This is a genomic window from Enterococcus sp. S86.2 (assembly GCF_059834485.2).
Genome location: NZ_CM206813.1, coordinates 403,700 through 461,370 on the forward strand (window position 1 = coordinate 403,700; position 57,671 = coordinate 461,370).

Sequence of the window (57,671 nt, forward strand, 5' to 3'; positions counted from 1 at the left end):
TTGAAGATGTCTTTACTTTCCAGCAGGAACAATTGAGTCAATTAGAACGCCTACAAGAAAAGCCGCTTCATGATGCCTTAATTTCATTGGGAATTACCGGTAGCAAAAAGTTGTTAGGTAAACAGCAAGAATACCAGGATAATGAACAAAAAATATTCAAAGTTAGAGGACAGCGCCAAGTTTTAAACAAGGCGCTAAAAGAAAAGGAGAAAATCGCCCAACACGTTTATCAGCAAGAAACAAAAGAAGCCGCCATTACTGATCTTTTGGCTGAAAAAAAACAAGATGAATTGCGACAGCAGGAATTAGCTGAAAAAATACAGCAAACACAGCAAGAATATTTAACACTAAAAGAAAAAGAAAACAGCTTCCCGCAATATGAAGAGTGGCAACTTTTGCAAAAAAAATATCCTAACGATGACTTAGGAGCAGAGCCAGAAAAACTGCAAGAATTTTACAATCAATATAATCAATTGAATACACGTTTAGCCGAAGGAAAGCAAGCCTTAATTGCATTAAATGAAACACAAGGATTAACCGATCGCTATCGGTTTTATCTCGAGCATGAAAGTGAAATCAAAGGTTTGTTACAAGAACAAGTTGCAGCGGTACGTTTAACCGATGATTTTCAAAATCAGCTCCAGGTCCAACAAGACTTAATTGAAGCTGTAACGGTATTAGAGGATACGTACCAATTCCAGGTAGGAGAAGATCCACAGCAAAAGGTTAAGTTGATAAAAAACTTAGCCCAAGACTATCAGCAACTAACAGAAAACATTACCCAAACAAAACAAGAAGAACTTTGGCAAAGTGCCCACCTGCAAGCTGCAATTGATAACAAAAGTACGCCAAAACAGCCTGTAAAACCACCACTTACCACCATAATATGCGGTATTGTCGCTGTAATTTTTTTGATTAGTGGCCTTTTAAGTAAAAATGCACGTTTCATTTTATGGGCAATGGCGGCAATCGCGCTAATTTTTGCTACGTATAAGTATTATCAAAAAACAAAGAGCAATCAGACAGCCAAAGTAAAAAATAAAGCGCAGCCAGTAAATCAGACGAAGACAGCAGTGACGCAATTGATAGCTAAACAAGAAGAACTTTGGTATCAACTGCAACAAAGGCTACCCCAGCTTATATCCCCAGAAGATTTACCAACTGCTTTGGTTCAGTTGGAAAATGCTGCCAAAGATTATCTGATAAAAAACGAAGCGCTAATGACCGCCGACCAACGTTTAGATCAATTAGATCAAGCCTATGGGAGTTTTTTGCAACGTTTTCGATTTTTAGATAAATGGTTGCCTCAAGCTAATCAAGATGTTTTACAGCGTTTACGGCTGTTGCAAAATTTTACCGATGAAATGCAAGAAGTTAAGCTGCAACAAGAACAGCCGACAGCTGCCCTACTAATTCGGCAAAACCAGCTATTACAACAGCAACTCGATCAATTATTGGCAGAAAATCAGCGCTTGTTGCAAAGTGTGGGAATTAGTCAACCGACAGAAATTCCACTATGGATTGCCCAAATGCATCAAAAAGCAGGGGATTTAGCCCGAAAACAAGAATTAGCGACGCGACTAGCAAAACTATTCCCAAAAAAAATTACCGCTAGTCAATTGGCAATGGCGCTAGCTGCTGTCAAAAGCAAACTAGCAGAGTTGCAGCTAGAAGACCGCAAACTTAGCCGTAACTTGCAAAAGGCACAATTAAAGATGGAACAAATGCAAAGTGATGGTACCTTAGATGAGTTGCGCCAAAGATTAGCTCAAGCAGATAGTGAGGTATATGAACTTGCCTTACAGTGGAGTAAAAATAAATTAATGGCAGCTTTATTAGGGGATTTGGCCACGGAGCTTTCAGATAAACAATTGCCACAACTATTACAAAAAAGCAGTGAATATTTAAAACTTTTGACAAAAGATAATTATTTTTCCTTGGATTTTATCGCAGGGGAATTAGCGGTCAAAACTAAAAATCAAAGTTGGAAAGTTTACGAACTTTCGACTGGGACGAAAGATCAAGTGATTATGGCATTACGCTTTGGTTATTTAGCTTTGCAGACAAATGTGCTATGTCCGTTAATCATCGATGATGGCTGGTTGCATTATGATAGTGTTCGCAAAGAACAGCTGGCAGTATTATTACAAGAGTTTTCACAGCACTATCAAGTGATTTGTTTGTCTTCTGACGTAGAAATGGTAAGCTATTATGAGAAGCTGCAGCAAAAGATTGTCTTGTTGCGTTAGTAGAAAAAAATTGTGATAAGGAAAAAAGAAGTAAAAGGAGATTGCCATGAAAAAATTAAAAGATTTAGCCGTGGATGAAGAATTTCAAGCCTTTTTGTTAATTAAGAATGCCGATGTGCGTTTAGCCAAAAACGGTAAAAAATTTATTGCATTTACTTTCCAAGATACATCTGGAACGATTGATGGTAAATTTTGGGATGCTTCTGAAGAAGAAATTAATAAATTTGAAGCAGGAAAAGTGGTTGCCTTGCAAGGAAAACGCGAATTGTACAATGGCAATCCTCAAGTGAAGATCATCCATTTGCGTCTTGCTCGCGCTGATGAGCCCAGTGAACCAACGCAATATATGGAGCGAGCACCGCTTAAAAAAGAAGAGATGGAAGAAGAGATCAATCAGACCTTATTTGAGATTATCAATCCCCATTGGAATCGAATCGTCCGCTTTTTGTTGAATAAATATCAAAAAGAATTTTTTGACTATCCAGCAGCAAAACGCAATCACCATGCTTTTGCCGGTGGTCTAGCTTATCATACGGTTTCGATGTTGCGCTTAGCCAAAGCCATCGTCAAAGAATATCCAGAGTTGAATCCATCTTTATTATACGCAGGCGTCATTTTACATGACTTAGGAAAAGTGATTGAGTTGTCGGGCCCGATGTCAACAGAATACACGCTCGTGGGAAATTTGGTTGGACATTTGGTGTTGGTGGATGAAGAAATTACGAAAGCCTGTATTACTTTAAAATTTGATGAAAATGAAGAAGACATTGTGGTTTTACGGCACATGGTCTTAGCACATCACGGTTTGTTAGAGTATGGGTCGCCAGTTCGTCCCCGCATTATGGAAGCAGAAATTTTGCATCAAATTGATAATTTAGATGCCTCCATGCAAATGATGTTGACGTCTTTGCGCCAAACACAACCGGGAAATTACTCTGATCGCATTTTTGGGATGGACAATCGCAGTTTTTATCTGCCCAAAGACGTGTAATCTTTGAATTAAAGTGATGAAAATAACAATAGCTTAGTTTACACCGTTAATTTTAATCGGGGTAAACTAGGCTTTTTTGTCGTGGAGTGTCCGAACACTAAAGAGTGAGACACGTTTTTTTGCTGGTCCATTTTTCTTAAACTTTTTATAAGGCAGTTAGAAAATTTCAATGAATTTCAGTAAATAAAAATTTCCTGTGTTATCTTTTTTTGTAGACGATTTTCAAAAGGAGACGCTAAATTTGGAAAATAGAAGTGGTTTAAGCTTAGCTGCAGTGCAGGAGCGAAAAGAACAAGGATTGCAAAATAATTTTACTGAAAGTGCAACCAAATCAACGGGGGCAATCTTTTACGATAATTTAGTCACCCTATTTAATTTTTTGAATTTATTGATTGGAATTTGCCTGTTCTTAGTGGGCGCATATAGCAATATGTTTTATTTGGTCATTATTTTGGTCAATATCACAATTGGTATCTATCAAGAGATTCATGCCCGTAATTTGGTTCAAAAACTTTCAATCGTGAATAAAAAGCAGGTTAGCGTCCTGCGTGACGGGATAGAAGTAAAGGTAGATTCTACAGAATTGGTAATGGATGATTTGGTGAAAATAGGTGCCGGCGAACAAGTTCCGTCGGATATGCAAGTTGTCACAGGCTTTGCTGAAGTCAATGAAGCAATGTTGACCGGAGAATCAGACCTAATTGCAAAGCAGGCGGGGGCCTCATTGTTGTCTGGGAGTTTTTTAGTTAGTGGGGAAGTATTCGCTCAAGTTGTCCATGTAGGCAAAGATAATTATGCCGTGAAATTAACCAATGAAGCGAAAAATCATAAACCACTTAATTCAGAATTAATTCGGGCCATTCGTCAAGTTGCAAAATTCACTAGTTTTGTCATTATCCCTTTTGGCATTTTACTTTTCTTAGAAGCCTTTTTCCTGCGTTCTAGTGGTACAAAAGAAGCTGTGGTTGTCTCGGCTGCTGCCGTGTTGGGGATGTTACCCAAAGGTCTGGTTTTATTAATTAGTATTGCGCTAACCACAGGGGTTACCAAACTAGCGAAAAAGAGAATTTTGGTTCAAGATATGTACGCAATTGAAACCCTTGCTCATGTGGATACGCTTTGTTTGGATAAGACTGGTACGATTACCAAAGGGGATATGCGGGTTTTAAAATTACACAGTGTACAAGAAGCGTACACAGAACAACTTTTTGCAATTATTGGAAGTTATTTAAAAAATAGTACAGATAGTAATGTGACGATGCAAGCACTACGGGATTATTTTCCGGAAACGACTACCTATGCTGCTAGCCAAGTGACCCCTTTTTCTTCTGAACGAAAATGGAGCAAAATGGATTTGGCAACGATTGGGACAGTCTACTTGGGGGCGCCAGAACGCGTATTGGCAAAAGAAAATATTCCACCTATAGTTTTGCACGCACAAGAACAAGGATTGCGTGTTTTAGTGATTGCCGTAGCAGCTGACCAAGAAGAACCGCAGGCAATCGCAGTAATTGAAATTGAAGATATTATTCGCAACAAAGCAGAAGAAACCCTTGCTTATATAGATCAAGAAGGTGTTGCGTTAAAAGTTATCTCTGGTGATAATCCGATTACTGTTTCCAATATTGCCAAACGAGCAGGATTACCACATTATGAACAATATATTGATCTAACGACCTGTAAAACAGATGAGGAAGTAAAAGAAGCAGCATTGAAATATACGGTTTTTGGTCGCGTTGCCCCACAACAAAAGAAACTCTTGGTTCAAGCTTTAAAAAAAGCCGGAGGAACAGTTGCGATGACAGGCGATGGTGTCAATGACGTTTTGGCTTTGCGTGAAGCGGATGTCAGTATTGCGATGGCTGACGGGGATGCAGCGACCCGCCAAATTTCCAATTTGGTATTACTCGATTCAGACTTTACCACGTTACCAGAAGTCTTGTTTGAAGGACGACGGGTTGTAAACAATGTGACCAAAGTCTCCGGTATCTTTTTTATCAAAACGATTTATTCTTTCTTACTAGCCATTATTTGTTTATTCAGTGTCAGTGCTTTTCCTTTTATCCCAATTCAAATCACCTTGATTGACTTGGCGATTGAAGGCTATCCTTCTTTCTTTTTATCTTTTGAAAGCAACAAAACAAAAGTTAGCGGGAAATTTTTACCTACAGCACTGAAATCTGCTTTACCGAATGCCTTATTAGTTGTAGTGAATGTTTTGGCCGTAGCAATACTTGCGCAACAAGCCAATTGGCCCCAGATGCAGACCACCACATTAATGTATTATTTATTAATTGGTATCAGCTGTCTAGCCGTGATTAGAGCTTGCTTACCGCTTAATCCATTACGGTTATTTTTAACGATTACTACCATTGGCGGAATTTATGTGGCAGCAATGTTATTTCATAAAATTCTAGAAATTGGCTTTTTAACTTCGGCGACGATACCAGTATTTGCTATATTGATGCTGGGAAATAGCATTTTATATGGACTGATAACTTGGTTGATGAAGAAAAAAGTGAAGTAGGAAAAGCCAACAAAAATAAGCTGATTTCTGTTGGAAAATTTTGACAGCTTATAATAAAGATATTTTTTTACCGTTATAAAAAACCGCTAGGACAAAAGTTAATACTTTGTCCTAGCGGTTTTTGAATGGTGAAGTTTAGTTGCAATCAGCATAGTTTATAGCTGTTGCAGGTGTTATTAGCTACTACATTATTTAGATTCAGCAGTTGAACTTTCAGCTGTTTTTGATTCTTCAGTAGAAGAGTCAGCTTTTGAATCTTTCGTTGAGCTTGATTTTGTATCTTTTGTTTCAGCCGCTTCAATAAAGTCGCTTAAGATGTTTTGTAGGGCATCATCTTTTACTTTTACGTTAGCATCTTTTAATTCTTGACCGATTACTTTAGCAGAGAAAGTAGAGTCAGATGCTTTGGTATTGATCGCAATTTCTTTTAATTCTTTTTTGTAAGGGTCCATTGAATTGCCTTTGGCCTTATTTTTATCCATCCGGACAACGTAATAGCTTGTCATCATAGTAGATTGGTCAGTCACAGGGATAACAGCAGAAACTTCGCCGTCTTTCAGTTTGAAAGCAGCTGTTTTCACATCAGCTGGCACACTTGCTGTTTGAGAATCAAAGGAGATTTTACCACCTTTTTCTTTGGTAGCAGAATCAGTTGAACTCTTCTTGGCAATTTTTTCAAAGTCAGCATCTTTTTTACTTACTTCTTCTTTTAATTTTTTCGCTTCGTCTTCGCTAGCAGCAGCGATGATATGGGCATCAACTTCTGGATGGAAAGAATCCCAAGCGGTTTTTAAATCTTTATCAGTAACTTTAACATGAGATTTGATCCCTTTTTCTAAAGCTGCTTGTTGGGTTAAATATTCTTTGAAAGTTTTCTTAGTGAAACCAGATTGTTCCAATTGTTGTTCAAATGAATCACCGTAAACTTTTGCTTGTTCATTGTATTGCTTGTCGATTGCTTTTTGGTCCACTTTGTCGCCATATTTGTCACCGAAAACTTTTAAAATAATCATGTTACGGATTGTTTGTTGATTATTAGAATCATATTTTGCTTGATCGTAAAAATCTGAAACCGTGATTTTTGAACCTTTCATTGTGGCGATGTCTTGGTCTTTAGAGCCACAAGCAGCAAGGGATAAAACAGCCATTGCGCTGACAGCGGCTAATAACATTTTTTTCTTCATTTAGTCGAGCACTCCTGTATTTTCAATTTAATTTTCACAAATATTACTATAGCACATTCTGTTTTTAAAAAAAATCACTGGCTGGAAGTTTCAAACAAAATTCACACAATGGTCGCTTTTCTTTAGTTTTCCTTAGAGTGTTCCGGTGTATCTGCATTTTGTAGCGGAGGATCTGCTAAGACAGCGACATGTTCACTTAACGTTTTGACTTGGTCTTTTATTTGGGCAATCCGTGGCTCTGCTTGAAATTTGAAGTCTGTAATATCTTGTTCTAACCCGGCAGTAAAAGCGGGGATAATCGCTTGTGCTGTTTGTTGCGTTGTCTGCAGCGCTTTTTTGAAATTTGTTAAGCTATTATTTAACTCAAGTGTTGTTTGGGTAGCAACATCTAGCTCTTGGGCTAATTTTGCCCGAGTTTCATTGCCGCTTCTTGGTACCGTGAGTAACGTACCCACACCGCCGGCAACAGAACCAACGACTAAGCCTTTAAGGAAACTTTTTAACATTTATTTCACCTGCTTTGCAATTGCTGCGGCAATGGCTTTTAATTCAGCTTCATTATGCAGACCTTGATGATCACCAAAATGAACAGAGAAGTCATCTGTTTTTTCATAGCGGGGAATCAAATGGATATGAGAATGAAAAACAGATTGATAAGCCAACTCTTTATTGTTGTTTAAAATGTTTAAACCTTCCATCTCCGGAAAAGCCGCTTCTAGCGCGCGGGCAATTTTGGGAATGCGGGCAAACACGGCACTGGCCAATTTTTCGTCGTATTCAAAAATATCGGTGACGTGTTTTTTCGGGATAACTAAGGTATGTCCTTGTGTCACTTGGGATAAATCTAAAAAGGCATAGACGACATCATCTTCGTAAACTTTATAGCTTGGAATTTCACCTGCTGCGATTTTACAAAAAATACAATTTTCCATGAATTTCATCCTCTCTAATTTTTAACAGCGCTAATTTTTTGCTGTGAGTTTTTGATGGATTTCGTTATTCTTACTTTACCACAACCAGCCAGTTTTTTTCAGAGAAAGGGTGTTTTTTGGTATAATGAGACTGTGTTCAATTTAAATTTTAAAAGCTGAGATAAAGGAGCTTATCAAAATGAGTTTAATAGTAAAAGATTTAACAGGAGGCTATGGTCAGTTTCCTGTTTTAAAAAATTTAAATTTTTCGATTGGTGAAGGAGAATTAGTTGGGCTGATTGGGTTAAATGGAGCCGGTAAAAGTACGACAATTAAAGAAATTATCGGACTATTACAACCACAAAAAGGCAGTATCACCTTAAATGACTTAACGTTAAAAAAAGACCCAGAAAATTATCGCAAACAAATCGGCTACATTCCCGAAACACCTTCTTTGTATGAGGAATTGACCTTAAAAGAACACATTGAAGTGACGGCGATGGCCTATGATATACCGCAAAAAGAAGCCTTCAAACGAGCGGAACCTTTGTTAAAAACATTTCGCTTGGAAAATAAGTTGGATTGGTTTCCGGCTAAATTTTCAAAGGGGATGAAACAAAAGGTGATGGTATTGTGTGCCTTTTTAATCGAACCGAGCCTTTATATTATCGATGAACCATTTTTAGGGTTAGATCCATTGGCAATCAACGCGTTATTGGAATTGATGGAACAAATGAAAAGAAATGGTGCGGCTAACCTAATGTCTACTCACATTTTGGCTACAGCTGAAAAATATTGCGATCGTTTTATTGTCTTGCACGAAGGTGAAATCATCGCCCAAGGGAGCTTAGCTGAATTACAGGCGACATTTGGCTTAGAAGGTGCCGACTTAGATGAAATTTATTTGCATTTAACTAAAGCGCAGGTGATAAAAAATGAGTGAGTTGTTTAAAAAGCGTCTAGCATTACATCAACGCCATATGCAAAAATATCTACGCTATGTCTTTAATGATCATTTTGTCTTAATTTGTGTCTTTTTACTTGGGGGAGTTGGGCTTTATTATTCCGAGTTTGTCAAATCCCTGCCACGTAATTTTTGGCCGGCAGCAGGAGTAGCATTACTGATTTTAGTCGCAATTTTGCCGTTGGGACGTTTTGCAACTTTAATGCAAGAAGCCGATATTGTCTTTTTGTTGCCCAAAGAACGAGCATTGAAAGAGTATTTTAAAGGAGCTTTTAACTATTCTCTATTGTTGCCTTTTTTTATAGAACTATTAGTTTTAGGTTTTTTAATGCCGCTTTTAGTGGCAACTACCGCTATTAAATTTCCCGCCTTTTTCATTCTGTTAGGAACGATGTGGCTGTTAAAACTTGCGCAATTAAAAATTGCCACACTGAAAATTTATCAAGTAGCACCATCAAAATTAAGGCAAGTCGAACTGCTTTGGCTGGTTTTGTCAGTACTTTGTCTTGCAGCTGGTATTTTTTTAAATCCTTTTATCGGTTTAATTTTAGCGTTTGTCACTGGGGTGGGCATTTTCAAATTATTAGCAAAAAGCGAAGAGAATTTAGATTGGGAAAAAATGATTGGCATGGAGAAAAGCCGGCTTCACCGTATTTACCAATTTATCAATCTTTTTACTGATGTACCAGAAATCACAGCGACAGTTAAACGCCGCGCGTATTTAGATGGTGTTTTGCAAAAAATCAAACCGCAGCAAAAAAATACGTATTTGTATTTATATGCGAGACGATTTGCCAGAGGTTCAGAATACAGCGGTCTTTTTATCCGTTTGGTAGTGATTGGAAGTTTATTGTTGTATTTTGTTCAAGACGTCTATTTTAGTTTGGGTTTAGGCATTTTGTTTATTTATATGATTGGCTTTCAATTAATCCCGTTATACAATCAATTTCGCTATATGATTTTAACCCAACTTTATCCAGTTTCTAGCCAACAAAAGGCTAAAGCATTACAAGTTTTACTCTTGCTGTTATTAAGTTTGGCGGCTTTTGTTTTTGCAATTAGTGCCAGTTTGGCGCTATCTTTATGGTACGAGCGTTTCTTAGTAATCGCTGCATATTTTCTCATGGTATTTTTCTTTACCCGTTGGTATGTCCCCCGTCGTTTAAAGAAGATGGCATAATAGCGGGTATTAAAATAAAAAAGCTCTTAAAAAGCACTTCAGGGGAACGTATATGCGCTTGACGATAGCGCGTGAGACCGCTAGAATGGGGGTACTTTTGTTTTGAAGGAGGACGGAGCGATGGATATTCAGTTAGGCCAAGAATGGAATTTAAGTCCCATTAAAGGCGATACCGGAAAAGCGTATGTTGGCTCGCGGGAAAACGATAAAGTTTTTGTGAAGCGCAACACAACGCCAATGCTTGCTGCTCTTTCAAAAGAAGGGATTACCCCGCGGTTAATTTGGACCAAAAGAACCGGCAATGGCGATACTTTTTCAGCTCAGGAATGGTTGGAAGGAACAATTTTAACTGCTGAAGAAATCGGCAAAAGAAATGATGTTGTGGATGTCTTATATCAATTGCATCATTCCCATTCCTTAAAACGGATGCTACAAAAAATCGGCGGTGAAGTTTTAACCCCGAAAATGATGTTAGAACAATACGAGAGTGCATTGGCAAACCCGATTGCAGAAAATCGTTTTTTACAATTGGTTTTGCATTATTTAAAGCACAATATACCCGAATTCACAAAAGAAGATGTGGCGGTGGTTCACGGTGATGTCAATCATCGTAATTGGCTAGTCTGTCGTAATTATTTATATTTGGTAGACTGGGATTCTATTTGTTTTAGTGATCCAGCAGTGGATATCGGCACGTTTTTGGGTCATTATTTACCTAAATCTTCTTGGAGTCGCTGGTTAATGAGTTATGGTATGATGCCAAATGGCGCCAATTTGGAAAAAGTATACTGGTATGCTTTGATGTCGTTGATACAAGAAGTCAAAAAATATTACGTTCGTGGTGATTTTGAAACAATGAATGAAGTCATTATTCAAATTAAACGAATTTTTAGTGAGTAGAGCGATGTCGTAGGCGGAAGCTTTTGACTTTGCTCTTTTTTTGCGAGTTGTTTTAAATTTAGTTAGGAAAAAGAAAGGAAATGAGCATGCGGGTAAGAAAAAGAAATGGTGCCGAAGAAATGCTTACGGCACATCCAGAAATCGTGATTGCAGAGCCGACAGCCCATAAAGGCAACTGGCATGAAGTATTTGGCAATAATAAACCACTTCAAATTGAAATTGGAATGGGAAAAGGGCGTTTTATTAGTGGGATGGCCCAGCAAAATCCTAATATTAATTATATCGGAATCGATATGCAAGTAAGCGTAGTTTCCCATGCTTTGGATAAGGCACTGGCAACAGAAGTCAAAAATTTACGTCTTTTACATGTTGACGGCTCAGCCTTAACTGAATATTTTGCAGATAGTGAAATTGATCAAATTTATTTGAATTTCTCTGATCCTTGGCCCAAAAAACGGCATATTAAACGCCGGTTGACTTCACCAGACTTTTTAGCAGTGGATGAAGCCATTTTGAAACCAAAAGGGGAGATTCACTTTAAAACCGATAATCAAGGATTATTTGAATATTCATTGGCTAGTTTTTCGCAATATGGTATGACGTTAAAACAAGTTTGGTTGGACTTACACAATAGTGAGTTTGCTGACAACGTTATGACGGAATACGAAGAAAAATTCAGCGCCAAAGGTCAACCCATTTATCGTGTGGAAGCCCAATTTGCAGATAAAACTAAAAAACAACGTTAAACAGCTAAAAGCTGGGACAAAAGTTAATGACTTTTGTCCCAGCTTTTTTTTTAAAGAAAGAATAGCTTTTGTTATATCTTAGATCTGAAGGCTTCCTACAGCTTTTCTTGCTGAAAAGCTGCAATTTTTAAAGGGCGTTGCGTTTTGTTTGGCTAATAAAAAAAGTTCCTGCTGGTAAACAAAAATTTATTTTTTTGGCGTAATTCTTTGTGAGGAGGAAAGTAGATGGACGTCACCGAATTATCTGAAACGTTAATTACCTATGGGATGACGCACAAAATGGAAGACTTATATATTACGCCAGAAAACCAACTATGGCAGATACAATTTCGCCAAGGCAGTAGACGTATTCATTTTGATAGCATCCCAAAAGATAGTGCTGAAAAATTAATTGCCCGGTTTAAATATTTAGGTCAAATGGATGTCGGAGAGAAAAGAAAAGTGCAACTAGGAGCTATCACCTATGAAACAGCAATGGGAGAGCAACGTTTGCGTCTTTCCGTTGTGGGAAATTATCAAGGAGATGAAAGTTTAGTTCTGCGCTTTTTACAGCCCATCGCCAAAGTCGCACATTTTTATTTACCGGAACAATTGGCAATTGTAGGTGCAATGATTCAAAAAAGACGCTTGTATTTATTCAGTGGCCCGACAGGTTCGGGCAAGACAACATTAATGTATCGTCTCGCTAAATCAGATGGTGGTCAAGTCATTACGATTGAAGATCCCGTAGAAATTGAAGAAAGCACTTTTTTGCAATTACAAACGAATGAGGCGATTGGACAAACGTATGATAAGTTGATCCAACTGGCTTTACGACATCGTCCGGATTGTCTCATCATTGGTGAAATTCGTGACGCTTTAACAGCCAAGGCGGCGATTCGAGCCGCACTGACCGGACACAAAGTTTTTGCCACAGTTCATGCGGCTAATTTAATGGAGACCAAAAGTCGTCTGCGGGATTTACTGCCGATTGAAAATGAATTGGATTATTGTTTAGGTGGTATTGTTTATCAGCGCTTGTTGCCTGATAAAAGGGGGAAAATCGCGAGTTTATTGGCTTATCAGTTTGAACATGAACTACCATTTTCTAATTGGCAACAAAATCTGGCGCGATTAGTTGAAGAAGGGCGAATCGATGAAAAAATTTACCAGCAAGAAAACTGAAAAACAGCGCTTTGTAAAAACTTTAGCCGATTTATTGCTAAGCGGCTTTACTTTACTGCAAGCTATTGAAGTTATCCAGCGAAGTCACGGTTTTAACGCAGAAAAATTAGGCGCATTTCGTGACAAATTAGCAACAGGAACACAATTAAGTGAAGTTTTCCAAACACTTGACTTTACCGCCAGCGAAATCGCCCAAGTGCAATTAGCAGCAGAACAGGGCTTGTTAGCTGAAACACTAGGACAAATTGCAAAACAACTCCAACTTGCTGCAAAGCAAAGGCGCGCCCTGCGACAAGTTTTAAGTTATCCCTTTTTATTGCTCATTTTTGTCAGTGGTGTAATGGTGAGTTTGCATCAATTTTTATTACCGCAATTGCTAGCTTCTGGCATGTTATCCAAACGTCATTGGGGCATTTTATTTCTTCGTTATAGTCCGTATGTGTTGTTCATTTTTGTTTTGCTACTTGTATTAGCCTATGGCCTTATTCAACAGTTCTTCAAAAAAAGTTCCGCTTTAGCACAGGCGAATTTTTTAAGTCAAATACCTGTTGTTAAACAATTTTATCGCCTCTTTATCGCCGATTATTTTGCCTTGGAGTGGGGAAAATTATTTCAACAAGGATTAGAAATTAACCAGATTATTTACGTTATGCAAAAGACAGATAGTAGTTCTTTGTTAAGTCAATTGGCGACTGAACTGGATTGTGCCTTGCAAAAAGGAGAGTCCTTAAGTGATAAATTGCAGGGATACGCATTTTTACCACCGGAATTTAGTCTGATTGTTTTTCAAGGGCAGGCAACAGGAAAACTCGGCATCGAACTTATTTTATATAGCAAATTGTGTGGGCAAAAGTTAAATAGCAAAGTTGAAAGAGCAATTAGTCTGATCCAGCCGCTGGTTTTTGTGGTCATTGCCGTTTTAATTATTAGTGTTTATGGTGCTTTGTTTTTACCTTTATATGGAAACATCCAGCTATATAACTGAGAGGAGAGAGTGTGTGTGCGCTTGCTAGTTAAGAAACTCAAATTTTCAAAAAGAGACAGAAATTTTTCTGCATTCACGATCATCGAAATGTTAGTTGTGTTATTTATTATTAGTATTTTATTGCTGCTTTTTGTACCCAATTTATCACAACAAAAAGATGAAGCACAAAAAGGAAGTGAAGCGGCCATCGTTAAGACGGTTGCGACACAAATTGAATTGTATGAATTAAATTATGATAAAAAGGCTACAGGAGAAGATTTGATAGAAAAAAATTATGTCACAAAAGAACAGTGGGAAATCTATGAAAGACATGCTGAAGAAAATAGTCCCAAAAAGCCTATGCCATAAGAAAATGCCTGCCTTTACTCTCGCAGAATCTTTAGTCGTACTCGTTGTTATTACTTCTTTTTTATTAATTCCGGTGTTAATTTTGCGTCCGGCTGAAGAAAAAGTGAAAGTGGAAATATTTCTAGCGCAATTTGAGCAGAATTTTTTATTATTGCAACAGACTGCAATTGCCCAACAAGTCGGAACGACACTTGAAATTAATCGGGAGGAACAGTTGCTGCATTTTAAAATTTCCGAACATAAAAGCTATCCTGATTTGCAAATTCCGACAGAGTTGTCTTATAAAATGCCAGATAGTATCACAATAAGTGCAACAACGGGAAATTATTCTGGGATGGATACTGTAACCTTCGAGTGGGAAAATCGCAATCAAAGGATTGAATACGTGTATCAGATGGGAAGTGGCCGTTTTGTCAAAACCATTACCTAAAGCTTTTATTTTGCTGGAAGCTGTGGTGGCACTTACCATTTTAACAGGTTGTGCCTTAATTTTAATCCAGCAACAACAGCAGTTACTAACGCAAAGCAACAACGCCAAAGAACGATTGACACAAAGCCGCATAATGTATGAAGAGGCAAAAATTATCCTGCGACAAGGTGGCAAGCTTACCCAGACTCTAATTTATGATGACCAAAGCTACCATATTCGCTATAATCCGCAAGCTTATCATTTTTATTGTGAGACAGACGGTGTGGTAATGGAGGTGCAACTTGAAAATTAAAGCATTTACCCTCTTAGAATGTTTGATAGCATTATTAATTTTCAATTTATGTTTATTGTTGATTACGGGGCTTTTCTTACGAACGATCCGCCTAAAAGAGCATATTATGAGTAGAGAAGAGCAGGAGTTTGCAACGTTTATGTTGCAATTAGAAAATGAGCTACAAAATACTAGCATGATTTCTTGTACAGAGGCCATTTTAAAGTGTAAAGATCAAAAAGGGCAGACAATCTCGATTGAAAAAGGGCAAAACATGATTCGAAAAAAAGTGGATAAGTTAGGGCATCAACCGCTTTTAATGGATGTTTACCATTTACGGTTTTCAAAAGATTTAACTACGAAAAGTGTGACGTTAAAAGTATTCTTTCAATCTGGGAGGGTTTGTTATGGGAAATGGGTGGAAAACTAAACCAAAAGCAAGTGTCTTACTTTCCGCATTATTATTAGTCGCATTGCTGAGCCTGGTTAGTTATGGGGTTTTAACACACCATTTTATTACTGTAACAGGTACGATAAAAACAGAAAGGTTGTACCGCGCCAAAACGATGCAAGAATTATTTTTCGTTTACTATTTCACACTACCAATTGAAGAACGTAAAAAAGGCGTCGTGAACTTTTCACAAGGAAAGTGTGAATTTGCCAAAGAAAAGGACAGTCTGAAACTTACAATCCGGTTGGATAAACAAAGTTTTCATTTTTTGGTTAGTAAAACAGAGCTGACAAAGCTTTCTCAACGTTTTAAAGATAACAAAAAATCTGTTTCGGATTAGGAATATAACAGTTGCTGAGAAAACCTTACCATTTGTGTTTCTCAGCTTTTTGGTATCCTTCTCAAAAAAGCCATATGTTCGTTGTTTCACAAACAAAAATATGAATTTTTGATTGATAATTTTTTAGGAATCGGCTATCATTAAACAGGTACAAAAGGTGTTATAATCTCCAGAAAGAAGGTGTCATATGTTTCCTGATCAATTCGAAAAAGCTTTTTCATTGAATCTTGAAGCAGTCCAACTGCTGCAAAATGCTTTGGGGTCCTCATTTCTGGATGCATACATCGAGAATGTGGAAAACCAATTGGATGGATTTACTGTACGAATCTTAGATGGTGTACCAAATGCTGAGACTGTTGGGAAAATCGAAGCATTATACACAGAGCTAAAGGAAATCCCTTTAGCAGGAGAAGATTTACGGAAGTTATCCCAATTACTTTTATTAAAAGGTAGTAAGACAGAAAAGTTGCAAGCCAATCATCAGTTAACACCAGATGGGTTAGGATTTTTGTTTATTTATTTATTGGAGCAGTTTTATTCTGACAAAAAACAAAGCTTAACTATTTTTGATCCAGCAGTGGGAATGGGGAATTTATTATTAACAGCCCTGTTAAACTTAAAAATTGCTGGTTATGAAGCAAAGGGTGTTGGTGTCGATATCGACGATACGTTATTGGCGGTCGCAGCGGCAGATGCAGAATGGACTAAAGGGAATATGCAGCTTTTCCATCAAGACAGCTTGCAAGACTTATTATTAGATCCAACTGATGCGGCAATTTCTGATTTACCAATTGGCTACTATCCTAACGATCAAAAAGTGCAAGATTTTATCACCGGTGTCACCCAAGGACATTCATACGCACATCATTTATTGATGGAACAAGCAATGAATTATGTGAAAGACGCGGGCTATGGTTTGTTTTTAGTACCAAGCAATTTACTTGAGTCTGAACAAGCGACATATTTCAAAAAGTGGTTGGCTGAAAAAGTTTTTTTACAAGGTTTAATCCAATTGCCAGACCAACTTTTCCGTTCCGAACAATCACGTAAAAGCATTCTAATCGTGCAAAATCATGGTGAAAATGCAAGTCAAAAGGAAGTCTTTTTAGCAAAATTGGCTTCACTAACAGATGAAAAAGTCATTGCTAAATTCTTTAAACAATTTGAAGACTGGAAGTTAGCTAATTAATTATTTAGAAGGAGAGTAACATGTCTAAAACAATCGCAATCAATGCAGGAAGCTCAAGTTTGAAATGGCAATTGTATCAAATGCCAGAAGAAAGTGTTGTCGCTAAAGGAATCGTGGAAAGAATCGGCTTAAAAGATTCAATCTTCACAATTAAATACGGCGAAGATAAAAAATACAATGAGGTTGTGGATATTCATGACCATGAAGTTGCTGTTAAAATGTTGTTGGATAAATTAATCGATTTAGAAATTTTAGCCAACTATGACGAAATTACCGGTGTTGGTCATCGCGTTGTTCACGGCGGCGAAACATATAAAGATTCTGTTGTTATCGACGATGAAGTAATGGAAAACATCCAAGCATTAGCTGAATTTGCACCATTACATAATCCAGCTAACTTAATGGGAATTCAAGCTTTCAAAAAAATCTTACCAGAAATTATCAGTGTTGCTGTTTTTGATACTTCATTCCACGCGTCAATGCCAAAACACAACTATCTATATAGCTTGCCAATGGAATACTATAATGACTTCAAAGTGCGTAAATATGGCTTCCACGGCACTAGCCATCGCTATGTTTCAGAACGTGCTGCTGAAATGTTAGGTAAACCAATTGAAGAGTTAAAAATTATTACATGCCATTTAGGTAATGGAGCTTCAATCACAGCTGTTGATGGTGGTAAATCTGTTGATACCTCAATGGGCTTCACACCACTTGCTGGTGTAACAATGGGAACACGTTCTGGTGATATTGACCCAGCCGTTTTACCATACTTAATGGATAAATTAAACATCAACATTGAAGAAATGGTTGATATTTTAAATAAAAAATCTGGTTTACTTGGTCTAACAGGTCTTTCCAGCGACATGCGTGATCTTGAAGCAAACTATGATAAAGAAGAAGTAAAAATTGCGTATGATGTCTTCACTGACCGTATTCGCAAATACATTGGCGGCTACGTAACAACAATGAACGGCGTTGATGCAATTGTCTTCACGGCGGGTATCGGTGAAAATGATGCGCACGTGCGTAATGAAGTTATTAAAGGCATGACTTGGTTTGGTTGCGAAATCGATTCAGAGAAAAATAAAGTTCGCGGTGAAGAATTAGACATCTCTACACCAGAATCAAAAGTAAAAGTATTACTAATTCCAACTGACGAAGAATTAATGATTGCCCGTGACGTAGAACGTTTACGTTAATTTAGAGCTTAATTGTCATTTTTAAACATCCTATGCTTATACTAGTATAGGATGTTTTTTGTCTATTATTTTTACGATTGGAGAATATATGCATACAATAACAGAACAATTTGCTCTTGATATTGGCTGTTCTATAGCTGACTTAACTACAGATGTTTTTTGTTATGGACAACCGACAAAAGAAATGTTTTCCTATCATAGATTTGCCGGTGTTGCGCTTATTTATCAAGGAAAACTTTATGTGCGGGCAAACAGCGCACCTTTACTGGCGCAATTAAAAAAACAATATCAAGGCAAAAACAATCAGTGGTTTTTTGAATTACAAAATATTCAAACTTTCCAAGCGATTTTAGCAGAAAATGGTTATTCTTTAAATGAGTGGGGCACGTTTTTACTTCCTCAAAAAATAGTCAATAAAGAAGATGAGGCCATAAAAATTTTTTATGAGGAAGATATTAAGCAATTTAAAAATCAAAAGAATTTTGATCAATGTTTCGCCGATAGCGATGAAGACCCTGACAAAATAGGGGTTGCCTATCAAATGAATGGTGAAATTATCGGGATGGCCGGCTGTAATGAAAATGGCAAATACTGTTACGAAATTGGTATGAATATTTTGCCACATTATCGTAAACAAGGATTGGCGACAAAGTTAATTCAAAAGCTTACAGCTGAAATTAGGCATGGGACGAATAATACGAAGATTCCGGTGGCAAGAACGGAATTTTCACATACAGATTCTATTAATGCTTTTTTGAATGCAGGCTATAAAATGGGTTGGACGGCGATTAGTTTTGTGAAAAAAGATGATGATTAACTTAGGTTATCAAAAATAGTACTTCAATAACAAATCATGGCATGATATTGCTACTTTTTTCATTGAAAAAGTCTTACAAGCAATTGTTTTAAGCGATAGATTGAATTAGCTGTTAGTTCCTCAGCGTCTAAAACTTACTACCTCATCAAGTAGTACCTAAGGTGATAGAAGCACAAAAGATTCCTTAAAGAATGCTTCTGACAATATTGCTTTAGTTTTGTTTAACTTTTTATCAGGGAATGTAGCAATTACTAAGATTTTTCTGGGGGTGTCCTAGCTACTTATCTCCTTAGGTGTTTCTAAGTCATTTTTAGGTGATGGTAGGATAAATGAGTTGGATTTTATCTTATCTGTGAAATTGTCAAAAAATGTTTAGGTGTATGTAAAGTCATGAAGGGTTTAAGTGTTAAACCGTCTGTGTGAATGTAAACAAATAGAGCGTTAGCTTTTGTCGCTAACGCTCTTGTAGTTTGTGTCTAAGTTGGTATTTATGATTTCGTAAGTTCAATAAAGTTTTGATGTTGCCTTAAAAATCTTGTAAAGTCTGAAATTATCTTTTCAGAAGGCTCGTTGGTTGTAAGCAAGTGTGTCAATACGCCTACCAAACCATTGGTGATAAATATTGCGTTCACCTCTGAGACAGAATAGTTTTCTGTCAGTAAGAAATCTCTCAATTGAGTAGTAAAGAAACCCTGAGTATCTGCTTTTAGTAATAAGGAAATCATGTCTTTTTTAGTTAACATATATTCGAGGGTTTTTGTTAAGTGATCTGCATTTTCTTCATGTTCTGCACAAAATTCAGTTAAACTTCTGATCTCTTTCTTAATTACTTGTTCAAGCAAATCATACTTGTCCAGATAATTAAGATAGAACGTTCCTCTATTAATATCAGCTACTTCACACAGTTTGCTTACTGTGAGTTGTTCAAAGCTTTCTTTTGCGATAACTTCATAAAACGCATTGACAATATTAGCTTGCGTCTTCCGTTTCCTTCTATCCATAATCATTCATCCTTTTATGTTGAGTAATCAACATACTTCTAAATCTGTTGATTGCTTTGAATATTTCTTTAACTTACTATAACTTGCAGATGTTGATTAATCAACACGTGTCTATTATGGAGGTATTTAATTATGAAAATATTGATTTATGGTGCTGGTATTCAAGGAAGTTACTTAGCACATAGTTTAGCTCAAAACTCTCATAACCAAGTCATAATGTTGGCTCGTAATAAAAGATTAGCTCAATTGCGATCAGATAATTTAGTTCTTTATCATCAATTACAAAAGAAACGTACAGTTGATACGTTAACGTATGTTGAACAACTTAACGCAGATGATTTTTATGACATCATTTTTGTTACTATGAAATATAGTGATTTTGAGAGTGTGTTACCTGTTTTGGCTGCCAACATGAGTGAAAATATCATATTTGTAGGAAATCAAATGGATACCTTGTATCTTGAAACCCAATTAATGAGTCTTGCAACAAGTAATAAGAATGTATCCTTTGGTTTCCAAACAACAGGCGGTACTAGAAAAGAAGACCTGATAACAATCTTAAGGTTTGGAAAAGGGAAGCTTAAGATCAATTCATCTGTTAATACCTCTAAGCTTAAACCTATTCTTGAAGCTATTTTTTCTAATACGAATTATACATGGGAAATAGATAAAAAATTAGATGATTGGCTTAAAACTCATGCTGCTTTGGTTACGGTATTAAATACCTTCGACAATCTTCAAGCTGGTATTAGTAATAAAAAAGAGAAAAAAGAGCTAATGCGTTTAGCTTCATTAAGTTATAAAGAAGCCTTTCAGATATTAAAAGACAATGGTGTTAAGATCACTCCACCTATGCTGGGCGCTGTATTTTCTAACGCTAAAGTAGCTTACAGTATCATGAAGCTTATATTTGCTACTCCTATAATGAAAATGCAAGAAGGTGACTTTCGAGAAATTGAGGCTATGATTGAGTCTTTGCTTAAGTTCCAAAAACAATCTAAAACCCCTACTCCAAACTTTTCAAAATTACTTGCTAGGCTTTAAGCAAGAAAATTCAATGTTCATAGTATGAAATTTACGAAGACTCTTTTAAGTAATTAACCAATTTTGTTAGTACCTTAAGAGATTTTTTTATATCCCGTAGATATGAGTATTAAAAATAGGCTCCTAAAGTTTTATTTAGGAGCCTATTGGTTGGTTGCTTTGGCTTGTATCCCCTAAGGTTTAAACGGCTAGAGATCATGTAAAAAACATTTTTACGCTGTGTTGTGCGTGTTTGCTAACCGCTAGTGTCGTTGTAAAGATAATAGAACTTCTCTTTAAAGATGACATAGTGACTCATAATTGAATTCTTCCTAGTAATTTTCTTAGATAAGACTTTTCTAGTTGGAATTCGGTATGAGTCATTTTTTACGTGTTCACTTAGTTTGTAAGTTCAAGAGCAAAAAAATTCTAAGAAACTATTGACCAATAAATAGAAATCGATTACACTAAAAAAGTAAAACGTCATATAACGTTATAAACGCAAAAATGATTTACTGTAAAAACAGGTACGCTATTTAAACAATTTTTTTAAATTTAGGAGGACAAAAAATGGACGTAACCAAAACTGTTGAGAAAATTTTGGCTAAAAATGAAGGGCAGCTTTCAGGTATTTATTTTGTTGCTTGTGGGGGTTCTTTAGTTGACATGTATGTGGCAGAGTACTTTATGAAAGCTGAATCAAGCAAATGTTTTACCGGTTGGTATACTGCTAATGAGTTTTGTCACGTGCCACCGAAAGCTTTAGATGAAAATTCGGTTGTCATTTTATGCTCCCATGGTGGTAATACCAAAGAAACCGTTGCAGCTGGAAACGTGGCACAAAGTCGCGGCGCACAAACAGTGGGGCTAACTCATAATAAAGAAGCTGATTTATTTTCGGTATCAAATTACAGTTTTTTATATGATTGGGGAGCAGATGCTGAAGTGAAAAACAATCCAATGGCGATTATTTTGGATTTAACAGTTTCACTCGTTGCGCAAACAGAAGGGTATGCTCACTATGATAAATTTAAAGAAGGTATGGGCATTATTGATACCGTCGTAAAAAATGCAATTAACCAAGTACAAGAGCGGGTAAAAGTTTTTGCTGATAAATATCAAAATGATACGATGTTCTACATTATGGGCAGTGGACCTAGTTATGGTCACGCTTATGGTTTTTCAATTTGTTCGTTAATGGAGATGCAGTGGTTGGATTCAACTGCTGTCCACTCAGGAGAATATTTCCACGGACCTTTTGAAGTGACAGATCAAGATCGCAATTACATTATGTTAATGAGTGAAGGACGCAGCCGACCACTAGATGAGCGGGCAAAAACTTTCTTGCAAGCATATGCTAAAAATGTCGAGTATGTCGATGCAAAAGAATTAGGGTTGGATTTAATTGCACAAGAAGTTAACGAATTTTTCAATCCAATTTTATTCTATAGCGTTTTAGCTGAATACCGCTTAGCGTTAGCTAACGTGCGCCAGCATGATTTAGACGTGCGTCGCTATATGGGAAAAGTTGCTTATTAAAATATTTTTTTAAAGACAGTTGCCAAAACTTCGTAACTGTCTTTCTCTTGAAAAATAAAATATATTTGTTATTTTTGCAAATGTAAAAATAAATTGTAAAGAAAGGGGCAGTTGCAATGAAGGTTCTTGGATTAGGCGACAATGTTGTTGATAAGTACGTGAACTATCAGCTGATGTATCCAGGAGGGAATTCTCTGAATTTTGCCGTATTTGCGCAAAAATTAGGAGTAAAAAGCAGTTTTATGGGGGTCTTTGGAACAGATAGAGAAGGGCAGCATGTCAAAAAAGTTGTAGATGAAATTGGTTTGGATAATAGTCATTCTCGTGTAGTTGAAGGCGAAAATGGTTGTGCACGTGTGGAAATTAAAGCGGGAGATCGTATTTTTTTAGGCAGTAATGAAGGTGGCGTAACGCGGACGCACCCGCTTACTTTAACCAAGGAAGATCAAGCCTATTTAAAAAGTTTTGATTTAATTCATATGGGGTTATACAGCCACGTGAATCATTTGTTACCGGCTTTAAAAGCAGTCCCAGCTAAAATTTCATATGATTTTTCTGACGATTTTACTGAAACTGAAATTCAAAATGCGATCGCTGCAGTAAACTTCGGCTTTTTCTCCATGAGCGACAGCAGTGATGAGGATACAAAACAGTTTTTGCATGAGCATTTTACCGGTAATAATGAAGTTTTAATTGTTACTCGCGGCGCTAAGTCTGCTTTTGCTTATGATGGTCAAAATTTTTATGAAGTTGTACCAATTTTAAAGGAACCTGTGGATACAATGGCAGCAGGAGATTCATTTTTGACGGCCTTTTTAATTCATTATTTAAAAGGAGCAGGCATTATAGAAGCCATGGAAGCAGGAAATAATTTTGCAGGAGAATCTTGCCTTATAGAAGGCTCTTTTGGTTATGGTGTTGCCTACTAGCGGCTTGTGTTAAACAAGGGCATTTGGTACTCTACTTGAGGAGAGATCTTTTTGATCAAAAACTAAGTGAGGGACTAATATGCTTGATGCTAATGCACAATTGCCATTATATAAACAATTAAAAGAAGTAATCAAAACAAAAATAAATACCGGCGAATATACTGAAAACAAACGCATCCCAACAGAACCAGAATTTATTGAAAATTATGGTGTCAGCCGGATTACAGTTCGTAAAGCGATTGAAGAATTGGTGGCAGAAGGTTATTTGGTAAAAAAACAAGGCAAAGGAACGTTTATTAGCGGTCACAAAGTATTACGCAAAATTGAGTACGTGACCGGTTTTAGTGATAGCGGAAAAAGTAGTCAGTTAAAGACGACGAGTATTTTATTAAAAAAAGAAGTACTAGCCGCAAATCAAGAACTAGCGGAAAAATTAGAAATACCGGTGGGGGCTAAAGTTTTATACACCCAAAGAAAACGTCTAGGCAATGGTGTACCTTTACTACTGGAAAATAACTATTTCGATTTTGAACGTTTTTCTTTTTTACAAACAGAAGATTTAACTGGTTCGTTATATGCTATTTTAAGAGAACATGATATTTTACCAATTAATCCAGGGGAAACAACATTAGAAATTGTTTCTGCCGATGATTTTATCGCTACGACAATGGCCGTTGCGATCGGGACACCGTTTTTTTACATGCAGACAGTAGTGAAGGATCAAAATATGCGCCCAATTCATTTTGGTAAGCAGTTTTATTTGGGTGATGCCTATACTTTTAGTATTTGATTTGCCGCCAAGCAATTTGCTGGAGGAGGAATCATGGAAACAATTATTCGCACCAATTTGCTTTTTGATGGTATTCATCCCGTTCAAAAAGGCCACATTGTGATAGAAGATGACCAGATTACCGCGAAATTTTTCAACTGGGAATATGGTGAAATTTCTAATAATCGCCAACTACTTGAATATGATGATTATTTTGTGATGCCTGGCTTGTTTGATAATCATGTCTTTTTTAGCGGCTATTTGCGGATGAATGCAGGTCTTGATTTAAGCCAGTGTTTAGATAAAGATGCTGCTTTAAAAAAGATCAAGGCCGCAGCAACAAAAAAACAAGGAGAGCCGATTTATTTTCACGGCTTTGACTTGACACAATGGTCAGAAAAACCAACGCAACAAGATTTAGATAACCTAAATTATGCCGGTGCAATTAGCGGCATCGATAAAAATCGTTCGTATTGTTGGTTAAATCGTGCTGCTAAAATGCGCTATGCTTTTAAGGAAACAGATACCAGTGCTGAGGCAGCTGAAAAGTTGATTAACGAGTTATTAAGGAATGAAGCTGAGCTGGCTTGTGTTTATCAAAAGTATGAAAGAGCCTTGCTTTCTCGTGGCGTGGTCGCAACAAAAGAAATTGTTTTTGACAATGCCGATTATTTTAAAAGACGTCCACAAGGGAAAATTCAAACACGATTTTATATTCAAGCAGTGGAAAAACCCTTGAATATAGCGCAGTTAATCCAATATCAGCAAGCTGAATTTGCAAAAAATATCACTTTCGGCGGTGCAAAAATTATGGTAGATGGCGTAGTAGCAGATGAAACAGGTGCTACCTTTGGAAACTATTCTTCTGAGCAAATACAGCCACAGATTGATTACGCTGCTATTTATAATTTAGTGAAAGCGTGCAATAGTCAAAATATTCCTTGTTGTTTAACCACAGAAGGCGATAAAGCGGCAGCAAAAGCTGCTGAAATTTTAGCTCAAAATGGTAAGCGTTTACCTAAAGGTGTTTATAATTCTATCAGTGATTTAGAAATGGTCACTAAGCAAACTGCACAGAAAATGGCAGATAACAAGATTGTAGCAGAAATCTATCCGCAAGTATTGGGACTAAATGATAGTTATGAAAAAAGCTATATGGAAAATGTTTTGCCACAAAAATATGCTGAGCGTTTCTTTAATTATGGCACCTTAAAAGATGCAAAGGTATTGCTTACCAGTGGTACTGATTTACCACTTTTCATGACAGACTTACCAGAGTCCATTATCCGCAGTGTTTGGCGTAAGTTTCCTCATGGACAAAAACGCTGGCAAGAAAAAAGAGGGCTGGATTGTCTTACCTTGCTGCAAACTTTTACCCAAAATGCTTTTGCCGCAAATGGTATGCTGGACTGTGGTACTTTATGTAAAGGACAAAAAGCACATTTAGCAATCTTTGATCAGGATTTAACGACTCATGATATTATGGCTTTAACTAAAGCAAAAGTAGTCGCCACCTATATTGATGGGAAGGTCGTTTACCAAAGTTAAAAAATTTAGTCAAAAATATAACGTCTTGATACGTATTTTTGTGATTGAAGGAGGAAAAGAAATGGAAGTAACAGAAACAAAAGCAAAAAAGAAATTTGTCTTTCCCCATAGCTATACATTGATTTTTTGCTTGATTATCGCAGCTGCAATTTTAACTTGGGTTATTCCCAGTGGTCAATTTGAGACAATTGTTGAAGATATTAACGGCGCAGAAAAAACAACAGTTGTTCCGGGGACGTATCACCAAATCGCTAAGGCTGGCTATGGTCAAGGAATTGGTGCTATCTTAGAGGCGCCAGCTGCGGGAATTATTTCGGCGGTTGAAGTAGTTGCTTTTGTGTTGGTTGTTGGTGGTGCTTTTGGGGTTATTCTAAAAACGGGAGCAGTGGACCGCGCTTTGTTTTCATTAGCAACTTCTCTTGGGGATAAAGGAATTTTAGTAATTCCGCTGTCTATGATCTTATTTAGTCTTGGCGGATCGACTTTTGGCATGAGTGAAGAGGCGATTCCTTTATTTGCAGTATTTATTTCGTTGATGTTTTCATTAGGCTATGATTCGATGACGGCAATTTTAATTTTATTTTTGGGAACGCAAGTGGGCTATGTTGGATCAACGATTAATCCCTTTAATGTTTTGATTGCCCAAGGCGTTGCAGGTGTACATGGCAATCCATTATTAGGCTATCGCGTCATTTGTTGGGTCATTTTAACTGCAATTTCTATTATTTTCACTATGAATTATGCCCGTAAAGTAAAAGCGAATCCTGAAAGTTCAATCGTTTATGCTAGCGATCAATTGGTCAAAAGTAAATTTCAAAATTTTGAGCAAGACAAGCCTTTTTCGAATGGTGATAAGTTGATTGTGGCTGGATTTATCGGCGGTTTAGGCGTTATGATTTGGGGGATTATTGCCCAAGGATGGTACATGGTGGAAATTTCGGCATTGTTTGTCGCGCTGGCCTTATTTGCTGGTGTTGTCGCTAAATTTGGACAAAAGAAGATTGCGGAGGCTTTTGTAGAAGGCTGTGCAGATTTCGCCTATGCTGCAGTGATTATCGGTTTAGCACGGGGAGTTTTGGTAATCTTAGAAAATGGCATGATTATCGATACGATTTTAAATAGTTTGGCCACTCTTTTAGGGGGACTACCCAAGGCATTATTTTCGACCATTTTGTTAGGGGCACAAGTTTTAGTAACATTCTTTGTACCATCATCTTCGGGGGCTGCTGCTTTAACGATGCCAGTAATGGCTCCATTAGGTGATTTACTAGGTCTAAATCGCGATGTTATTGTTTTAAGTAATCAGTTTGGCAATGGGTTAATGAACATTATTTCCCCAACAGGTGGCGTGTTGTTAGCTGGATTAGCGATTGCAGAAATTAACTTTTCAAAATGGTTTAAAGTGGGTTTGAAAGCCTTCGGTATTTTGGCAGTTGCTTCGGCGATTTTACTTTATATTGCAACATTATTCTAAATTGTAGGTTTGCTTATAAACAAAAGCCGTTTCCAGCAAAGTCAGTGGGCGGCTTTTTTGTTTGGATCTGGCTACTTATAAAGTAAAGGTTTCAAAAGGAAAGCTTCAGGACGAAACAAGCAGCTAGAAGAATTTGAAAATTTTGGGGATAATTCGATTCGCATCATCGCTAGTCAAAATTTTTGTGACAGCGTAAAGCTTGGTTTGGGATTCAATTTTTTAGCTTGTAAGTGACAGCTTGCTATAGATTATTAAGGACAAATGTAATGAAAATCAGGTATAATACATTTGTGAGGCTAACGTTCAACTTCAATTCGTTAGAATCATTCTTTCGCATTTTAGCGAAATGACACCAACTATTTTATTATTCACGCCAAATGGATAATAAAAGTTGGTGTTTTTTTTGACTATAAAGAAAGTATGGATTTTTTTTTAGAAAAAAGTGATTTGAAATTTTTTGAGATAAAAGTGTTGACAATTGTTCGGTACCGAAATATAATCACAAATGCAATAAAGTTCGGTACCGAAATATTCGGTGCCGTAATAAAAGTGAGGTAATTTTAATGAATACATTTAGTGACCAATTATTAAAACAAATTCGTTTCATCAGTGATGCTGGCAATGCGTTTATGAGTAAAAGACAAAAATTAACAGGGCAACAGCGAGTATTGGCAGTATTGCGCTTGGAAGACGGATTAACCCAAGGCTATTTAGCAGACATTTTGGGTTTGAGTCCTAGTTCACTGGCAGAATTATTGAAGAAATTAGAAAATAGTGGCGCCATAAAACGCATTGAAGATGAGCAGGACAAACGTATTAAGAAAGTATTTTTGACCGAAGTAGGCAAAAAGCAGGCAGAAGCATCGGCACAGACAGCACAAACAAGTGAAAGTGCACATTTCTTTGATGGCTTAACAGAAGAGGAAATGACGGAACTAGCAGATTTATTACAAAAAATTAAAGACGGCTGGAATGATGACATGAAACAAAAAGCCGAAGCCTTTGTAGATCCTTTTGATCGTCTCGCAGCTATTCAAAATATGCAGGAAGTTTTTAAAGAACAGTTTGGGCAAGAATGGGCTGAAATGGATGCTGCGGACATGAACAAATTACGTCGGGAAATGCAGAAAAAAATGCGGGAAATGTCATTTGAAGATTTAGAACAAATGCGTAATTTCCGTGGCGGCTTTGGCGGCTTTGGTGGTTTTGGCGGTGGACCAAGAGGGGGGCGTGGCAGCCGTCATGGTGGTCGTAATTTTCACGAAAATCACCCCCATGCAACCAAAGAACAACAAGAGGCCTGGTTTGATTTTTGGAAGAATAAATTTGGCGGTATGAAGCCAAATCAAGGCAAAGAAGATCAACAAGATCAAGATGAATGGAAAGATTTTTAAAAGAGTTAACGACGTTTTAAAATGACCATGTTTAAAAAGGTTTAGTCTGGCAGATGCTTTTTACAAAAAATTTCAAGTTTGTAAAGGTTACAGGCGGTTTTTCTTTACACGTGCGTAATGCCAGATGCTTAATGGAGAAAAGAGGAATTTACAATGCCACAAGGTGGAGGCGGCCGTGAAGCTGCAATTTTTGAGGATGAATTACCAAAAGCTAAAGGAACATTTAAATTTAAAGATTTTTTGAAACTAATTAATAGTGTGAGCCCCAAAAAAGCACTTTTTGCTTTTGGTTTATTACTAAGCTTAATCACGAGTGGTGCGAGTCTTGTTGTGCCACAGTTAACAAAAGGATTAGTAGATACGAGTGAATTAGCAAAAATCGATGGCAAAATGGTTGCCGTCTTGGTGCTGGCGTTTATCGTATATTTAGGTTTCGGTGCAATTGGCGGTTATTTTTTACGTTATGTCGGGGAAAGCTCTGTCAAAACATTACGAGAAAAATTATGGCACCATTTGTTACATTTGCCTGTCGCATATTATGACGACCATAAATCTGGTGAAAGTAGCTCTCGTTTGGTGAACGATACCAGTGTAATCAAGGACTTGGTAACGACCCAATTTCCTAATTTTATTACGGGGGCTATTCAATTAGTTGGCTCGGTGATTATCTTATTTATCATGGACTGGAAAATGGCGGCGCTAATGTTTATATCTGTGCCCATTGTCATGTTAGTGATGATGCCAATTGGAAAAGTGATGATGAAAATTGGGCGCCAAATGCAAGGTGCGCTAGCAGATTTTAATGCGGATACGACAGAGAAGATATCTGAGATTCGCTTAATTAAATCCAGTAATGGTGAAAGCTATGAAATTAAAAATGGTGGTCGCTATATTGATAAAATCTTTAAACTGGGTTTAAAAGATGCCAAAGTTGAAGCTGTTTTGCAACCGGTAATGATGACGACGATGTTAGGTTTATTTGTTGGTATTTTAGGTTATGGCGCAGTGCGGGTGCAAGCAGGGACACTAACGAGTGGTGAATTGGTCGCTTTCTTATTGTATCTCTTCAATATCATTACACCAGCTGCTAGCTTTGCTACCTTCTTTTCTCAAGTGCAAAAAGCAATGGGGGCAACAGAACGGATTCAAGCAATTTTAGAAACGCCAACGGAAACAATTACAGTGGATACTAATATCGCTGTCACAGGTAAAACGATTGAAGCAAATCACTTATCTTTTAGTTACGATGAATCAAAAGTGATTTTACAAGATGTTTCTTTTGAAGCTAAACCTAATACGGTGGTGGCATTTGCCGGACCTAGTGGCGGAGGTAAGTCAACGATTTTTGGTCTGTTGGAACGTTTTTATGAACCAAAATCGGGCACCATTACCATTGGCGGACAAAACATTAATGATTTGTCTTTGAAAGATTGGCGTTCACAAATTGGCTATGTCTCACAAGATAGCGCGGTTTTTGCCGGTAGTATTCGAGACAATTTACAATATGGTTTAAATCAGTTATTAACAGATGAAAAAATGTGGGAAGGTTTGTCATTAGCGTATGCAGATCAGTTTGTTCGCGATTTTCCTGATCAATTGGACACGCAAATTGGCGAACGGGGCGTCAAATTATCCGGCGGACAAAAGCAACGAATTGCGATTGCCAGAGCCTTTTTACGCAATCCGAATATCTTGATGTTAGACGAAGCTACCGCAAGCTTAGATTCCCAATCAGAAGAAAAAGTACAGCGAGCATTAGATCAGTTAATGGCAGGAAGAACAACATTAGTAATTGCGCACCGCCTATCAACGATTGTTGACGCAGATAAAATTTACTTTATCGAACATGGAGAAGTCACAGGTAGTGGGACACACCGTGAGTTAATTGCGACGCATCCTTTATATGCCAAATATGTAAATGAACAAGTCGTAGATTAAAAAAGTCCAGCATAACCATTAGTGATAAGATGAAATTTATGAAACGGTTTAAACCGTTACTTAAATTTCATCTTATTTATTTAGCGGACAAATTTGAAATTTACGGCTAATTAAAAGCAAAAGTCTTTTTGTTTTACAATTTTTGAAAATGGCGATATTATTTTCACGTAAAGGGATGGTGTTCCCTATAAGTGCTGAAATGGCTGATGACACCTGTTGTAAGAGTTTATTTGAGATGTTTTCAAATACTTTTACAACAGGTGTTTTTTTGCATTTCAAATTTTGCCACCCAAAGAATCTAAGGAGGAATTATCATGTCAGTAGTGATTGAAAATGTTAAAGCAAGAGAAGTTTTTGATTCAAGAGGTAACCCAACTGTCGAAGTCGATGTCATTTTATCTGATGCAACATTAGGACGTGCACAAGTGCCATCAGGAGCTTCAACTGGCGATCGTGAGGCTGTCGAATTGCGCGATGGCGGTGATCGCCTGCAAGGCAAAGGTGTTTTAAAAGCAGTGAACAATGTAAACACAGAAATCAAAGATGCACTAGTTGGGTTGAGTCCATTTGATCAAGAAAAAATTGATCACATTATGATTGATTTAGACGGTACAGCCAATAAAAGTCGGTTGGGTGCTAACGCTATTTTAGGTGTTTCGATGGCGGTTAGTCGAGCCGCGGCCGCTAGCAAAAAGGAACCTTTGTATCGTTATTTAGGTGGTGTTGATTTAGAATTACCACAACCATTTTTTAACGTAATTAATGGCGGTGTCCATGCAGATTCGGGCATTGATGTTCAAGAATTTTTGATTACGCCAGTTAAAAGAGCAAGTTTCCGTGATGGAGTAGAAAAAATTGCCAATATCTACCACACACTAAAAGGAATTTTAGCTAAAAAAGGCCTTGAAACAGCGGTTGGGGATGAAGGCGGCTTTGCGCCAAAACTAGGTAGTACAGAAGCTGCTATCGAAACATTGTATGAAGCAATTAAAGCTGCTGGTTACATGCCAAAAGAAGAAATTGCGATTGCGTTAGATCCAGCTTCAAGCGAATTTTATAATGAGGATACCCATAAATATAACTTTGAAGGCAAAGAAATGTCCAGTGACGAAATGTTAATCTACTACCAAGAATTAGTAGCGAAATACCCTGCTATTATTTCAATTGAAGATGGTTTTTCCGAACATGATTGGGACGGGTTTAAAAAACAAACGGATACGATGGGGGCTAACATTCAACTAGTTGGCGATGATATTTTTGTTACCAACCCCACTATTTTTAAAGAGGGCATTGATAAAGGCGTCGCCAATGCAATTTTAATCAAACTAAACCAAATTGGCACAGTTTCTGAGTCCATTGCAGCTATTAAATTGGCGCGCCAAAATGGTTACAATACAATGATTTCCCATCGTTCAGGAGAAACTGGTGATACTTATATTGCTGACTTTGCTGTCGCAATGAATGCCGGACAAATTAAAACAGGTTCTATGGCCCGCAGTGAACGAGTGGAAAAATACAATCAATTTTTACGGATTGAAGAAGAATTGGAAGGCTACGCTAAACTAGCACATTTTCCTAAGAAATAGAAGATAGTAAGAAGTTTAAAAAGGGCATTTCATCACTAGCTTCAAGAATAAACGGATAAAAATTATTAAAAACCAATTTTAAGATTACTTTGTTTCCGGGCTTTTTCAGGCTGTAGTTGAATACTTTTGTTAGGAACGTCCCTTTATCAGTGGTTTAGTAAGACTGAAGACTATGACAACCTATCCTTTTAGGGATGGGTTGTTTTTTTAGGTTGTAATAGTAATTGATAATGGATTTTATCAGTGGGTTGTTGAGGGAGTATATTATAAATTGCAGGTATGGGATTTTGCCTCCCCTTCAGAGGTACTCACTTTTAATGTATTAGCTTAAAAGAAAAAGTACAAAATATTCGCAGGCAATAATTGTGATTTTTTCTTCTTTTAATAAATTGGCCAGTACATATTTTGAGCATGAGTTGTTATTTATTTGAAAAATAATAATGTAAGCGTTGACAAAGATTAAGTTTAACGTTAAACTACAAGAGAAGTTGAACGTTAAACTTAACGAGGAGGAGAACTTCATGAAAATGAGTAAAGTTTTAACAGCACTAGCAACAGTTTTGATGGTAGGCACTTTGGCAGCCTGTGGTTCATCAAGCAAAGATAGTGCAAAAGGTACAACTGACACCAAAGAAGATAAAGGGATGGAAGTTTTGGGGGAGCATGTAAAATTTGACCCCAATAAACTAGTCAATGATGGTAAACCAATCCAAATTGAGTATTGGACTTGGAACGAAGGTGATCCTGCCATCACAATGGCAAAAGATTATGAAAAAATTTATCCGAACGTCACTATTAAAGTTGTAAACCATCCATGGGATGATTATTGGACAAAATTACCATTGGCGCTAAAAGGGGATAATGGACCAGCAATTTTTAATATTCATAATTCACAACATGATTTGTTGTTTCCATATTTAGCACCTTATGACATTAAAACAGCAGATTTAACAGCAGATTTTACTTCTGTTGATCCTCACATTATTGACGGGAAAGTTTATTACACCGATAGCATGATTAACACAGGCAATATTTATTACAATAAAAAATTATGGCAAGATGCTGGTTTAACAGATAAAGATATTCCAAAAACATGGGACCAATTCCGTGAAGTTGCAAAAAAATTAACCAAAAAAGATGGTAATAAAATTACGCAAGCTGGATTTAACTGGAACGGCGAAACATATAGTGCGATTTACGAAGGTTTAAATTACCAAAAAGGGGAGTTACTCTTTAAAGATAATGGCAAAAAAGTAAATTATGATAATGATGTAACAAAAGAAAATTTACAATTTTTAATTGATCTATATGAAAAAGATGGCGTAGGTTCAAAAGACTTTGGAGCAGAATCTTCACAAAGTTTTGGGAATGGTCAATCTGCAATGGTTTATAAATGGGGTTGGTATTTAAATGAATTAAAGACCAACTATCCAGATGTGGATTTTGGTGTTTTTGCAACACCAACACCATCTGAAGATACACCTTTAGCCTATGATCGTTTCAATGGGGAGAGCACACCAGGAATTAATAAAAATCAAGCCAAAGAACAACAAGCTGTCGCACAAGATTTCTTAAAATACTGTTTAGCAAATGATGAATATTCCAAAACAGGTGCTTTAGCATTAGCATCGTTCCCTACAAAAAAATCATTAGCAAACGATAAAGATATTATGGCAAATCCTGTTTTAGAAGCTATTGCACCTCGCGTTGAGCGTTTAATTTGGCCAGGTCCATTCCCTGCTACAGTAGAAAGTACTGGAACGCAAACAATGGAAGATGTTTTATTCAATGGTAAAGACTTGAATGCAGCCGTAAAATCAGGACAAGAAAAGATGGAAAAAGATATGAAGGATACAGATTTTACGTCATTAGAAAATAGCTACGCACATATTGACGAAGCAAAATAAGTTGTCAGGTAGGGTGTGTCACAAATTTGACACACCCTTTTTCTAAAAAAGTTAGCGGAAAAATGACTATTCAATTATATATGCTAACGCAGGCGTAAAAAAGGGGTGAAGTAAATGCAAGCTATTAATAAAAAAAGAAATTTTTTTAATCTGAAAAATGTTGCGGTCGTTTTATTGATTATCTATTTTGCCATTTTTCTTGTTTACCCAATCTACAAGGCATTTGCTGGAAGCTTACATGATTGGAATCCAATGATCGATAAATACGATTTTGTTGGTTTAGATAATTTCAAAGATGTATTAACCAGTGATTTATTTTGGAAATCAATGTCCAATACATTTGTTTTTACTTTTTTTGCGGTTTTATTCCGCGTAGTGCTAGGATTAGGACTAGCATTGCTAATTTCCTCAAAACTAACCAAAGCTAAAACATTGTTTCAAGGTCTATTTTATATGCCGACCATCACACCATTAGTAGCTGTTTCTTTTGTTTGGATGTGGATGTTTGATCCGCAATTTGGCCTGATTAACAAGGTTTTTCATCTTGATATTAATTGGTTAAAAGATACACACTGGGCGTTACCGGCGATTATTATTATGACTATTTGGAAGGACTTTGGCTATGCTACCGTGCTTTTTTTAGGTGGCTTAATGGGGTTGCCAGAAGATGTTTTTGAAGCTGCTGAAATTGATGGTGCCACCTCTTGGCAAACATTTTGGAAAATTACTGTCCCATTATTAAAACCAACGACTTTGTTTGTTGTAATTACATCTCTAATTACGTATCTACAAGCTTACATCCAAATCTTGATCATGACTGACGGCGGACCAGGGACTTCAACATATGTTATTTCTTATTTGATTTATGATGAAGCTTTTGTAAAGTATAACTTTGGTTCGGCCTCTGCAATGGCGATTATCTTGTTTGTAATTATTGGTATTTTAACAATTATTATGTTTAAAGTCACCGGTGAAGGGAAGAAAAATCAATGAAAAATATCCGTTCGATTCTTTTAAATGTCGTCTTGTTGTTATTGGCTTTGGTGACAATTATCCCTTTTATCTGGATGCTCGTTTCTTCTTTTGCGCCAAACAGTGAGATTGTAAAAATTACTGGCTCGTTATTTCCTACGCCATCAACTTTTCAGAACTATATTGATGTGCAAGAAAAATTTAACTTTATGCGCATGTTTGCAAACAGTTTGTTTGTATCAGTACTAACAACTGTAATTATCATTTATACTAGTTCATTGATGGGGTTTGTTTTTGCGAAGTTTCGTTTTAAAGGAAAGAATTTACTATTTGGTGTTGTTTTAAGTACGATGATGTTACCATGGGCAGTAACTATTATTCCTAAATACGAAATGATGGTAGACTTTGGCTGGCTGAATACGTATAAGGCGCTAATTATTCCATCAATGGTTTCGGGATTTGGAATCTTTATGTTCCGTCAAGCGATTTCGCAAATTCCAGACGAATTGATTGAAGCCGCAAGAGTAGATGGTGCAAGTGATTTTTATATTTTTCATCGCATCATTTTACCAATGTCCCAAAATGCAATAGCCAGTTTAGCAATTTTCCAATTCTTGTGGAGCTGGGAAGATTTTCTATGGCCGTATTTAATGATTAATGATGAATCAAAACAACTTTTATCAGTTGGATTACGCTTGTTTAATGGCCAATATGGTACAGATTATGGCGGACTTTTTGCTGCTACCGCAATTTCGATTATTCCAGTTGTAGTCATTTATATAGTATTTCAAAAAAGATTTATTGCCGGTGTTTCTAGCGGTGCAATTAAATAGAAACTAACCAAAGGCGATAGTGAAAAAAGAAAGGGCGAAGAAACATGAAAATCACCATAAAAAAAATTGCAGAAGAAGCAGGAGTGAGCGTGACAACTGTTTCAAATGTAATCAATAATAAGGCTAATCGTGTTTCAGATGAGAAAAAAGAGCTGATTAATCAAATTATTAAAAAGTATGACTATTCTCCTAATATGAATGCACGTGCTTTAGTTCAGTCATCTTCACATTTAATCGGCTTGTTGTATTTTTCTGAACGTCCCCGTCTAGATTTCACAGATCCTTTTGTTTCTGAAGTTTTAGAAGGTATTGAACGTGTTGCAAAAGAAAAAGGTTTTTTTACGTTGATTCATAATATTACCTCTCAACAAGATATTGAAGATATTCAAAAAAATTGGAAGTTTGATGGTTTAATCGCCGTTGGTTTCAATCAAGCATTCTTCGAGTTGATTAATGAAAGCATCAGCGTTCCCATTGTATTTATTGATACGCATATTGACGAGCGCGTCTACAATAATTTGCACGAATATCCTGATCGGTACTTTTTGAATACAGATGATTTTAATGCAGCTTACAAACCAACAGAATATTTGATCCAAAAAGGACACGAACAAATTGCATTTTTATCTTATGATTTTGATTTGACGCAATCTGGCGTTGTGCAACAGCGTTACATTGGCTATATGTCAGCACTCAATGCGCATGGTATCGATGTTGATGAAAAATTAATTTTTACAGAAGAAGACTTTGATTTATTGTTGTCTACTAGCGAATCTTTTACAGCTATTTTGGTTACAGCGGATTACTTGGCAATGCAGTTGATTCATTTTCTTAAGGAAAATAAGATCTTTTATGAACGGAAAATTTCTGTTATTGGTTTTGATGATATTAAATATGCGGCCTTAAATGACCCACCATTAACAACTGTGAGACTAGATCAGCTTGCCAAAGGACAAAAGGCAATGGAAATTTTAGTATCCGTTATTGATGGTACAAAAAAAGATTCAGAAGTATTCAATTTGAATAGCGAATTGGTGATTCGACAAACCGTTTATGAACATAAAAATAAGAAATAGGAAGTGAAGAAATGGCAAAAGTGGCAGATCTTTATTACCAATTAGATCCATGGAAGATTGCCGAAAAAGGATTCGATAAAAATCGGAGCGAAGTTTCAGAGGCGATTTTTGCATTGGGAAATGAATATATGGGCGTCAGAGGTTATTTTGAAGAAGGTTTTTCTGGCGCTACTTTACTCGGCAGTTATTTTAATGGCATTTATGAAAATAGTCCGGAAGAAAATCGGGTACAGTATAAGGGAATTGTTAAACGTAGTCATTTTATGGTAAATGCAGTTGACTGGTTAAAGACGGAAATTATCATTGATGGACAACGTTTGGATTTAAATCGTGTTGCTGTTAGGGATTATTACCGTGAACTGGATTTACGTAGTGGTATTTTAACTCGGAGTTTCCAGATTACAACAGGAACAGATAAAGAAGTATTCTTTAAGTTCGAACGATTTTTGGATATGGAGCAAGCACAATGGGGCTATCAAAAAATCTCTGTATGTACTAAAGCCGAGAACGTAGAGTTGGAGCTTACATTAGGGGCTGACTTTAATAGTGAACATGTTTCACAAGGACAAAATTTTTGGCGAGAAATAAAAAAAGATACAGTTGGAGAAACGACTGGAATTCTAGGAGAAACGCTAACAACCAACCAAAAAGTTTTTAGTGGCTTTTATCTAAAAAACAATCAATCCCTGTCAAGTGAAGTCGTGACGAGGGATAAATTTATCGGTCGTAAGTTTAACGTTAAACTTAGTCGTGATAATTGTTTTGAAGTAGAAAAACACGTGAACAATATTGTCAGCAAAACTCCTATTGCAACAGAAAAATTATGGCAAAAAGGTATTCGTGACAGTCAAAGACAACAACAAATTAGCTATGAGCAAACTAAGATTAATCAAAAAGTCTATTGGAAGAAAGTTTGGGAAAAATATGATATTACCATTAATGGGGATGAACTGAATCAACAAGGGATTCGATTTTGTATTTTTCAATTACAACAGACGTATCATGGACAAAATAAAACCAACAATATTGGCGCAAAAGGTTTAACAGGTGAATCCTATGGGGGATTGGCATTTTGGGATACAGAAACTTGTTGTTTACCATTTTATTTGTTGAACAATTTAGATGCAGCAAAAAATTTATTAGAATTTCGCTATGAGACATTGTCCCAAGCACGACTGCGAGCAACTGAATTGGATTGTAAGGGGGCTTGTTATCCGATTGCAACATTAAACGGTCATGAAGCAAGTGATCTGTGGCAACATGCCAGTCTTCAGTTTCAGCCAAGTACCGGCGTCGCTTATGGTATTTTTCATTATATGAATTTGTCAGACGACACAGAATTTTTATACGGTCATGGAATTGAAATGTTAATTGAAATATGTCGCTTTTTGGCTAGCCGGGGTGATTTTAGTCCAACTGGAGAATTTGGCTTCTTTGGTGTGATGGGGCCGGATGAATTTCAAATGATGGTAAATCATAATGGTTATACGAATTACATGGCTAAAAAGACATTTGAATATACGTTACAAACGTTAAGTGAGATTGCAAGAGTAAATCCTGAAAGAAAAATAGAGTTAATCAGTGAATTGCAATTGACGCAAGAAGAACAAGAGTTATGGAAATTGTGCGCAGATAAAACACTGATGTTAATAAGAGAAGATGGCGTGATTGAACAGCATGATGGATTTTTCAAATTGCCACATCTTGATATTCAAGAAATTCCAATTGAAGATTTTCCGTTGTATCATCATTGGTCCTATGATCGCATTTATCGTAATGATATGATCAAACAACCGGATGTTTTAATGTTTCAATTTTTGTATAATCAAGATTTTTCTTTTGAATCTAAGAAAGTCAACTATGAGTTTTATGAACCCAAAACGATCCATGAGTCGTCATTGTCACCTTCAATCCACTCTATCTTAGCAGCGGAATTGGGAAAAAACGAGGCGGCATACGAATTTTTTGGTTTTGCAACCCGTATGGATTTGGATAATTATAATCGCAATACACGAGAAGGTTTGCATACAACTTCTATTGCAGCAGCTTGGATGAATATCGTTTATGGCTTTGGCGGTGTTAGAACGGATGGTCCAATACTTCAGTTAAATCCAACTATTCCGGAAAATTGGCATGATTATGAATTTAAGTTTACCTACAAAAACGCATTGATTGCCGTCAAAGTAAGCCAAAAATTCGTTTCATTAACCAAAATTACTGGTCCTGATATCACAATAAGTCTCTATGATAAAACTGTTACATTAAATGACGAAGTCTATGAAATTAAAAGAAACTATTAGGAGGAACTTAGATGTCTTGGCAAGTTAGAGCAGGTTATGATCCTAACCAAATTGTTTCAAATGGCAATAAGTTTCTCTTGGCAAATGGTTATATGGGCTATCGCGGTACAATGGAAGAGTATGGTGCTGAACAATTAGCTGCAAATACTATTTTAGGCTTGTATGATCAAGTCGGAGATAAATGGCGTGAACCAGTAAATGCACCAAATGGCCTATTTTTTAAGCTTTTTGACCAAGCAACTGAAATCAGCTTACTAACGCTAAAACCGTCATTTCATCAGCAGACATTAGACTATCAACAAGGTTTGCATATAAGAAAAACTGCTTTTTCTTATAACGAAAACACGATCACTCTTCAAGCTGAACGTTTTTTGCATATGAAGCGACTGCATTTAATGGCAGACGAGATAACGCTAGCTGCTGAAAAGCCAATAACATTACAAGTGAAAATTGGGATTGATACAGCAGTTTGGGATATTAATGGCCCACATTTGATCAATTTTGAAACAGAAGATTTAGCAGATCAGATTATTTTGTCAGCCAAAACGCAAAGGGAACACAAAAATATTACAGTAGCACAAGCAGTGAATGCTTCTAAACTGAATTATTTAAAAAAAGAGGGGCAGTTTGCCTACTATGAGGTCACGCTAACGCCTGAACCGATAACTTTTCATATTTTTGCAACAACTTTTAATGCTAATGACTGTCAAAATCCCAAAGAGGCTGCCAAAAAAGAATTAGATGTGGCTTTTGCAATGGACTTTGCTAGTTTGAAAAAAGAACATACGCAGATTTGGAAAGGTCTGTGGGAAAAAGCGGATGTAGAAATTGATGGCGACAGTAAAGCCCAAGAGGCAATTCGATATAGTCTTTATCACTTGTTATCCATTGCACCGAGACATTCCGATACGGTTTCTATCCCAGCTCGTGGTTTATCTGGGCAAACCTATAAGGGTGCAATTTTTTGGGATACTGAAATGTTTATGCTCCCATTTTTTATGCATGTTTTGCCAGAAGTTGCTAAAAATATTTTATCGTATCGCATTTATACACTTCCTGGCGCATTAGCTAAAGCAAAAGAGTACGGATTTAATGGTGCTTTTTACGCATGGGAAAGTCAAGAATTAGGTCAAGATGCAACATCTGATTACAATGTGGTCGATGTGTTTACCAAGCGGCCAATGCGAACTTATTTTCGGGATAAACAAATTCACATTTCTGGTGATATTGCGTATGCTTTTTGGCAATACTATGAATATACAAAGGATTTAAAACTGCTTTTAAAAGGTGGTGCACAAGTCATTTTTGAATGTGCCAAATTTTATTATTCTTATGCGTATTATAAAGTCGAAAAAAATCGCTTTGAATTAATTGATGTAATCGGGCCAGACGAATATCATGAACGGGTTTACAATAATGCCTATACCAATAAACTTGTACAAAAAACAATGAAAATTGCGTTGGATTTATGGGAAATGTTAGCTGAAAATGCGCCAGAAGATTTGGCTGAAATTTTAACGGCAACAGAATTAATGGAAATAGATAAAGAAAAATTTCAACGATTTTATAATGAAATTTATGTACCACAGCCAAATGATGCAGAAATAATCGAACAATTTGACAATTATTTTTCTTTAGAAGATGTTTCGGTTGAAGCAGTAAGAAAGCGATTGCTAGATGACAAAGAGTATTGGGGTGGCGCATATGGTGTTGCTGCAGATACCCAGGTTATTAAGCAAGCAGATGTTATTTTTATGCTGCATCTATTTGGCGAAGACTACACGAAAAGTGAAATTCAAAAAAATTGGGAATACTACGAGCCAAGAACCGAACATGGATCTTCATTGAGTGCTTGTATCTATGCTTTAGTTGCTTGCCAGTTTGATAATCAAGACTGGGCCTATCCTTATTTTATGAAAACTGCCACTGTTGACTTAACTGGAGAGACAAAACAATATGCGGGAACAATTTATATTGGTGGTACCCATCCTGCTGCTAACGGCGGGGCGTGGCTAGCAGCTATAAAAGGATTTGGTGGTTTGTCTGTGAAAAACAACCAGTTGCAAGTCACTCCCAAATTACCAAAATCATGGCAACGTCTGGCTTTTAATACTATTTTTAATGGAGAAAGCTACCATATTGAAATTGAAGCTGGAAAGACACCGCGCATTTCAAAAAAAAATAATTCATAAGGCGTCTTTTAAACACGATTAGCTTAAAACCAGGTAATGAAGTTTTAAGTTAATCGTGTTTTATAGGATGTTTTTTTATGATGTACATAGCAAATAAAAATTCACCTGACAGTAGCTTTTTATGAAAAAATATAGCAAACTTAAAGCAAAGAGAGGGTGAAGGAAATGGGAACAATTGGGTTTTATGGTGGGGGAAATATGGGGCAGGCGATGCTTTTGGGACTATTACAGGCAAAGCTATATGATAAAGCTGATATCTTTGTCTATGATGCATATGCGCCTACCCTAGAAAAAATCAATAAAGATTTTGGTGTGAGAACACTTCAAGCTGCTGATACGTTAATTAAAAAAAGTGATAGTATCATTTTCGCAGTTAAGCCAGATGTTTTACCTAAAGTTTTACCGAAAGTAGCCAAAGTTATTAAAAAAGAGCAATTAGTAATTTGTATTGCTGCAGGAGTTACAATAGATACAATCGCTGATTATCTTGGAGAAGATCAGAAAATTTTACGGGTGATGCCTAACACGCCGGTCTTAGTTGGTGAGGGGATGTCAGCTGTTTGTGCCAATCAAAACGTTACCGAGGAAGAATTAGCGCAAACTTTGGCGATTTTTAGTAGTTTTGGCAAAGCTGTGGCTGTGCCTGAAAAAATGATGGATGTTGTAACGGGGCTAAGTGGTTCCGGACCGGCGTTTGTTTATCTGTTTATTGAGGCGTTAGCTGATGGTGCCGTTTTTGAGGGAATGCCGCGAGAAGCGGCTTATGAATTTGCAGCACAAACGGTTCTTGGTGCCGCAAAAATGGTGGTGGCAACAAAAGAACATCCAGCTGTTTTAAAAGATCGCGTCACTTCACCTGGTGGAACGACAATTGCCGGCGTGAAAGTATTAGAGACAGAAGGGCTACGTGCTGCAGCAATGAAAGCTGTGAGTGCCGCAACCAAAAAAAGTCGAGAGTTAGGTAAATAACGGAGGGGATGAGATGCCAAAAGCTACTTTTTTGAATTTAACTGTTGATAAACAGGAAAAAATTGAAATGATTTTATTGGCAACTTTTTACAACCGTCACATTTCTCAGGTGAAAGTATCTGAAATTGTTGAAAAAATGGGGATGTCACGGGGAGCGTTTTATAAATATTTTAATGATTTGGAAGATGCGCACCAATATGTGGTGCAAAAAGCGTCAGTTGCTGTTCATCGGGAAATTTTGACTTTTGTTTATACGATGTCAGATGATTTGTTCGCCGGGATTAAAACCTATTTGAAAAAAATCGCAGGAGTAGATAAAACAGCAAAAGAATGGCAACAAATCCAGTTGTTAACAGCCAATCCTACCATTTTTGCCAAGCGCAATAGTCATAATAACGGTCAAAATGCGATGGTTTTGCAATGGCAAGAGCTTTTGATCAAGAACGATATTAGCTTGGATACGCTAGCAGAAAGTCAAGAATTGTTATTTTTAATTATGGATTTAGTGATGGAAGTATTGACTGCCTTTATTGTAAATGACTGGGGTGAAAAAGAATTGGTAGATGTCTACCAATTACGGATTAAATGGCTTAAACAGGGTATTCAACAAAAATAAAATAGTTCAGATTAAACCAGGTATTTGCAGCTAAAAATAGTAATTTTGCTATTTTTAAAGCAGGTATCTGTTTTTTGACTATAAGAAAATATAAAATCTTGACAAGAATAAAGTGCTCTACAATAAATATCGTCATGTCAGATTTCACACTCGAATATTTGTAAAGCTAAAGTTGGCAAAACACCAGAAAATAAATTGCAGGAAATTTTTAGAAACCATTTGTGTTATGCGCAGATTGGACTTCACACACATCTATAAATATTAAGAAAATATTAAGCAATTTGCAATTGGCAAGCAGAATTGGTGACAAAGTGTTACTGGGCGTTTAAAGTGAATACCGTACTTAATGAAATTGTAAATAAAGGATGATGAATATGTTTTTAGCAATTAAAGAAATGCGCTATGCGAAGTTACGCTATGGCCTAATCATTGGCATTATGCTGCTAGTTTCTTACGTAGTTTTCTTGTTGTCGGGCTTAGCGTCGGGATTGGCACAAGAATTTATGCAAGCAGCAGGTGACTGGCAGGCCGACACGGTAGTATTAGCCAAAGATGCGAATAAGTCACTAAATGCTTCCCAGTTGACGTTACAAGATTTTAATGACATAGCTACCACCAGCAAGAAGGCGCCCATTAGTATTTATAATGGTGCTGCAAAATTAGATAAAAAAACTACCGATATTACGCTATTTGGAACTGACGCAGATGCGTTTATGTTACCCAAAGTCACTAAAGGTAATCGCAATCTAAAGAAAAATGATATTATTATTTCGCAAAATTTAGCGGATGAGGGTTATCAGATTGGCGATAAGATTACGATTGGCAAATACGAAGAAAAATTAACGATCGTTGGAATTTTCAAAGCGACGTATTACACAGTTACGCCAGTTATTTATTCTGATACGGCAACATTTGTTAATGTAAAATACAATGGTCAAATTCCACAAGATAAAACAAAGACGCCAATTAATGGAATTTTAGTAAAAAAAGGGCGTCCTACTTTTACATCAGAACAAAAAGAAGATCTGGATTCACTAACTTTGGCAGATTTTATTGAAGCAATTCCAGGTTATTCTGCGCAAAACTTAACTTTGAATGGGATGATTTATTTCTTATTTATTGTTGTGGCTGCCGTAATCGGTATTTTCATGTACGTGATGACACTGCAAAAGACAGCGACCTTTGGGATTATGAAAGCAGAAGGTATTTCTACTAGCTTTATCGCAAAATCAATTATTGCACAATCCTTTATGGTAGGTGTGATGGGTGTGCTAGGAGCTGCTTTATTAGCCTTTTTAACGAGTCTGATTTTACCAAGTGCGATGCCGTTTCAAATTGTTGTAAATGATTGGTTGTTATACGGTGTCGTCTTGTTAGTTGTAGCTGTTGTTGGTGGTTTGTTCTCAATTAGAACAGTGACCAAAGTCGATCCAATTACAGCCATTGGAGGTTAAGAATATGGAAAATGCTTTAGAAATGAATAATGTCAAAAAAGTTTTTGGTAGCGGACATACACAAATTACCGCTTTAAAAGGAATTGATTTTGCTGTTCAACCAGGAGAATTTGTCTCGATTATTGGTCCTTCGGGCTCTGGGAAAAGCACCTTTTTGACCATTGCTGGTGGCTTACAGACACCTTCTAGTGGGAGCATCTTAATCAATGGACATGATTTTACGAATCTAAATGAAAAAAAACGTAGTCAACTGCGTTTCAAAGAAATCGGCTTTATTTTACAAGCATCTAATTTAATTCCTTTTTTAAAAATCGAGGAACAATTTTTCTTAGTAGATAAAGTTAAAAAATCTAATTTGGACAAAGAAAAGGTCGAAACAATTTTACGTTCATTGGATATTTTTGACCTAAAGGATAAATATCCCCGTGACTTATCTGGCGGTGAACGGCAACGGGTTGCAATTGGACGGGCCTTGTATAATGATCCAAGCGTGATTTTGGCAGATGAGCCGACTGCTTCTTTGGATACGGATCACGCCTTTGAAGTAGTAAAATTATTGGTAAAAGAAGCCCATCAAAATAAAAAAGCTACGATCATGGTCACCCATGATCCACGCATGACGCAGTGGAGTGACCGGGTCTTGAAGATGACCGATGGCGTACTACAACCGGTGCCAAAAGAAGATTAAAAAAGAACTGTCTGAATCACACAAATAGTGTGATTCAGGCAGTTCTTTTGATTAAATACTATGTTTCACCGATTCATCACTGATTTCTCCAAGTTCAACTTGGATTGTAATATGAGATAAGACAAAATTTTTCGTCAGCTCATGATCCAAGTTCTCCAAAAATTGATTGTTATCTGCTAACGTATCACGACAAACGTGGACTGTTAGTGCATTTTCGGTGGTGCTTAATCCCCAAATATGAAGATCGTGAATGGCTAATACGGTTGGCTTATTTTCAATAAATTTTTTAACTTCATCATAATCTACAGCTTCTGGAACAGCATCTAAAGATAAGTTCACAGCACCTTTTAGTAATCCCCAAGTACCGATAAAAATAATCCCAGCAATGATTAAACTAATGACAGGATCTAGCCAGAACCAATTGGTAAATTTAACGATAATAGCTGCTAGGACAACGCCAACAGAAACTAATGTATCAGCTGCCATATGCAAAAAGGCGCCTTTTACATTTAAGTCGTGTTGCTGGTCTTTCATAAAGAGGTAGGCAGTAAAACCATTGATAATAATTCCAACTAAAGCTACTAGAATGACCTTATTTTCAGCAACGGGTTGACTATTTTGCAATCGAGAAATGGCCTCAACTAAGATGCCACCAATAGCCACTAATAAAAAGATAGCATTAAAGAGGGCCGCTAAAATAGAACTGCGTTTGTAGCCGTAAGTTCTAGTTGCTGTTCGTGGACGGGCGTTTAACAAGATTGCGATCCACGAAATAACTAGTCCTAAAACATCACTTAAATTGTGACCGGCATCGGCGACTAAAGACAAAGAGTTAGCCGAAAAACCAAAAATAGTCTCAATTACAACAAATAAGAGATTAATAATAATTCCAATTTTAAAAGCGCGTTTAGTTTTTGTGGTGGGTGTGTGTAAATGATGCTCATGCATAAGGATGACCTCCAATTTCATTCGATAAATATTAAGCACATTTTTATAAAGAGGTAAAAAATAAAAAACTTACATATGACTGTTTAATCATATGTAAGTTGATTTTAACACAACCAATTAAATTGTGCGAATAATACTCTACCCTTTAACTGGTGTATTTAGATAAACAGAGTAACAGCAATTACAGGTCAGAAGCCGAATTTTTTGAAAGACAATTCAAACCAATGTCTCTAGCCCCAAAATCCGCTGAATAAAAAACATACGTTACATTAAAATAATGGAATAGGTATTAATTAAATGACGTAATTGTGTTCATAAAATGAGGGTTATTTAATTGAAAAAAGAGTGCATATGAGGTAATTTAATGAGACAATAGCCTTTATAATAATGGTGAATAGCAATGGAAAAATAATATTAATTTATTCTTTAAAAATAATAAAATTTATTTTTTGTGACCATAAAAAAACAAACAGAGAGGTTGAAGGGTGGTGGAACTCATGAAAAAACGCGAATTACTACTGGCGAGTTTAACGTTGCTTTGTCTGATAGTTGTTAGTATTAGCTTTTTTAAAGTTTATGCAAGTGCCAAGCGACGCTTGGATCAAGTATTAGTCGAAAATGTAACATTTGACGCTAGCGCCAAAGAAGTTGTGAGTAAAGAGGCGTTGCTTGTTGCTGCCCATATCAATAAAATTCCTCAAGTGACAAAAGTAGACGTCCTTAATTTAGAATCTATTCAAGATATGAAGCCAGGAACTTATGAAATCACCGTTAAGATATATATTCAATTTGATGAAGTTATAACCCGCAAGATTACACTTCAAATACGCGACAGAACAAAACCCGTCATTAGACAAAAGAAAGCCCTAATTATTCCACACAATGCCAAGATTGATTGGGCGGACTATTTCTCAATTTATGACACGGTTGATGGGATCATTTCCTTAGATAAAAGTAAAATTAGTGCAGTTGATACAAATAAAGTTGGTAAGCAGACTGTCGTAATAAGCACAAAAGATCAGGCAGGAAATACTGCTAAAAAAGAAGTAGTAGTAGAAATTGTTTCCAGCACGAGTAGTCACGCGGAAAAATTAGAACAGCCACTGTCTCTTCAAAATAGTTTGAAAAAGACAACAGCACCCAATACGGCAAAAACGCCACAAAAAGAAAGTTCTGCTGAGAATCTAGCTTCACCTACAACAAAGGCTGATTTGAAGTCACCTGACAAGTTCACTTCAGTTATCCAGTTTAACGGTCAGACAATTTCTTATTCGCATGCGACAGGTGCTAATTCTGCTCCTGATGAAGGAGCCGCTACTTGGCTTGGAAAAGGGCTTGTGGACGATAGTGCACCAACACATTTTATTGGACATAATCCCGGTGATTTTGCGACGGTAATGGAGCTTTATGTAGGAGCGCCGATCACTGTTTATGATGATAATGGTAAGCAAAAAACATATCATGTGTACGAGGTCGTTGATGTGACGGATGAAGGATATAATGCCAATGACTTAAAAGACGACGTTTTACCACGCATGTTAGATGAAAAAGGTGAACGGATTAGTTTACAAACTTGTATTAATGATCATATCAATCGTTGTGTGCTAGCCCGCTAGAAAAATAAAAAAACGGTGTGGATGAATTTTGTTCTTGCTTTTTTCTCATAAAAAAATACCTAAAGATATCAGCATTACCAGCTTATAAGCTCATAACACTAGGAATCTTTAGGTATTATTTGTTTTTAAGGAATGCTACACGAAAACACGGACTATTGCTTATTCTTTTTCTTCTTTGACAACTTTGTTATTTAAGTCAGTCCGGACAACTAAAACATCACAAGGTGCGTTGCGGATAACATATTCAGAAACAGAACCGATAAAGAGACGCTCTACTGCATTTAACCCGGTGGCCCCTAGCATAATTAGATCTACGTTGTGTTCTTGTGGTAATTGTTTTGCAATGATAGGTTTTGGTGCACCATATTCAATAACGGTATTAATATCATGGCATTCTTGTTCTTTTGCATAATCGGTATAATCTGCTAATGTTTGTTTTGCCATTTCTGTGGCCTGTTCAGCTAACATACCATCAAAAGAGGAAACTGTTTGAAAAGCTCTTGTATCAATAACGTGGGCAATTAATAGTTTTGCCTCGTTTCGCTTTGCTACATTGACAGCTTTTTTGAAGGCAAGTTCAGCTTCACTAGAACCATCGACTGCCACCATAATTGTTTTATATTGTTGTAACATTTTACCCACTCCTTTACATTTACAACGCCCTAACTACAAAGCATCTTGTTAGCTACAATTTTATTGTAAACTACTTTAGGTGAATTGCAAAAAAGAAGCTATCAAAATCAGAATTATTTTTTGAGTGATTTTGCTAGCTTGAGACTAAAACTTGCTGCAAGTATAAGGACAAGAAAAATATAAAGCAAAATAATTATTTTTAAATTGATGATTGCTGCAATGAAGCCCAAAATACCAAAGCTTAAATAGAAGTGACCATAGGTTTTTAAAAAGCTCGGAATTTCCTCTTGTATTAATAATGGTGTTAATAATTGCGGTTTTTTCAATAAAACATAACTTAAAAGTAATAACAATAAAGCAAATAAAATGACTAAAACACGAATCATAAAAGTAAACTCCATTTCTAAGCTAAAAATAAAAGCCGTCTGTCAAAAGACAGGCGGCTACATTCATAAAGAATGGGTAATATCCGTAGATGCCGTTATTCGTCCCATAGTATTGATCCCGCAATTTCTAGCAGGTGGGTTCCACGGTTTAAGTATCGAACTACCAAAAGAAAAGGCATGTTACCAACTCACACACAGGACGGATCCCAATATATCAATAAAAATGTTCGGTCAACACACAAAAAGGATAACTCGTACATCACAGAATTCCCACTTACATAGTAGCATAGGGGGACAAAAGTAGCAACCAGATTGCTTTTGTTTTTGTAATCGCTATCTTTAACTATCTGACAGCTTTTTGGTTTGTCGCCGTTTATGCTGCCAATCTTTGATACGATAATATTGTTGGCCTAATGCTTGTTCATATTTTCCCGATGCTTTAGGGTGATAATAATGCGCGTCTTTGATTTTATCGGGGAGATACTGTTGATTAACCCAAAAATCTTCGAAGTTGTGGGGATATTGATAACCCACTCCCCGCTCTAAATCTTTTGCCCCTTTGTAGTGACTGTCCCGTAAGTGATCGGGAACATCCCCTGTAGCTCCTGTTCTAATATCAGTAATGGCAGCATCAAGAGCGGCATAAGCGGAATTTGATTTAGGCGATAAACATAAATCAACGACACAATCTGCTAGTGGAATTCGTGCTTCTGGCAGACCAAGACGTTCAGCCGCTAAAACCGCATTGACAGTCCGTGCCGCAGCGGCGGGATTTGCTAAGCCAATATCTTCGTAGCCAATAACCATTAAGCGGCGACAAATAATTGCTAAATCCCCGGCTTCAACTAGCCGTCCTAAATAATGCAGTGCGGCGTCCACGTCGCTACCGCGAATTGATTTTTGAAAGGCTGAAATAACATCGTAATGGGCATCACCGTCTTTATCGTGGGTAAGGGCTTTTCTTTGGATACATTCTTCAATGATACTAAGGGTTAAATGAATTACTCCGTCTTTTTCTGGCGTAGAGCGAACGGCTAGTTCCAGTCCGTTTAAGGCGCTGCGCAGGTCACCATTGGTAGCGCGGGATAAATGAAGGCGTGCGTCTTCATCAATTTTAACAGGAAAATCTCCTAAGCCTCGTTTAGAATCACTTAACGCGAGATCGACAGCTTGCAAAATATCAGCTTCTGAAAGGGGTTTGACTTCAAAAATTTGGCATCGACTGCGAATCGCTGGATTAATTGTAATATAGGGATTTTCAGTTGTAGCACCAATCATAATAATACTGCCGCTTTCTAAATGAGGTAAAAGAAAGTCCTGCTTGGTTTTATCTAGGCGATGGACCTCATCTAATAATAAAATGACTGTCCCACTCATCTTGGCTTCTTCGGCGACAACTTGTAAATCTTTTTTGGTATCTGTTGCAGCATTTAGCATCCGAAAAGCGTATTTGGTCGAACCAGCAATTGCTGAGGCAATACTGGTTTTACCAGTTCCAGGTGGTCCATATAAAATCATAGAAGATAACATTTTGGCTTCCACCATACGTCGGATAATTTTGCCTGGGCCTACCAATTGTTGTTGGCCGACCACTTCATCTAAATTACGGGGACGCATGCGAAAAGCAAGTGGCTTTTGCATGAGAGCAAGCCTCCTTTGTAGGGTTTATAGTGTGTTGTAAGCTAAAATGCAGCTCTTTAAAAAATAGTGTTGCTGACTTTTTGATCCCGTATCCCATGCCAATTTTTTGAAATTTTGAAAACATGCAACAGACAAAAAACGTCAGAATAGGGGGATATTTTTTTAAAGAGAAATTCGCTAGTTTGGCTTTTTCTGATTTTTTTTAGAATACAATATAGGATGGTTAAAGTATAACATAGCTTTTTGACAATTAAATCTTTTGAAATTGTGGAAAATCCTTAAAAACCAACTGATTTCATGGTCAGAAGCAGGTCTTTTGTGTACAATGAGGGAAGGTGAATGAGATGAGTACATTAAATGAAGCACAAGAAATTTTTAATACAAAAACGACACCGGAAATTGCTGAGTATTTGATTGGGATGTATGTAGAAAATGTGACGCCAAAAGGAACTACTGGTGGCTATATCGTCGACTGTGAAGCATACCTAGGTCCGGAAGATGAAGCTGCCCATAGTTATGGTATGCGCAAAACACCCCGAGTTCGTGCGATGTATGAAAAAGCGGGCTCGATTTATTTGTATACCATGCATACCCATTTAATTTTGAATATGGTCACTCAAAAGTCCGGTATTCCTCAAGGGGTCATGATCAGAGGGATTGAACCGGCTGCGGGCATTTCATTAATGCAAGCAAATCGTGGTGGCAAATACGGCCCAGAAATTAGTAATGGTCCAGGAAAATTAGTGGCTGCTTTAGGGATTAGCAAAGATTTATATGGCGATTCGATTTTTTCGAGTCCGTTGCATCTTGTGCCGAGTAAAAAGCGAGAACCCAAAGAAATTTTACGCTTGCCACGTATCGGCATTCCCAATAAAGGAAAGTGGACGCAGATGCCGTTGCGTTATGCACTTGCCGGCAATCCTTATATTTCACAACAAAAGAAAGCTAAAATTACAGAAGATTGGGGCTGGAAATAGAAATGAAAACCAATATTTTAACTTATTTAGATGAAGCACTAACCAAAAAAATTCCCGATTATGATGTTGCACTAGATTGGGATAAGAAAAATCATACCATTGAGATTGTCCTGCGACTTTTTGCTGAAAATAAGGCAAAACTAACAATTGATGATGCAGCTGGAGTGGAATCAGAAGAAGAAATTATTGAATTTGAGGATGGTATTTTATTATTTAATCCAAAAAAATCAAAATTTGAGGAAACAGACTATTTAGCTGTCTTGCCCTATGAAGGAAAAAAGGGAATGCCAAAAGCGATGTTAGATGGTTTAGTAGATTATTTACAATTAGTTTTAGACGAGGGGCAAAGTGATTTGCTGGATTTTTTGGCGGATGAAACAGCAGAAGTTTTTGCACTAACTTTTGATCATGACGTCTTATTTTCTATCATGAACAGCTATAAAAAAGATGGGGATAGTTATATTTCCTATCCTGCTTATTAATATAGTTAAAAACAGACAAGAATAACTGATTTTAGTGGCTGTTTGTAACAGCTATTGCGAAAACTTTTATAAAGGAGCACAAAAATGAAATGGAATGAAATTAAAGTGGAAACAGCTAGTGAAGCGGTGGAAGCTGTAGCAAATATTTTAATGGAGGCTGGCGCTAGCGGAGTTGCGATTGAAGATAGTTTGGATGCAGAATATTTTCAATCTGACGCTTTTGGTGAATTGTTAGACAAAGAAAACTTTACTAAGTTAGATAAAGGAGCAGCAACAGTTCAAGCTTATTTTCCCGAAACGACATTTTTACCAGAAATATTGCCTTTTATCAAAGACCAGATTAATAAATTACCGGAATTTGGTTTAGCTATTGGGGCAAATATTGTTACGACGAGTGAAGTTTCTGAGCAAGATTGGGCAACAGCTTGGAAAAAATATTATCATCCAGTGCGGGTCACACGTTTTCTAACTATTGTGCCCCAGTGGGAAGAATATACAGCTTTAATGCCGGAAGAAAAAATTATAACATTAGATCCAGGCATGGCTTTTGGGACAGGGACACACCCAACGACTAATTTAACTTTGCAAGCATTGGAAATGACGTTGCGCGGTGGGGAAACGCTGCTGGATGTGGGGACAGGTTCTGGTGTATTGAGTATAGCCAGCAAGTTTTTGGGCGCAAATGACGTTCATGCTTTTGATTTAGATGAAGTAGCTGTACGCGCGGCTCAAGAAAATATGGACTTAAACCCAGTTGCAAAAGATGTTCAAGTAAGTGCCAATGATTTATTAAATGGCGTAGAAATTCAAGCTGATGTTATCGTTGCCAATATTTTAGCCGATATTATCATCAAAATGATTCCAGATGCCAACCGTTTATTAAAATCCGATGGAACATTGATTGTCTCTGGCATTATTGAAGATAAAAAAGATGAAGTGCTGGAAGTCTTATTCACTTATGGCTTTTATGTAGCGCAGATTTTGCAGCAAAAAGATTGGTTTGCGATTATTTTGAAAAAAGAGGAAGTTTAAGATGCAACGTTACTTTATTTCCGCGCCATATCAAAGCGGTGAAATCCGGTTAGCAGGGGAAGCTTTTCATCATATGATTCGTGTCATGCGGATGAAGCCAGCAGAAGAAGTATATCTGGTTTATGAAGATCAGATTGCTATTATTGCCCAAATCACCGCCGTCGAAGAAAATGCGGTCGTTTTAAGGGAAGTCGCTAAAGAAATGCAAAATAAAGAATTACCTCTTTTGGTTACAATTGCCAGTGGTTATCCAAAAGGCGATAAGTTGGAATGGATTGTCCAAAAAGGAACTGAACTGGGTGCCTATGAATTTATTGGCTTTCCTGCTCAAAGTTCGGTTGTAAAATGGGATGAAAAAAAATTAGCAAAGAAAAAACAACGTTTAACAAAAATTGCCCAAGAAGCTGCTGAGCAATCACAACGGCAATTAACGCCAAATGTCGAACTTTTAGCTAATGAAGGGCAATTGTGGGACAAATTAGCAGAATACGACGGAATTGTCGTAGCTTATGAAGAGTCTGCTAAAGAAGGGGAAAAGGCCCAATTGGTTCAAATTTTGCAAGAATTGCCAGCTGGCAGCCGCTTACTTGCAATTTTTGGCCCAGAAGGTGGGATTACACCTAGTGAAATAGAAAAAATGCGTGCAGCTGGTGGTAAATTATGCAGTCTAGGTCCACGGATTTTACGAACAGAAACAGCCCCCTTATACTTACTAAGTGCGATTAGTTATCAGTGGGAATTATTGTAAAGAGGTGAGCTTATGAAAGTTAGTGAGATTATCAGTTTACGTTTGGTTGATCCGACGATGACAGACTGGGATTTTAAAGATCAACTTTTGTCATTACAGAACAAGCCTTTAAAAGAAATTGTTGTCTTGCCTAATCATTTGGAGCGGGCAAAACAGCTTCTAGCGAAGACATCCATTGAAATTGGTACGGTAATTGACTATCCTTTAGGCAATGGTACGATTGCAAAAAAAGCTTTTGAGGTTGGCAAAGCATTTCAAAGTGGCGCTGATTTTTTGGAAATTACTGTTTCACCTACGATGCTCATTCAACAAAGTGCAAAAGCAAAAGAGCTAAACAAAACATTACAATCTTTAGCAATGGCGTGGGGTGAAATACGCCTCCGGGTAGACAGCCGCAACTTAAAAGAATTGCAAAAAATCGAAATTGCCCAACAAATTAAAGAGTTGGGCTGGCACCATTTAATCTTAGGTGAAGGGGATTCTTTTGATAATGCCAAGCACGATGCGACAATTTTTGATTATGACGCGGGTAAAACTGTCAAACTACAAATCAATTTGACCAGTGTAACAAGCGAACAGCTTCAAGAGTTAATTTTAAGTGGCGCTGATAGTTTTGGTGTTTTAACTTTAGCCAATTTGGATTTAACGGCAGAATTAAGGGAGTTTTAAGCAAGTTTTAAGCAATTGAAATCTCGCTAGTTTCTAGTGTATAATAAGCCTAATTATTCGCAAAGTACCGCTTTATTGTCGGTACTTTTCTTCATAAAATGAAAAATAATTTAAGCTGAAATTTAGCGAGTTTAAATTAAAGTTTGCTTGTTTTTTTTTAGCGGTTTTTGAGGATATTAAGGCGAAATTTTGAATAATTCGACGTAGTAAATCAAGACTTCGCCTTAGTAGCTAAAAATGATTTTTTACAAAGTTTTTCAAAAGAAAAGAGGTATGCTTGTGGCAAAAGATGAAATCGTAACAGGCCCCGGTGTGATTCGTTTAGTTAGTCAATATATGAGCCCAGAACATGTGGCCTTTGTGCAAAAAGCATTGGATTATGCCACGGAAGCTCACAAGGAACAATTTCGTAAATCTGGCGAACCTTACATTATTCACCCCATTCAAGTTGCGGGGATTTTAGCTGAATTGCATATGGACCCACATACCGTTGCAACAGGATTTTTGCATGATGTGGTAGAAGATACACCCATAACTTTAGCCGATTTGACACGGGATTTTGGTAGTGATGTGGCGATGTTAGTAGATGGCGTCACAAAACTGGGGAAAATTAAATACAAATCCCATGAAGAACAACTAGCTGAAAATCACCGTAAAATGTTGATTGCCATGGCACAAGACTTGCGAGTTATTATGGTCAAATTGGCAGATCGCTTGCACAATATGCGAACATTAAAACATCTGCGAGAAGACAAGCAGCGCCGAATCGCCAAAGAAACATTGGAGATTTATGCGCCGTTAGCACATCGTTTGGGGATTAGTCGAATTAAATGGGAACTAGAAGATACGGCTTTGCGGTATTTGAACCCACAGCAATATTACCGTATCGTTCATTTAATGCAGTCAAAACGAGATGAACGGGAAGCTTACGTGGCTGAAACAGTGGAAGAAATTCGGGTGGCCACAGAAGAGTTAGACATTTACGCGGAAATTTATGGTCGTCCCAAACACATTTACTCCATCTATCGCAAAATGGTAGATCAAAAGAAAAAATTTGAAGAAATTTATGACTTGTTGGCAATTCGCGTAATCGTAGATACGATTAAAGACTGTTATGCTGTTTTAGGGACCATTCATACAAAATGGAAGCCGATGCCAGGTCGGTTTAAAGATTATATTGCGATGCCAAAAGCCAATATGTATCAGTCGTTACACACGACTGTTATTGGTCCTAAAGGCAATCCTGTTGAAATTCAAATTAGAACCCATGAAATGCATGAAATTGCAGAGTTTGGGGTGGCAGCACACTGGGCCTATAAAGAAGGTAAGACAGACAAAGTAAAACCAGATAAAATGACGAACCAAATTAGTTGGTTTAGAGAAATTTTGGAACTACAAGATGAAAGCTATGACGCTTCAGAATTCATGGAAGGCGTTAAAGGGGACATTTTTAGCGATAAAGTTTACGTCTTTACACCAAAAGGGGATGTAACGGAATTACCCCAAGGATCTGGACCACTAGACTTTGCCTACAGCATTCATACAGATGTTGGCAATAAGACCACTGGTGCAAAGGTCAATGGCAAGATGGTGCAGTTGGATTATAAACTGAAAAACGGCGATATCGTTGAGATTCTAACTTCACCGAATTCTTTTGGACCGAGTCGTGACTGGTTGAAATTTGTTGCCACAAGTAAAGCCAAAAATAAAATTAAACGCTTCTTTAAAGCACAAGATCGAGAAGAAAATGTGCAAAAAGGCCATGATGCAGTGTATAAGACATTGCAAGAAATGGAATTTTTACCAAAAGATTATATGAACAAAAACAAAATGGCAGATCTTTTGGAACGTTTTAATTATCAATCAGAAGATGATTTGTATGCTGCTGTTGGTTATGGTGAAGTTAGTCCGACAACTGTCGCAAATCGCTTAACAGAAGAAGAACGCCGTCAGAAAAAAGAAGAAAAAGAAAAGCAAAAAGTGCAAGAAATGATGAATCAGCCGGCGACTAAAAAAGAAGACCGTATGAAAGTTCGTCATGATGGCGGTATCGTGATTGAAGGCGCAGATAATTTACTCATTCGAATCAGTCGTTGTTGTAATCCAGTGCCAGGCGATGATATCGTCGGCTATATCACCAAAGGTCGGGGAATTTCGATTCATCGCCGGGATTGTCCCAATGTCAACACTCCAACGGCTGAAAAACGGCTTATTGAAGTAGAGTGGGAAGATACTTCCAATAATTCTAAAGAATACGATGCCGATCTAGAAATTTATGGTTACGATCGTTCGGGTCTTTTAAATGATGTCTTGCAAACAGTTAACGCTATGACCAAACGCCTGCAAAGTGTAGAAGCCAAATCAAATAAAGATAAAATGGCAACGATTCGCATTACCGTGGGTATTCAGAACTTAACACATTTGAAACAGATTGTTGATAAAATCAAACAAATTCCTGAAGTTTACAGTGTCAGACGAACAAAGGGGTAGAAAATGAGAGCAGTTATACAGCGGGTAAAATCAGCCAGCGTGGCAATTGATGAAAAAATCGTTGGAGAAATTAATCAAGGGTTTATGATTTTACTTGGCATTCATGAAGAAGATACAAAAGAAGATGTGGACTATTTAGTGCGTAAAATTGCCATGATGCGTGTTTTTGAAGATGAAGCAGGTAAGCTGAATTTAAGCATTGATGCTATTTCTGGTAGTATTTTGAGCATTTCACAATTTACGTTATATGCTGATACAAAAAAAGGAAATCGTCCGAGTTTTGTCAAAGCGGCGCGGCCAGAGCAGGCCATTCCGCTGTATGAGGCATTTAACGATGGTTTGCGTCAAAAGGGACTTGAAGTAGAAACGGGTGAATTTGGCGCCGATATGCAAGTTTCTTTAATCAATGATGGACCGGTAACCATCATTATGGATACGCGGGACAAATAAATAAAAGACCAGCCCAAAAAATCTTTTAGATTTTTGGGCTGGTCTTTTTGATTATCAAGTAAAAGGAAAATTAAAATGAGCTTAGTGATAGCGGGCATAATAGCTTCTTAAAATATCCAAAGGGTCAACGTCTGCTTTTTGTAAGATTACAGGTGAAAATTTTTTGTCTGGAAAAGTGACAGCTGGGCTGCCTTTTTTTATCTGTGTGTCTACAATGACGCCATAAGCGATAAAATAAATTTTTTCTCTGTCGTCTCCTAAGGGAAGTTTTAGCGTCAATTGCTTTTTTTGACAGAATTCATTGCGCTGCAGCAGGTAATGATAGAAATGTTGGCAAAGTTCTAACTGCTCTTTTATCAACTGAGCGTGTTCAAAATTTTGCTGCTTGGCGCTGTAAGCAATGCGGGCGTTTAATAAATTGAACAAGTTTGTCTTTTTACCGGCAAAAAATTGTTGGCAATTTTTTAGACGCTCTGAGAGTGGTGTTTGTTCCACTGTGGGCAATTGTTGAAGAATCATTTTTTTGGTTACATTATTCACAT

At 37.0% G+C, this 57,671-nt stretch carries 53 protein-coding genes, 1 other RNA gene and 1 riboswitch (2 of these 55 running past the window's edge); of the genes, 44 read left to right on the forward strand and 10 right to left on the reverse strand.

Features of this window, described 5'->3' with window-relative positions; translation table 11 throughout:
• From AC6R0T_RS01800 to AC6R0T_RS01810, 3 genes are all read left to right on the forward strand, one after another.
• On the forward strand, positions 1–2,249 hold the 3' portion of the coding sequence (locus AC6R0T_RS01800; RefSeq protein WP_526159603.1) for an AAA family ATPase. 361 nt of this gene lie to the left of the window's left edge; the window shows 2,249 of its 2,610 coding nt (coding positions 362–2,610); its start codon lies off the left edge, out of view; it ends in the stop codon at positions 2,247–2,249.
• A gap of 46 nt (positions 2,250–2,295) precedes the next feature.
• A complete protein-coding gene (locus tag AC6R0T_RS01805) occupies positions 2,296–3,240 on the forward strand; it encodes a 3'-5' exoribonuclease YhaM family protein (protein WP_303753742.1) in 945 nt (314 codons plus the stop codon).
• A 241-nt stretch (positions 3,241–3,481) separates the two neighbouring features.
• Positions 3,482–5,767 carry a cation-translocating P-type ATPase gene (locus tag AC6R0T_RS01810; protein WP_303753743.1) on the forward strand — a complete coding sequence of 762 codons (2,286 nt, stop codon included), beginning with the start codon at positions 3,482–3,484 and terminating at the stop codon, positions 5,765–5,767.
• A gap of 188 nt (positions 5,768–5,955) precedes the next feature.
• On the opposite strand, the gene AC6R0T_RS01815 is transcribed toward AC6R0T_RS01810, so the two are convergent.
• The 3 genes from AC6R0T_RS01815 to AC6R0T_RS01825 form a co-directional block, all read right to left on the reverse strand.
• Positions 5,956–6,951, reverse strand: a complete 996-nt coding sequence (locus AC6R0T_RS01815; RefSeq protein WP_206903927.1) for a peptidylprolyl isomerase — start codon at positions 6,949–6,951, stop codon at positions 5,956–5,958.
• A gap of 122 nt (positions 6,952–7,073) precedes the next feature.
• Positions 7,074–7,457, reverse strand: coding sequence for a YtxH domain-containing protein (locus AC6R0T_RS01820; protein WP_303753744.1), 384 nt, complete (start codon positions 7,455–7,457; stop codon positions 7,074–7,076).
• Positions 7,458–7,883, reverse strand: a complete 426-nt coding sequence (locus AC6R0T_RS01825) for an HIT family protein (RefSeq protein ID WP_303753745.1) — start codon at positions 7,881–7,883, stop codon at positions 7,458–7,460.
• Between the two features lie 178 nt (positions 7,884–8,061).
• On the opposite strand from AC6R0T_RS01825, the gene AC6R0T_RS01830 reads away from it, so the two are divergent.
• The 14 genes from AC6R0T_RS01830 (at position 8,062) to AC6R0T_RS01895 (ending at position 18,849) form a co-directional block, all read left to right on the forward strand.
• Complete coding sequence (locus tag AC6R0T_RS01830; RefSeq protein ID WP_303753746.1) at positions 8,062–8,805, forward strand: ABC transporter ATP-binding protein; 744 nt, start codon at positions 8,062–8,064, stop codon at positions 8,803–8,805.
• Positions 8,798–10,006 carry an ABC transporter permease gene (locus AC6R0T_RS01835; protein ID WP_303753747.1) on the forward strand — a complete coding sequence of 403 codons (1,209 nt, stop codon included), beginning with the start codon at positions 8,798–8,800 and terminating at the stop codon, positions 10,004–10,006. The genes AC6R0T_RS01830 and AC6R0T_RS01835 overlap by 8 nt, the downstream gene beginning before the upstream one ends.
• 120 nt (positions 10,007–10,126) lie before the next feature.
• Positions 10,127–10,906 carry a phosphotransferase family protein gene (locus tag AC6R0T_RS01840; RefSeq protein ID WP_303753748.1) on the forward strand — a complete coding sequence of 260 codons (780 nt, stop codon included), beginning with the start codon at positions 10,127–10,129 and terminating at the stop codon, positions 10,904–10,906.
• An 86-nt stretch (positions 10,907–10,992) separates the two neighbouring features.
• Complete coding sequence (trmB, locus tag AC6R0T_RS01845) at positions 10,993–11,652, forward strand: tRNA (guanosine(46)-N7)-methyltransferase TrmB (protein WP_206903921.1); 660 nt, start codon at positions 10,993–10,995, stop codon at positions 11,650–11,652.
• Positions 11,653–11,877: 225 nt separating this feature from the next.
• Positions 11,878–12,816 (forward strand): competence type IV pilus ATPase ComGA, encoded by a 939-nt coding sequence (comGA, locus tag AC6R0T_RS01850; protein ID WP_206903917.1) that lies wholly within the window; start codon positions 11,878–11,880, stop codon positions 12,814–12,816.
• Positions 12,788–13,801: a competence type IV pilus assembly protein ComGB gene (gene comGB / locus AC6R0T_RS01855; RefSeq protein WP_303753749.1), complete on the forward strand. Its 1,014-nt coding sequence runs from the start codon at positions 12,788–12,790 to the stop codon at positions 13,799–13,801. Before comGA ends, comGB begins: the two co-directional genes overlap by 29 nt.
• A gap of 21 nt (positions 13,802–13,822) precedes the next feature.
• Positions 13,823–14,149 carry a competence type IV pilus major pilin ComGC gene (gene comGC / locus AC6R0T_RS01860; protein ID WP_303753890.1) on the forward strand — a complete coding sequence of 109 codons (327 nt, stop codon included), beginning with the start codon at positions 13,823–13,825 and terminating at the stop codon, positions 14,147–14,149.
• A 4-nt stretch (positions 14,150–14,153) separates the two neighbouring features.
• On the forward strand, positions 14,154–14,579 hold the full coding sequence (comGD, locus tag AC6R0T_RS01865; protein WP_206902178.1) for a competence type IV pilus minor pilin ComGD: 426 nt from the start codon (positions 14,154–14,156) through the stop codon (positions 14,577–14,579).
• The gene (locus AC6R0T_RS01870; RefSeq protein WP_303753751.1) at positions 14,551–14,871 is read left to right on the forward strand and encodes a hypothetical protein; all 321 of its coding nucleotides are present in this window, start codon (positions 14,551–14,553) and stop codon (positions 14,869–14,871) included. Before comGD ends, AC6R0T_RS01870 begins: the two co-directional genes overlap by 29 nt.
• Positions 14,861–15,280 carry a competence type IV pilus minor pilin ComGF gene (gene comGF / locus AC6R0T_RS01875; protein ID WP_230710373.1) on the forward strand — a complete coding sequence of 140 codons (420 nt, stop codon included), beginning with the start codon at positions 14,861–14,863 and terminating at the stop codon, positions 15,278–15,280. The genes AC6R0T_RS01870 and comGF overlap by 11 nt, the downstream gene beginning before the upstream one ends.
• Positions 15,258–15,641 carry a competence type IV pilus minor pilin ComGG gene (gene comGG / locus AC6R0T_RS01880; protein WP_230710371.1) on the forward strand — a complete coding sequence of 128 codons (384 nt, stop codon included), beginning with the start codon at positions 15,258–15,260 and terminating at the stop codon, positions 15,639–15,641. The genes comGF and comGG overlap by 23 nt, the downstream gene beginning before the upstream one ends.
• Before the next feature lie 187 nt (positions 15,642–15,828).
• Positions 15,829–16,830: a class I SAM-dependent methyltransferase gene (locus AC6R0T_RS01885; RefSeq protein ID WP_303753752.1), complete on the forward strand. Its 1,002-nt coding sequence runs from the start codon at positions 15,829–15,831 to the stop codon at positions 16,828–16,830.
• A gap of 20 nt (positions 16,831–16,850) precedes the next feature.
• Positions 16,851–18,032 (forward strand): acetate/propionate family kinase, encoded by a 1,182-nt coding sequence (locus tag AC6R0T_RS01890; RefSeq protein ID WP_206902183.1) that lies wholly within the window; start codon positions 16,851–16,853, stop codon positions 18,030–18,032.
• Positions 18,033–18,120: 88 nt separating this feature from the next.
• Complete coding sequence (locus AC6R0T_RS01895) at positions 18,121–18,849, forward strand: GNAT family N-acetyltransferase (RefSeq protein ID WP_230710369.1); 729 nt, start codon at positions 18,121–18,123, stop codon at positions 18,847–18,849.
• Positions 18,850–19,337: 488 nt separating this feature from the next.
• Here the strand turns inward: AC6R0T_RS01895 and AC6R0T_RS01900 are convergent, their stop codons facing one another.
• Positions 19,338–19,850, reverse strand: a complete 513-nt coding sequence (locus tag AC6R0T_RS01900; protein ID WP_230710367.1) for a TetR/AcrR family transcriptional regulator — start codon at positions 19,848–19,850, stop codon at positions 19,338–19,340.
• Positions 19,851–19,982: 132 nt separating this feature from the next.
• On the opposite strand from AC6R0T_RS01900, the gene AC6R0T_RS01905 reads away from it, so the two are divergent.
• The 19 genes from AC6R0T_RS01905 to AC6R0T_RS01995 all read left to right on the forward strand — a co-directional run bounded on the left by AC6R0T_RS01905 (position 19,983) and on the right by AC6R0T_RS01995 (position 45,057).
• Positions 19,983–20,894 (forward strand): ketopantoate reductase family protein, encoded by a 912-nt coding sequence (locus AC6R0T_RS01905; RefSeq protein ID WP_303753753.1) that lies wholly within the window; start codon positions 19,983–19,985, stop codon positions 20,892–20,894.
• A gap of 549 nt (positions 20,895–21,443) precedes the next feature.
• Positions 21,444–22,412 carry an SIS domain-containing protein gene (locus AC6R0T_RS01910; RefSeq protein WP_206902190.1) on the forward strand — a complete coding sequence of 323 codons (969 nt, stop codon included), beginning with the start codon at positions 21,444–21,446 and terminating at the stop codon, positions 22,410–22,412.
• Between the two features lie 116 nt (positions 22,413–22,528).
• Entirely contained in the window at positions 22,529–23,341 is an 813-nt protein-coding gene (locus AC6R0T_RS01915; protein ID WP_282461693.1) for a fructoselysine 6-kinase, read from the forward strand.
• A gap of 79 nt (positions 23,342–23,420) precedes the next feature.
• Positions 23,421–24,131 carry a GntR family transcriptional regulator gene (locus tag AC6R0T_RS01920; RefSeq protein ID WP_206902192.1) on the forward strand — a complete coding sequence of 237 codons (711 nt, stop codon included), beginning with the start codon at positions 23,421–23,423 and terminating at the stop codon, positions 24,129–24,131.
• 33 nt (positions 24,132–24,164) lie between these two features.
• The gene (locus AC6R0T_RS01925; RefSeq protein ID WP_303753754.1) at positions 24,165–25,658 is read left to right on the forward strand and encodes an amidohydrolase family protein; all 1,494 of its coding nucleotides are present in this window, start codon (positions 24,165–24,167) and stop codon (positions 25,656–25,658) included.
• 61 nt (positions 25,659–25,719) lie between these two features.
• A complete protein-coding gene (locus AC6R0T_RS01930; RefSeq protein ID WP_303753755.1) occupies positions 25,720–27,132 on the forward strand; it encodes a YfcC family protein in 1,413 nt (470 codons plus the stop codon).
• A gap of 563 nt (positions 27,133–27,695) precedes the next feature.
• Positions 27,696–28,526: a MarR family winged helix-turn-helix transcriptional regulator gene (locus AC6R0T_RS01935; protein ID WP_303753756.1), complete on the forward strand. Its 831-nt coding sequence runs from the start codon at positions 27,696–27,698 to the stop codon at positions 28,524–28,526.
• A gap of 153 nt (positions 28,527–28,679) precedes the next feature.
• Positions 28,680–30,464: an ABC transporter ATP-binding protein gene (locus tag AC6R0T_RS01940; protein WP_206902198.1), complete on the forward strand. Its 1,785-nt coding sequence runs from the start codon at positions 28,680–28,682 to the stop codon at positions 30,462–30,464.
• Between the two features lie 162 nt (positions 30,465–30,626).
• A riboswitch (Fluoride riboswitch) is annotated at positions 30,627–30,687 on the forward strand.
• A 91-nt stretch (positions 30,688–30,778) separates the two neighbouring features.
• Positions 30,779–32,050 carry a phosphopyruvate hydratase gene (gene eno / locus AC6R0T_RS01945; RefSeq protein WP_303753757.1) on the forward strand — a complete coding sequence of 424 codons (1,272 nt, stop codon included), beginning with the start codon at positions 30,779–30,781 and terminating at the stop codon, positions 32,048–32,050.
• Positions 32,051–32,571: 521 nt separating this feature from the next.
• Complete coding sequence (locus AC6R0T_RS01950) at positions 32,572–33,957, forward strand: extracellular solute-binding protein (protein ID WP_303753758.1); 1,386 nt, start codon at positions 32,572–32,574, stop codon at positions 33,955–33,957.
• Positions 33,958–34,071: 114 nt separating this feature from the next.
• Positions 34,072–34,950, forward strand: coding sequence for a carbohydrate ABC transporter permease (locus AC6R0T_RS01955; protein WP_206902201.1), 879 nt, complete (start codon positions 34,072–34,074; stop codon positions 34,948–34,950).
• A complete protein-coding gene (locus AC6R0T_RS01960) occupies positions 34,947–35,762 on the forward strand; it encodes a carbohydrate ABC transporter permease (RefSeq protein ID WP_206902202.1) in 816 nt (271 codons plus the stop codon). Before AC6R0T_RS01955 ends, AC6R0T_RS01960 begins: the two co-directional genes overlap by 4 nt.
• A 44-nt stretch (positions 35,763–35,806) precedes the next feature.
• Positions 35,807–36,838, forward strand: coding sequence for a LacI family DNA-binding transcriptional regulator (locus tag AC6R0T_RS01965; protein ID WP_206902203.1), 1,032 nt, complete (start codon positions 35,807–35,809; stop codon positions 36,836–36,838).
• 11 nt (positions 36,839–36,849) lie between these two features.
• The gene (locus AC6R0T_RS01970; protein ID WP_303753760.1) at positions 36,850–39,138 is read left to right on the forward strand and encodes a glycoside hydrolase family 65 protein; all 2,289 of its coding nucleotides are present in this window, start codon (positions 36,850–36,852) and stop codon (positions 39,136–39,138) included.
• An 11-nt stretch (positions 39,139–39,149) separates the two neighbouring features.
• Positions 39,150–41,330: a glycosyl hydrolase family 65 domain-containing protein gene (locus AC6R0T_RS01975; protein WP_303753761.1), complete on the forward strand. Its 2,181-nt coding sequence runs from the start codon at positions 39,150–39,152 to the stop codon at positions 41,328–41,330.
• Positions 41,331–41,495: 165 nt separating this feature from the next.
• The gene (gene proC / locus AC6R0T_RS01980; RefSeq protein WP_303753762.1) at positions 41,496–42,299 is read left to right on the forward strand and encodes a pyrroline-5-carboxylate reductase; all 804 of its coding nucleotides are present in this window, start codon (positions 41,496–41,498) and stop codon (positions 42,297–42,299) included.
• Between the two features lie 13 nt (positions 42,300–42,312).
• Positions 42,313–42,915: a TetR/AcrR family transcriptional regulator gene (locus tag AC6R0T_RS01985; RefSeq protein ID WP_230710354.1), complete on the forward strand. Its 603-nt coding sequence runs from the start codon at positions 42,313–42,315 to the stop codon at positions 42,913–42,915.
• A 374-nt stretch (positions 42,916–43,289) separates the two neighbouring features.
• A complete protein-coding gene (locus AC6R0T_RS01990; protein WP_303753763.1) occupies positions 43,290–44,369 on the forward strand; it encodes an ABC transporter permease in 1,080 nt (359 codons plus the stop codon).
• A gap of 4 nt (positions 44,370–44,373) precedes the next feature.
• Positions 44,374–45,057 carry an ABC transporter ATP-binding protein gene (locus tag AC6R0T_RS01995; RefSeq protein WP_206902209.1) on the forward strand — a complete coding sequence of 228 codons (684 nt, stop codon included), beginning with the start codon at positions 44,374–44,376 and terminating at the stop codon, positions 45,055–45,057.
• Between the two features lie 51 nt (positions 45,058–45,108).
• On the opposite strand, the gene AC6R0T_RS02000 is transcribed toward AC6R0T_RS01995, so the two are convergent.
• Complete coding sequence (locus tag AC6R0T_RS02000; protein ID WP_303753764.1) at positions 45,109–46,005, reverse strand: cation diffusion facilitator family transporter; 897 nt, start codon at positions 46,003–46,005, stop codon at positions 45,109–45,111.
• A gap of 497 nt (positions 46,006–46,502) precedes the next feature.
• Here AC6R0T_RS02000 and AC6R0T_RS02005 point away from each other — a divergent pair, with 497 nt between their 5' ends.
• Entirely contained in the window at positions 46,503–47,621 is a 1,119-nt protein-coding gene (locus tag AC6R0T_RS02005; RefSeq protein ID WP_303753765.1) for a sortase domain-containing protein, read from the forward strand.
• Between the two features lie 159 nt (positions 47,622–47,780).
• Here the strand turns inward: AC6R0T_RS02005 and AC6R0T_RS02010 are convergent, their stop codons facing one another.
• The 4 genes from AC6R0T_RS02010 to AC6R0T_RS02025 form a co-directional block, all read right to left on the reverse strand.
• Complete coding sequence (locus AC6R0T_RS02010) at positions 47,781–48,254, reverse strand: universal stress protein (protein ID WP_206902211.1); 474 nt, start codon at positions 48,252–48,254, stop codon at positions 47,781–47,783.
• 113 nt (positions 48,255–48,367) lie between these two features.
• Positions 48,368–48,640 (reverse strand): hypothetical protein, encoded by a 273-nt coding sequence (locus AC6R0T_RS02015; protein WP_230710348.1) that lies wholly within the window; start codon positions 48,638–48,640, stop codon positions 48,368–48,370.
• A gap of 76 nt (positions 48,641–48,716) precedes the next feature.
• A non-coding RNA gene (gene ssrS, locus AC6R0T_RS02020) (6S RNA) lies at positions 48,717–48,911 on the reverse strand.
• A gap of 68 nt (positions 48,912–48,979) precedes the next feature.
• On the reverse strand, positions 48,980–50,281 hold the full coding sequence (locus AC6R0T_RS02025; protein ID WP_206902212.1) for a replication-associated recombination protein A: 1,302 nt from the start codon (positions 50,279–50,281) through the stop codon (positions 48,980–48,982).
• 344 nt (positions 50,282–50,625) lie between these two features.
• Between AC6R0T_RS02025 and AC6R0T_RS02030 the strand changes: the two genes are divergently transcribed.
• From AC6R0T_RS02030 to dtd, 7 genes are all read left to right on the forward strand, one after another.
• Complete coding sequence (locus AC6R0T_RS02030; protein ID WP_282461679.1) at positions 50,626–51,258, forward strand: DNA-3-methyladenine glycosylase; 633 nt, start codon at positions 50,626–50,628, stop codon at positions 51,256–51,258.
• 2 nt (positions 51,259–51,260) lie between these two features.
• Positions 51,261–51,740, forward strand: coding sequence for a DUF3013 family protein (locus AC6R0T_RS02035; RefSeq protein ID WP_303753766.1), 480 nt, complete (start codon positions 51,261–51,263; stop codon positions 51,738–51,740).
• Positions 51,741–51,824: 84 nt separating this feature from the next.
• Positions 51,825–52,772: a 50S ribosomal protein L11 methyltransferase gene (gene prmA, locus AC6R0T_RS02040; RefSeq protein WP_206902215.1), complete on the forward strand. Its 948-nt coding sequence runs from the start codon at positions 51,825–51,827 to the stop codon at positions 52,770–52,772.
• A gap of 1 nt (position 52,773) precedes the next feature.
• Positions 52,774–53,520: a 16S rRNA (uracil(1498)-N(3))-methyltransferase gene (locus AC6R0T_RS02045; protein WP_303753767.1), complete on the forward strand. Its 747-nt coding sequence runs from the start codon at positions 52,774–52,776 to the stop codon at positions 53,518–53,520.
• A 12-nt stretch (positions 53,521–53,532) separates the two neighbouring features.
• Positions 53,533–54,189 carry a beta/alpha barrel domain-containing protein gene (locus tag AC6R0T_RS02050; RefSeq protein ID WP_230710340.1) on the forward strand — a complete coding sequence of 219 codons (657 nt, stop codon included), beginning with the start codon at positions 53,533–53,535 and terminating at the stop codon, positions 54,187–54,189.
• Positions 54,190–54,468: 279 nt separating this feature from the next.
• Positions 54,469–56,679 (forward strand): RelA/SpoT family protein, encoded by a 2,211-nt coding sequence (locus AC6R0T_RS02055; RefSeq protein WP_206902218.1) that lies wholly within the window; start codon positions 54,469–54,471, stop codon positions 56,677–56,679.
• A 3-nt stretch (positions 56,680–56,682) separates the two neighbouring features.
• Positions 56,683–57,129 (forward strand): D-aminoacyl-tRNA deacylase, encoded by a 447-nt coding sequence (dtd, locus tag AC6R0T_RS02060; protein ID WP_206902219.1) that lies wholly within the window; start codon positions 56,683–56,685, stop codon positions 57,127–57,129.
• A gap of 81 nt (positions 57,130–57,210) precedes the next feature.
• On the opposite strand, the gene AC6R0T_RS02065 is transcribed toward dtd, so the two are convergent.
• Positions 57,211–57,671, reverse strand: partial view of a GIY-YIG nuclease family protein gene (locus AC6R0T_RS02065; RefSeq protein WP_303753768.1) — the 3' portion only. It continues 430 nt past the right edge of the window; 461 of the gene's 891 nt are visible here — the last part of the coding sequence; the start codon falls outside the window, past its right edge; it ends in the stop codon at positions 57,211–57,213.

Excerpts from the sequence above, each read along its gene's own strand:
- AC6R0T_RS01805 (WP_303753742.1), top strand. The coding sequence starts at position 2,296 with ATGAAAAAATTAAAAGATTTAGCCGTGGATGAAGAATTTCAAGCCTTT.
- AC6R0T_RS01815 (WP_206903927.1), bottom strand. The coding sequence starts at position 6,951 with ATGAAGAAAAAAATGTTATTAGCCGCTGTCAGCGCAATGGCTGTTTTA.
- AC6R0T_RS01820 (WP_303753744.1), bottom strand. The coding sequence starts at position 7,457 with ATGTTAAAAAGTTTCCTTAAAGGCTTAGTCGTTGGTTCTGTTGCCGGC.
- AC6R0T_RS01825 (WP_303753745.1), bottom strand. The coding sequence starts at position 7,883 with ATGGAAAATTGTATTTTTTGTAAAATCGCAGCAGGTGAAATTCCAAGC.
- AC6R0T_RS01830 (WP_303753746.1), top strand. The coding sequence starts at position 8,062 with ATGAGTTTAATAGTAAAAGATTTAACAGGAGGCTATGGTCAGTTTCCT.
- AC6R0T_RS01835 (WP_303753747.1), top strand. The coding sequence starts at position 8,798 with ATGAGTGAGTTGTTTAAAAAGCGTCTAGCATTACATCAACGCCATATG.
- AC6R0T_RS01840 (WP_303753748.1), top strand. The coding sequence starts at position 10,127 with ATGGATATTCAGTTAGGCCAAGAATGGAATTTAAGTCCCATTAAAGGC.
- trmB (WP_206903921.1), top strand. The coding sequence starts at position 10,993 with ATGCGGGTAAGAAAAAGAAATGGTGCCGAAGAAATGCTTACGGCACAT.
- comGA (WP_206903917.1), top strand. The coding sequence starts at position 11,878 with ATGGACGTCACCGAATTATCTGAAACGTTAATTACCTATGGGATGACG.
- comGB (WP_303753749.1), top strand. The coding sequence starts at position 12,788 with ATGAAAAAATTTACCAGCAAGAAAACTGAAAAACAGCGCTTTGTAAAA.
- comGD (WP_206902178.1), top strand. The coding sequence starts at position 14,154 with ATGCCTGCCTTTACTCTCGCAGAATCTTTAGTCGTACTCGTTGTTATT.
- comGG (WP_230710371.1), top strand. The coding sequence starts at position 15,258 with ATGGGAAATGGGTGGAAAACTAAACCAAAAGCAAGTGTCTTACTTTCC.
- AC6R0T_RS01885 (WP_303753752.1), top strand. The coding sequence starts at position 15,829 with ATGTTTCCTGATCAATTCGAAAAAGCTTTTTCATTGAATCTTGAAGCA.
- AC6R0T_RS01890 (WP_206902183.1), top strand. The coding sequence starts at position 16,851 with ATGTCTAAAACAATCGCAATCAATGCAGGAAGCTCAAGTTTGAAATGG.
- AC6R0T_RS01895 (WP_230710369.1), top strand. The coding sequence starts at position 18,121 with ATGCATACAATAACAGAACAATTTGCTCTTGATATTGGCTGTTCTATA.
- AC6R0T_RS01900 (WP_230710367.1), bottom strand. The coding sequence starts at position 19,850 with ATGGATAGAAGGAAACGGAAGACGCAAGCTAATATTGTCAATGCGTTT.
- AC6R0T_RS01905 (WP_303753753.1), top strand. The coding sequence starts at position 19,983 with ATGAAAATATTGATTTATGGTGCTGGTATTCAAGGAAGTTACTTAGCA.
- AC6R0T_RS01910 (WP_206902190.1), top strand. The coding sequence starts at position 21,444 with ATGGACGTAACCAAAACTGTTGAGAAAATTTTGGCTAAAAATGAAGGG.
- AC6R0T_RS01915 (WP_282461693.1), top strand. The coding sequence starts at position 22,529 with ATGAAGGTTCTTGGATTAGGCGACAATGTTGTTGATAAGTACGTGAAC.
- AC6R0T_RS01920 (WP_206902192.1), top strand. The coding sequence starts at position 23,421 with ATGCTTGATGCTAATGCACAATTGCCATTATATAAACAATTAAAAGAA.
- AC6R0T_RS01925 (WP_303753754.1), top strand. The coding sequence starts at position 24,165 with ATGGAAACAATTATTCGCACCAATTTGCTTTTTGATGGTATTCATCCC.
- AC6R0T_RS01930 (WP_303753755.1), top strand. The coding sequence starts at position 25,720 with ATGGAAGTAACAGAAACAAAAGCAAAAAAGAAATTTGTCTTTCCCCAT.
- AC6R0T_RS01935 (WP_303753756.1), top strand. The coding sequence starts at position 27,696 with ATGAATACATTTAGTGACCAATTATTAAAACAAATTCGTTTCATCAGT.
- AC6R0T_RS01940 (WP_206902198.1), top strand. The coding sequence starts at position 28,680 with ATGCCACAAGGTGGAGGCGGCCGTGAAGCTGCAATTTTTGAGGATGAA.
- eno (WP_303753757.1), top strand. The coding sequence starts at position 30,779 with ATGTCAGTAGTGATTGAAAATGTTAAAGCAAGAGAAGTTTTTGATTCA.
- AC6R0T_RS01950 (WP_303753758.1), top strand. The coding sequence starts at position 32,572 with ATGAAAATGAGTAAAGTTTTAACAGCACTAGCAACAGTTTTGATGGTA.
- AC6R0T_RS01955 (WP_206902201.1), top strand. The coding sequence starts at position 34,072 with ATGCAAGCTATTAATAAAAAAAGAAATTTTTTTAATCTGAAAAATGTT.
- AC6R0T_RS01960 (WP_206902202.1), top strand. The coding sequence starts at position 34,947 with ATGAAAAATATCCGTTCGATTCTTTTAAATGTCGTCTTGTTGTTATTG.
- AC6R0T_RS01965 (WP_206902203.1), top strand. The coding sequence starts at position 35,807 with ATGAAAATCACCATAAAAAAAATTGCAGAAGAAGCAGGAGTGAGCGTG.
- AC6R0T_RS01970 (WP_303753760.1), top strand. The coding sequence starts at position 36,850 with ATGGCAAAAGTGGCAGATCTTTATTACCAATTAGATCCATGGAAGATT.
- AC6R0T_RS01975 (WP_303753761.1), top strand. The coding sequence starts at position 39,150 with ATGTCTTGGCAAGTTAGAGCAGGTTATGATCCTAACCAAATTGTTTCA.
- proC (WP_303753762.1), top strand. The coding sequence starts at position 41,496 with ATGGGAACAATTGGGTTTTATGGTGGGGGAAATATGGGGCAGGCGATG.
- AC6R0T_RS01985 (WP_230710354.1), top strand. The coding sequence starts at position 42,313 with ATGCCAAAAGCTACTTTTTTGAATTTAACTGTTGATAAACAGGAAAAA.
- AC6R0T_RS01990 (WP_303753763.1), top strand. The coding sequence starts at position 43,290 with ATGTTTTTAGCAATTAAAGAAATGCGCTATGCGAAGTTACGCTATGGC.
- AC6R0T_RS01995 (WP_206902209.1), top strand. The coding sequence starts at position 44,374 with ATGGAAAATGCTTTAGAAATGAATAATGTCAAAAAAGTTTTTGGTAGC.
- AC6R0T_RS02000 (WP_303753764.1), bottom strand. The coding sequence starts at position 46,005 with ATGCATGAGCATCATTTACACACACCCACCACAAAAACTAAACGCGCT.
- AC6R0T_RS02005 (WP_303753765.1), top strand. The coding sequence starts at position 46,503 with ATGAAAAAACGCGAATTACTACTGGCGAGTTTAACGTTGCTTTGTCTG.
- AC6R0T_RS02010 (WP_206902211.1), bottom strand. The coding sequence starts at position 48,254 with ATGTTACAACAATATAAAACAATTATGGTGGCAGTCGATGGTTCTAGT.
- AC6R0T_RS02015 (WP_230710348.1), bottom strand. The coding sequence starts at position 48,640 with ATGATTCGTGTTTTAGTCATTTTATTTGCTTTATTGTTATTACTTTTA.
- AC6R0T_RS02025 (WP_206902212.1), bottom strand. The coding sequence starts at position 50,281 with ATGCAAAAGCCACTTGCTTTTCGCATGCGTCCCCGTAATTTAGATGAA.
- AC6R0T_RS02030 (WP_282461679.1), top strand. The coding sequence starts at position 50,626 with ATGAGTACATTAAATGAAGCACAAGAAATTTTTAATACAAAAACGACA.
- AC6R0T_RS02035 (WP_303753766.1), top strand. The coding sequence starts at position 51,261 with ATGAAAACCAATATTTTAACTTATTTAGATGAAGCACTAACCAAAAAA.
- prmA (WP_206902215.1), top strand. The coding sequence starts at position 51,825 with ATGAAATGGAATGAAATTAAAGTGGAAACAGCTAGTGAAGCGGTGGAA.
- AC6R0T_RS02045 (WP_303753767.1), top strand. The coding sequence starts at position 52,774 with ATGCAACGTTACTTTATTTCCGCGCCATATCAAAGCGGTGAAATCCGG.
- AC6R0T_RS02050 (WP_230710340.1), top strand. The coding sequence starts at position 53,533 with ATGAAAGTTAGTGAGATTATCAGTTTACGTTTGGTTGATCCGACGATG.
- dtd (WP_206902219.1), top strand. The coding sequence starts at position 56,683 with ATGAGAGCAGTTATACAGCGGGTAAAATCAGCCAGCGTGGCAATTGAT.